The organism is Acinetobacter sp. YH12252, from assembly GCF_013417365.1.
Lineage (GTDB): Bacteria > Pseudomonadota > Gammaproteobacteria > Pseudomonadales > Moraxellaceae > Acinetobacter > Acinetobacter towneri.
The window spans coordinates 230686-288356 of the sequence record NZ_VPEA01000002.1 but is presented as its reverse complement, the minus strand read 5'-3'; the positions used below and the strand labels follow the sequence as shown (position 1 = coordinate 288356).

The 57671-nt window shown below is 38.2% G+C and carries 56 protein-coding genes, 1 tRNA gene and 2 pseudogenes (2 of these 59 only partly in view); 30 read left to right on the top strand and 29 right to left on the bottom strand.

Annotation, left to right across the window (positions count from 1 at the left end):
• Positions 1 to 20: pseudogene (locus tag FTV28_RS03790) on the bottom strand (alpha/beta fold hydrolase) (it extends 1243 nt beyond the left edge of the window).
• Positions 21 to 271: 251 nt separating this feature from the next.
• Between FTV28_RS03790 and FTV28_RS03785 the strand changes: the two are divergent.
• The 3 genes from FTV28_RS03785 (at position 272) to FTV28_RS03775 (ending at position 2382) form a co-directional block, all read left to right on the top strand.
• Entirely contained in the window at positions 272 to 970 is a 699-nt protein-coding gene (locus tag FTV28_RS03785) for an exonuclease domain-containing protein (RefSeq protein ID WP_167846471.1), read from the top strand.
• A gap of 109 nt (positions 971 to 1079) precedes the next feature.
• Entirely contained in the window at positions 1080 to 1796 is a 717-nt protein-coding gene (locus tag FTV28_RS03780) for a hypothetical protein (RefSeq protein ID WP_167846115.1), read from the top strand.
• A gap of 220 nt (positions 1797 to 2016) precedes the next feature.
• Positions 2017 to 2382 (top strand): hypothetical protein, encoded by a 366-nt coding sequence (locus FTV28_RS03775; protein ID WP_096902517.1) that lies wholly within the window; start codon positions 2017 to 2019, stop codon positions 2380 to 2382.
• Between the two features lie 114 nt (positions 2383 to 2496).
• Here the strand turns inward: FTV28_RS03775 and FTV28_RS03770 are convergent, their stop codons facing one another.
• Together FTV28_RS03770 and FTV28_RS03765 are read right to left on the bottom strand one after the other, a co-directional pair.
• The gene (locus tag FTV28_RS03770) at positions 2497 to 2715 is read right to left on the bottom strand and encodes a hypothetical protein (RefSeq protein ID WP_004972907.1); all 219 of its coding nucleotides are present in this window, start codon (positions 2713 to 2715) and stop codon (positions 2497 to 2499) included.
• Between the two features lie 532 nt (positions 2716 to 3247).
• A complete protein-coding gene (locus FTV28_RS03765; protein WP_004972905.1) occupies positions 3248 to 3445 on the bottom strand; it encodes a hypothetical protein in 198 nt (65 codons plus the stop codon).
• A 434-nt stretch (positions 3446 to 3879) separates the two neighbouring features.
• On the opposite strand from FTV28_RS03765, the gene FTV28_RS03760 reads away from it, so the two are divergent.
• On the top strand, positions 3880 to 4611 hold the full coding sequence (locus FTV28_RS03760) for a Fic family protein (protein WP_179989449.1): 732 nt from the start codon (positions 3880 to 3882) through the stop codon (positions 4609 to 4611).
• 33 nt (positions 4612 to 4644) lie between these two features.
• Here the strand turns inward: FTV28_RS03760 and FTV28_RS03755 are convergent.
• The 6 genes and pseudogenes from FTV28_RS03755 to FTV28_RS03730 all read right to left on the bottom strand — a co-directional run.
• A pseudogene (locus FTV28_RS03755) lies at positions 4645 to 4877 on the bottom strand (cell filamentation protein Fic); the annotation flags it as partial.
• Positions 4878 to 4991: 114 nt separating this feature from the next.
• On the bottom strand, positions 4992 to 5417 hold the full coding sequence (locus FTV28_RS03750; protein ID WP_179989447.1) for a hypothetical protein: 426 nt from the start codon (positions 5415 to 5417) through the stop codon (positions 4992 to 4994).
• 38 nt (positions 5418 to 5455) lie between these two features.
• Positions 5456 to 6286, bottom strand: a complete 831-nt coding sequence (locus tag FTV28_RS03745) for a hypothetical protein (RefSeq protein WP_179989445.1) — start codon at positions 6284 to 6286, stop codon at positions 5456 to 5458.
• 13 nt (positions 6287 to 6299) lie between these two features.
• On the bottom strand, positions 6300 to 7484 hold the full coding sequence (locus FTV28_RS03740; protein ID WP_179989443.1) for a hypothetical protein: 1185 nt from the start codon (positions 7482 to 7484) through the stop codon (positions 6300 to 6302).
• 41 nt (positions 7485 to 7525) lie between these two features.
• Complete coding sequence (locus FTV28_RS03735; protein WP_179989441.1) at positions 7526 to 9775, bottom strand: hypothetical protein; 2250 nt, start codon at positions 9773 to 9775, stop codon at positions 7526 to 7528.
• A gap of 19 nt (positions 9776 to 9794) precedes the next feature.
• Entirely contained in the window at positions 9795 to 10157 is a 363-nt protein-coding gene (locus FTV28_RS03730) for a hypothetical protein (protein ID WP_179989439.1), read from the bottom strand.
• Between the two features lie 163 nt (positions 10158 to 10320).
• Between FTV28_RS03730 and FTV28_RS03725 the strand changes: the two genes are divergently transcribed.
• From FTV28_RS03725 to FTV28_RS03705, 5 genes are all read left to right on the top strand, one after another.
• A complete protein-coding gene (locus FTV28_RS03725) occupies positions 10321 to 11289 on the top strand; it encodes an IS30 family transposase (RefSeq protein ID WP_249451941.1) in 969 nt (322 codons plus the stop codon).
• 286 nt (positions 11290 to 11575) lie between these two features.
• Complete coding sequence (locus FTV28_RS03720; RefSeq protein WP_218944905.1) at positions 11576 to 14341, top strand: DEAD/DEAH box helicase family protein; 2766 nt, start codon at positions 11576 to 11578, stop codon at positions 14339 to 14341.
• The gene (locus FTV28_RS03715; RefSeq protein ID WP_179989435.1) at positions 14341 to 15885 is read left to right on the top strand and encodes a restriction endonuclease subunit S; all 1545 of its coding nucleotides are present in this window, start codon (positions 14341 to 14343) and stop codon (positions 15883 to 15885) included. Before FTV28_RS03720 ends, FTV28_RS03715 begins: the two co-directional genes overlap by 1 nt.
• Positions 15882 to 17765 carry a DUF262 domain-containing protein gene (locus FTV28_RS03710; protein WP_179989433.1) on the top strand — a complete coding sequence of 628 codons (1884 nt, stop codon included), beginning with the start codon at positions 15882 to 15884 and terminating at the stop codon, positions 17763 to 17765. The genes FTV28_RS03715 and FTV28_RS03710 overlap by 4 nt, the downstream gene beginning before the upstream one ends.
• Positions 17762 to 19246, top strand: coding sequence for a class I SAM-dependent DNA methyltransferase (locus FTV28_RS03705; protein WP_179989431.1), 1485 nt, complete (start codon positions 17762 to 17764; stop codon positions 19244 to 19246). Before FTV28_RS03710 ends, FTV28_RS03705 begins: the two co-directional genes overlap by 4 nt.
• Before the next feature lie 47 nt (positions 19247 to 19293).
• Here FTV28_RS03705 and FTV28_RS03700 read toward each other — a convergent pair whose 3' ends face one another.
• From FTV28_RS03700 to FTV28_RS03650, 11 genes are all read right to left on the bottom strand, one after another.
• Entirely contained in the window at positions 19294 to 20568 is a 1275-nt protein-coding gene (locus FTV28_RS03700) for an N-6 DNA methylase (RefSeq protein WP_179989429.1), read from the bottom strand.
• Between the two features lie 10 nt (positions 20569 to 20578).
• A complete protein-coding gene (locus FTV28_RS03695) occupies positions 20579 to 21178 on the bottom strand; it encodes a restriction endonuclease subunit S (RefSeq protein WP_179989427.1) in 600 nt (199 codons plus the stop codon).
• A gap of 155 nt (positions 21179 to 21333) precedes the next feature.
• A complete protein-coding gene (locus tag FTV28_RS03690) occupies positions 21334 to 22341 on the bottom strand; it encodes an HNH endonuclease signature motif containing protein (protein ID WP_179989466.1) in 1008 nt (335 codons plus the stop codon).
• Between the two features lie 114 nt (positions 22342 to 22455).
• Positions 22456 to 22938, bottom strand: coding sequence for a hypothetical protein (locus tag FTV28_RS03685; protein ID WP_179989425.1), 483 nt, complete (start codon positions 22936 to 22938; stop codon positions 22456 to 22458).
• A gap of 23 nt (positions 22939 to 22961) precedes the next feature.
• The gene (locus FTV28_RS03680) at positions 22962 to 23546 is read right to left on the bottom strand and encodes a bifunctional 2-polyprenyl-6-hydroxyphenol methylase/3-demethylubiquinol 3-O-methyltransferase UbiG (protein ID WP_179989424.1); all 585 of its coding nucleotides are present in this window, start codon (positions 23544 to 23546) and stop codon (positions 22962 to 22964) included.
• Between the two features lie 70 nt (positions 23547 to 23616).
• Positions 23617 to 23847 carry an AlpA family transcriptional regulator gene (locus tag FTV28_RS03675; RefSeq protein ID WP_179989423.1) on the bottom strand — a complete coding sequence of 77 codons (231 nt, stop codon included), beginning with the start codon at positions 23845 to 23847 and terminating at the stop codon, positions 23617 to 23619.
• A 79-nt stretch (positions 23848 to 23926) separates the two neighbouring features.
• Positions 23927 to 24811, bottom strand: a complete 885-nt coding sequence (locus tag FTV28_RS03670) for a hydrolase or metal-binding protein (RefSeq protein WP_179989422.1) — start codon at positions 24809 to 24811, stop codon at positions 23927 to 23929.
• A gap of 194 nt (positions 24812 to 25005) precedes the next feature.
• Complete coding sequence (locus tag FTV28_RS03665) at positions 25006 to 26064, bottom strand: YqaJ viral recombinase family protein (RefSeq protein WP_179989421.1); 1059 nt, start codon at positions 26062 to 26064, stop codon at positions 25006 to 25008.
• Positions 26065 to 26251: 187 nt separating this feature from the next.
• Positions 26252 to 27283 (bottom strand): DUF932 domain-containing protein, encoded by a 1032-nt coding sequence (locus tag FTV28_RS03660; RefSeq protein ID WP_179989420.1) that lies wholly within the window; start codon positions 27281 to 27283, stop codon positions 26252 to 26254.
• A 20-nt stretch (positions 27284 to 27303) separates the two neighbouring features.
• Positions 27304 to 27582, bottom strand: coding sequence for a hypothetical protein (locus FTV28_RS03655; RefSeq protein ID WP_179989419.1), 279 nt, complete (start codon positions 27580 to 27582; stop codon positions 27304 to 27306).
• 103 nt (positions 27583 to 27685) lie between these two features.
• Positions 27686 to 28594 carry an inovirus-type Gp2 protein gene (locus FTV28_RS03650; RefSeq protein WP_179989418.1) on the bottom strand — a complete coding sequence of 303 codons (909 nt, stop codon included), beginning with the start codon at positions 28592 to 28594 and terminating at the stop codon, positions 27686 to 27688.
• 361 nt (positions 28595 to 28955) lie between these two features.
• Between FTV28_RS03650 and FTV28_RS03645 the strand changes: the two genes are divergently transcribed.
• Complete coding sequence (locus FTV28_RS03645; protein WP_179989417.1) at positions 28956 to 29855, top strand: hypothetical protein; 900 nt, start codon at positions 28956 to 28958, stop codon at positions 29853 to 29855.
• Here the strand turns inward: FTV28_RS03645 and FTV28_RS03640 are convergent.
• The gene (locus FTV28_RS03640) at positions 29849 to 30988 is read right to left on the bottom strand and encodes a tyrosine-type recombinase/integrase (protein ID WP_179989416.1); all 1140 of its coding nucleotides are present in this window, start codon (positions 30986 to 30988) and stop codon (positions 29849 to 29851) included. The genes FTV28_RS03645 and FTV28_RS03640 overlap by 7 nt on opposite strands.
• Before the next feature lie 521 nt (positions 30989 to 31509).
• Here FTV28_RS03640 and FTV28_RS03635 point away from each other — a divergent pair.
• A complete protein-coding gene (locus FTV28_RS03635; protein ID WP_179989415.1) occupies positions 31510 to 32016 on the top strand; it encodes a hypothetical protein in 507 nt (168 codons plus the stop codon).
• Positions 32017 to 32233: 217 nt separating this feature from the next.
• On the opposite strand, the gene FTV28_RS03630 is transcribed toward FTV28_RS03635, so the two are convergent.
• A complete protein-coding gene (locus FTV28_RS03630; RefSeq protein ID WP_179989414.1) occupies positions 32234 to 33466 on the bottom strand; it encodes an integrase arm-type DNA-binding domain-containing protein in 1233 nt (410 codons plus the stop codon).
• 163 nt (positions 33467 to 33629) lie between these two features.
• Positions 33630 to 33705 (bottom strand) — tRNA-Arg (locus FTV28_RS03625).
• A gap of 179 nt (positions 33706 to 33884) precedes the next feature.
• Between FTV28_RS03625 and FTV28_RS03620 the strand changes: the two genes are divergently transcribed.
• The 7 genes from FTV28_RS03620 to FTV28_RS03590 all read left to right on the top strand — a co-directional run bounded on the left by FTV28_RS03620 (position 33885) and on the right by FTV28_RS03590 (position 40035).
• Entirely contained in the window at positions 33885 to 34820 is a 936-nt protein-coding gene (locus FTV28_RS03620) for an ABC transporter ATP-binding protein (protein ID WP_154320519.1), read from the top strand.
• On the top strand, positions 34817 to 35590 hold the full coding sequence (locus FTV28_RS03615; RefSeq protein WP_096902393.1) for an ABC transporter permease: 774 nt from the start codon (positions 34817 to 34819) through the stop codon (positions 35588 to 35590). The genes FTV28_RS03620 and FTV28_RS03615 overlap by 4 nt, the downstream gene beginning before the upstream one ends.
• On the top strand, positions 35590 to 36405 hold the full coding sequence (queF, locus tag FTV28_RS03610) for an NADPH-dependent 7-cyano-7-deazaguanine reductase QueF (RefSeq protein ID WP_179989413.1): 816 nt from the start codon (positions 35590 to 35592) through the stop codon (positions 36403 to 36405). Before FTV28_RS03615 ends, queF begins: the two co-directional genes overlap by 1 nt.
• An 18-nt stretch (positions 36406 to 36423) precedes the next feature.
• On the top strand, positions 36424 to 37074 hold the full coding sequence (locus FTV28_RS03605) for a hypothetical protein (RefSeq protein ID WP_070152374.1): 651 nt from the start codon (positions 36424 to 36426) through the stop codon (positions 37072 to 37074).
• A gap of 369 nt (positions 37075 to 37443) precedes the next feature.
• The gene (gene mltB / locus FTV28_RS03600) at positions 37444 to 38445 is read left to right on the top strand and encodes a lytic murein transglycosylase B (RefSeq protein ID WP_168418071.1); all 1002 of its coding nucleotides are present in this window, start codon (positions 37444 to 37446) and stop codon (positions 38443 to 38445) included.
• 294 nt (positions 38446 to 38739) lie between these two features.
• Positions 38740 to 39348: a septal ring lytic transglycosylase RlpA family protein gene (locus FTV28_RS03595; RefSeq protein WP_004972798.1), complete on the top strand. Its 609-nt coding sequence runs from the start codon at positions 38740 to 38742 to the stop codon at positions 39346 to 39348.
• A gap of 231 nt (positions 39349 to 39579) precedes the next feature.
• Entirely contained in the window at positions 39580 to 40035 is a 456-nt protein-coding gene (locus FTV28_RS03590; protein ID WP_004972797.1) for a DUF962 domain-containing protein, read from the top strand.
• Between the two features lie 34 nt (positions 40036 to 40069).
• Here FTV28_RS03590 and FTV28_RS03585 read toward each other — a convergent pair whose 3' ends face one another.
• The 3 genes from FTV28_RS03585 to rpsB form a co-directional block, all read right to left on the bottom strand.
• On the bottom strand, positions 40070 to 40591 hold the full coding sequence (locus FTV28_RS03585) for a DUF3465 domain-containing protein (RefSeq protein ID WP_154320515.1): 522 nt from the start codon (positions 40589 to 40591) through the stop codon (positions 40070 to 40072).
• A gap of 193 nt (positions 40592 to 40784) precedes the next feature.
• Positions 40785 to 41660: a translation elongation factor Ts gene (gene tsf, locus FTV28_RS03580; protein WP_004972793.1), complete on the bottom strand. Its 876-nt coding sequence runs from the start codon at positions 41658 to 41660 to the stop codon at positions 40785 to 40787.
• A 143-nt stretch (positions 41661 to 41803) separates the two neighbouring features.
• Complete coding sequence (rpsB, locus tag FTV28_RS03575; RefSeq protein WP_004972791.1) at positions 41804 to 42550, bottom strand: 30S ribosomal protein S2; 747 nt, start codon at positions 42548 to 42550, stop codon at positions 41804 to 41806.
• 208 nt (positions 42551 to 42758) lie between these two features.
• On the opposite strand from rpsB, the gene map reads away from it, so the two are divergent.
• The 5 genes from map (at position 42759) to FTV28_RS03555 (ending at position 47006) form a co-directional block, all read left to right on the top strand.
• A complete protein-coding gene (map, locus tag FTV28_RS03570) occupies positions 42759 to 43586 on the top strand; it encodes a type I methionyl aminopeptidase (protein ID WP_004972787.1) in 828 nt (275 codons plus the stop codon).
• 341 nt (positions 43587 to 43927) lie between these two features.
• Positions 43928 to 44980: an OmpW family protein gene (locus FTV28_RS03565; RefSeq protein ID WP_179989412.1), complete on the top strand. Its 1053-nt coding sequence runs from the start codon at positions 43928 to 43930 to the stop codon at positions 44978 to 44980.
• A 194-nt stretch (positions 44981 to 45174) separates the two neighbouring features.
• The gene (locus FTV28_RS03560; RefSeq protein ID WP_136144687.1) at positions 45175 to 46386 is read left to right on the top strand and encodes an MFS transporter; all 1212 of its coding nucleotides are present in this window, start codon (positions 45175 to 45177) and stop codon (positions 46384 to 46386) included.
• Positions 46379 to 46513, top strand: coding sequence for a hypothetical protein (locus FTV28_RS13545; protein ID WP_019836563.1), 135 nt, complete (start codon positions 46379 to 46381; stop codon positions 46511 to 46513). The genes FTV28_RS03560 and FTV28_RS13545 overlap by 8 nt, the downstream gene beginning before the upstream one ends.
• Before the next feature lie 67 nt (positions 46514 to 46580).
• Positions 46581 to 47006: a VOC family protein gene (locus FTV28_RS03555; protein WP_136144686.1), complete on the top strand. Its 426-nt coding sequence runs from the start codon at positions 46581 to 46583 to the stop codon at positions 47004 to 47006.
• A gap of 132 nt (positions 47007 to 47138) precedes the next feature.
• On the opposite strand, the gene sthA is transcribed toward FTV28_RS03555, so the two are convergent.
• Positions 47139 to 48554 (bottom strand): Si-specific NAD(P)(+) transhydrogenase, encoded by a 1416-nt coding sequence (sthA, locus tag FTV28_RS03550; RefSeq protein ID WP_042068765.1) that lies wholly within the window; start codon positions 48552 to 48554, stop codon positions 47139 to 47141.
• Positions 48555 to 48841: 287 nt separating this feature from the next.
• Between sthA and lipA the strand changes: the two genes are divergently transcribed.
• Together lipA and FTV28_RS03540 are read left to right on the top strand one after the other, a co-directional pair.
• A complete protein-coding gene (lipA, locus tag FTV28_RS03545; RefSeq protein ID WP_096902386.1) occupies positions 48842 to 49855 on the top strand; it encodes a lipoyl synthase in 1014 nt (337 codons plus the stop codon).
• 211 nt (positions 49856 to 50066) lie between these two features.
• Entirely contained in the window at positions 50067 to 50453 is a 387-nt protein-coding gene (locus FTV28_RS03540; protein ID WP_004972770.1) for a carboxymuconolactone decarboxylase family protein, read from the top strand.
• Positions 50454 to 50530: 77 nt separating this feature from the next.
• Here FTV28_RS03540 and FTV28_RS03535 read toward each other — a convergent pair whose 3' ends face one another.
• Positions 50531 to 50791, bottom strand: a complete 261-nt coding sequence (locus tag FTV28_RS03535) for a hypothetical protein (RefSeq protein WP_004972768.1) — start codon at positions 50789 to 50791, stop codon at positions 50531 to 50533.
• A gap of 206 nt (positions 50792 to 50997) precedes the next feature.
• Here FTV28_RS03535 and FTV28_RS03530 point away from each other — a divergent pair, with 206 nt between their 5' ends.
• Positions 50998 to 51510: a tetratricopeptide repeat protein gene (locus FTV28_RS03530; RefSeq protein WP_131261573.1), complete on the top strand. Its 513-nt coding sequence runs from the start codon at positions 50998 to 51000 to the stop codon at positions 51508 to 51510.
• A gap of 89 nt (positions 51511 to 51599) precedes the next feature.
• Here the strand turns inward: FTV28_RS03530 and FTV28_RS03525 are convergent, their stop codons facing one another.
• Positions 51600 to 52106, bottom strand: a complete 507-nt coding sequence (locus tag FTV28_RS03525) for a cysteine peptidase family C39 domain-containing protein (RefSeq protein ID WP_096902396.1) — start codon at positions 52104 to 52106, stop codon at positions 51600 to 51602.
• 220 nt (positions 52107 to 52326) lie between these two features.
• On the opposite strand from FTV28_RS03525, the gene ahcY reads away from it, so the two are divergent.
• The 4 genes from ahcY to FTV28_RS03505 all read left to right on the top strand — a co-directional run.
• On the top strand, positions 52327 to 53709 hold the full coding sequence (ahcY, locus tag FTV28_RS03520) for an adenosylhomocysteinase (protein ID WP_004972762.1): 1383 nt from the start codon (positions 52327 to 52329) through the stop codon (positions 53707 to 53709).
• Between the two features lie 183 nt (positions 53710 to 53892).
• Positions 53893 to 54729, top strand: a complete 837-nt coding sequence (gene metF, locus FTV28_RS03515; protein ID WP_179989411.1) for a methylenetetrahydrofolate reductase [NAD(P)H] — start codon at positions 53893 to 53895, stop codon at positions 54727 to 54729.
• Positions 54730 to 54770: 41 nt separating this feature from the next.
• Positions 54771 to 55487 (top strand): 16S rRNA (uracil(1498)-N(3))-methyltransferase, encoded by a 717-nt coding sequence (locus FTV28_RS03510; protein ID WP_179989410.1) that lies wholly within the window; start codon positions 54771 to 54773, stop codon positions 55485 to 55487.
• A gap of 186 nt (positions 55488 to 55673) precedes the next feature.
• Positions 55674 to 57671: the 5' portion of a bifunctional diguanylate cyclase/phosphodiesterase gene (locus tag FTV28_RS03505; RefSeq protein ID WP_179989409.1), read on the top strand. Its footprint extends 879 nt past the window's final position; the window shows 1998 of its 2877 coding nt (coding positions 1-1998); the start codon lies at positions 55674 to 55676; its stop codon lies off the right edge, out of view.

Genomic DNA, 57671 nt, shown 5'->3' with positions numbered 1-57671 from the left:
CTTAACCATATTTTTTTCATTTGCTTACCCTTGTCTTCATATTCTTATTAATTGCATCCTTCGCAATCTTTATTTGTACGCTTTTTTATCGTATCAGGCAAGATTTCAACAATTAATATGCAAGTGTATTTTATTTAAAATTAAACACTTACGGTAAAAATCAGTAAATTGATCACATATACAAGTGCCTATTAAATTTCAATTCAATTTGTCATACGCAGCGGCTAATGTTAGATTGCATTTTTATTGAATGACGCAAGCGAATCAGGACATGCAGGCAATTATTCTCGACACTGAAACCCATACTTTAAATGGACAACCCATTGAGATTGCCTACGCCCCCATTCAAATTCAAGATGGCAAAATCAGTCTAGATAAAAGTCAAATTTTCGATCAGTTATATCAAGTCGATGAGCCGATTTCATTCGCAGCGATGGCGGTGCATCATATTTTAGAATCGGATTTAATTGATCAACCGCATTACAGCAGTTTTGAATTACCTGCCGAAACCACCTATATCATTGGGCATAATATTGATTACGATATTCGCGCTTTAGAAAAATGTGGTGTGGATACTTCTAAAATTAAAGCCATTTGCACTTTGGCACTTGCACGTCGCGTATGGCCAAACGCCGAAGCACACAATATTTCAGCTTTAATTTATATGATTACCAAAGGCAGCGAAAAAGCGCGTGACATGATTAAAAAAGCGCATCGTGCCGATATGGATATTATTTTAACAGCCAATATTTTGATGCATGAAGTTCATCAACTACAAATTCAAAATATTGAAGAACTCTATATCGCCTCAGAAGAAGCACGTATTCCACAAATTATCAATTTTGGTAAACATCGTGGTACGGCAATTGCCGACCTTCCTGCCGATTATGTGCAATGGTTATTAAGACAAGAAGATTTAGATTCTTACTTACGCAAGGCGCTCGAAAATACCAGCATTTTGACTTTATAAATGTTTCAAGTGAATCTTATTGCATTTACCTGTCATAAATTATTCATATTATTGTAATTTTCAAAGTCTATGCTTTGCCTTAATTTATTGGGGAAATAAATTAAGGCTCATGTTTAATTATCAAAAAACTCAACTCGGTCTAGATGCATTACAACAGCGCACACGTGATTTAAATGCACGTCAACGTCGTTTATTGGTACTGATTGGTACTGAAGATTTTGATTTACTCGGAGATCAGTTCAAGCAACGTCTTGCACCACCTGAATTGATTGAACAGCTATTAGATATGCACCTGATTGCCCCTGCTGCGCTTGAGCAAGACACTTTGCAACACCAAGAGCAAACGGCTAACATTCTGCTGCAACAAGAGCAAGAGGCATCATCTACCACTTTACACACAGAAATTCATAGCCAACTTGCAAGCAGCACCCCGCAAGCGCATGCTGAAAGTTTGGCAGAACCAATCCACACCCAACATCTTCAAGTAAATTCAGTTCCTGCATATTTAGAAGCACGTGTTGCAGCTGCCATCAATACAGAACAGCCCGCTGAACAACCTGAACCCCAAGCAGAAATACAGCCTGAAATTACCGCTTTGAGTTTTGAAGATGTAAAATTTCTCATGATGGATACTTTGCAGCGTCATTGTGGATTAATGGCAAAACAACTGATTCAGCGAATTTTACAAGCTCAGGATATTCGCAGCTTAAAACTCTGCCAAATGCAATGGATTACCTCTTTGCAAGAAACTCGTTTACCACCGAAAGCACTCAATCAGATTTTGCAGCAAATCAACCACTCTCTGCAAAAGCTTAATCCGACTTAAAGCTTAGATTTTTTTACTTAGTTTTAAGTCTTTTTAACAATTAAAACCATGCTCAGGGACCTATGGATTAATTTATTTTTATTACTTTTCAACACCTTAAAAACACATATAAACCTTAGATCCATTATTCCTATAAAAGCTAAGACTTTAGCGGCATAGCCCCGACTCATAAAAATCAGCGATATAGTATTTTCCAGAATTGTTGAGGCACAGGGTCATGATGAATCATGCATTTTTTTTAGCGTTTGATGCTTATGACAATCCAATGCAACTCAGTAAAGTTGGCAATTGGGTGATTACCTTTTTAAGCCCAAAAGATCAGGAAAGCCAAATACAGTTAGCGATTACCAATGTGTTGCCGCGTCAAATTTCAGCACATTTACAACCGCGACGCATAGTGATTCAACAAAGTACAGATGCCCAGCTCTGGCAAATCTTGCAAATTGAATGTTTTGATAGTCAAACCAATCAAGAGTTGAGTTTTCAACCCGATGATGACATTGGGCAAGCGGTCATTCAAAAAATTATTCAAGAGTTTGATAAATACGATGTAAATATCCAACTTGTAGAAGATCAGACGGTTTAAAGCGATATGTTTTACACTTAATGAGCACTTTATTTACGTGTGCTTTAAAAATCCTGCGCACAAAAAAGCTCATCGAAATGAGCTTTTCTAAAAATAAAGTAGTCTCACAAATATTTACTCCAACACACGGAAAATACTATCAGACTCGCGGCTTTCAAACAAAAGTTCGATGCTTGGTAAAATCACTTCACCTTCCACAATAATGTGTTCAATTTTGTGAAATAGTGCCAAACCCGCTGCCAATGAAGTTTCTGGGATATTACGTAGCAATGCTTTTGCTTCGTAAATATGGCTAAACTGGTCTTTAACTTTAATATCGATGATTTGCGTCATTGTTGTTCCCTTTTTCTTGACGGAAATTTTTTATACCATAGCTTATAAATTTTTTAAAAAAGTGAGTTGTTAGATTGTTTGACAATGTAGTATTTTTTTAAACTAAATTTAAATTATCTAATAAATTCAAACACATATTTTTTAAAATTTTATTTACAACTTACAAAACCACAGTAAATTTGCTTGTTTTTCATTCTAGCACAGAAAAAACTCGCATTGCTGCGAGTTTTTTTATGTTGGAAGGCTAGTGCTGATTTTATTGTTTGAACAAGAGTTACAAACTCAACGAGCTGTCATTGATCCGTCCAACTGCATCGTAGCGTCTATTACATTGAATGACCTACTGTAGTTTTAATATAGTGAAACTTATTTTTTGCTGCAATAGCCCACTACATTTCAACACATTCACACAGCAAAATTTCAATTGATTTAATTTTCAGTTACGGCATAATTTTATGCGGTTAAAAGCTCCAGCTTTGCGATTAGCTTCTGCATAACTTGGCGATACTTTCAAATAATAAGAAGTCGACGATTATTCAATTAACTCAATTTCATAATCAACATCTTGCAGCATATCTTTATTGTATAGCTTTACCATTGCTGTTGCTTCAGCATAATCGTAGAACAAACCTTCTGCGACGGCTTTACTGCGAAATTCCGTGGTACCAATTTCATTATCATGCGGAACAAAATATAAGTTTTCTGGAATGAGTTTAACGATATAGCCCACGAAGCTGCCCTCAGATTTTTCAGTTTTAAAATATGTGAGTTTTATATGCTGAAAAACGTGATCAGGCTATGGCAAATAAGATCGAATGTTTATCTTAATTTTTTATATACTTTTCAACTATTTTTTATATTACAGTTCAATGCTTATATACTAATTTGGTGCGCTCAGCGCGCACCAGAAACCATCAGTAGACTATTGATAATATTTAACTTTTTATACTCAAAGATTTTATTTACCGTATTAAATACCGTAAAAACTTTAATCAGATGTATGACATCAAATGCCTTATGATTTTATTTCCCACATACATGATTTAGATCTATCTCATTATTCTATCATATTCAATCCCTCATTTATGATATGTTATATCATTGCGTTTTTAGATGCTCCGTTTTTCATATATTATTAATTAATTAAGATTCAGGGTTCAGAGCATGTTTGAAAGTATTGATGATTTAAAGAAAAAATTAGATCAGCATCGTCCTCTTTCTCCTGCAATTGTAAAAAATTTACAAGAAGATCTTATTGTCCGTTGGACATATCACTCGAATGCAATTGAAGGCAATACACTTACACTGCTTGAAACAAAAGTTGTTTTAGAAGGCATAACCGTTGGTGGCAAAGCCTTACGCGAACACTTCGAAGCAATCAATCATAGAAATGCGATTTATTATGTTGAAGATATTATTCGAAAAGAAGAACCATTCTCTGAATGGCAGATTCGAAATATACATCAACTCATTTTAAAAAATATCGATGATGACAATGCAGGATGTTATCGCCAGAAAAACGTCTTAATTTCAGGCACTACAACCACCCCACCCGACTATACACTGCTAAATAACAAGATGGCTCAATTAGTAGACTGGTATAATAGTGAAGCACATAAGCTGCATCCAATTGAGCGTGCGGCCAAAGTACATGCTGATTTTGTAGGGATCCATCCATTCATTGATGGTAATGGACGTACATCACGTCTATTGATGAATCTCGAATTGCTTAAAGCTGGTTATCCCCCTTGTGTAATAACAGTTGAAAACCGATTGGCCTACTATGAAGCCCTAGATCAATGGATGGCTTATGGAAAAACTGAGGCTTTCATTCAGTTGGTTGCTGAAGCTGTTCTGGATGGATTTAAACCTTATCAGGTTGTTCTAGGGATATAGATCAGCTTTGATGGTATCTTGATTGGTGTCTTAATCGCTGGTGCTAGATGCGACAGTAGTATCTAGAATCATTTGCAAAAAAATGGCGCAGAGTCAGCACGGTCTGTGCTTGCCTGAAGGACATCATAGTACGCTTTCTGATTTTGATAGATTAAGCTTTCAACAGGAATATTCAGTAAAATGGCATTCCATTGACTCAAAATTAAAGTTTGCCATAAATGCCCCATACACCCATTGCCATCTGCAAATGGGTGTATGAACTCAAAACTTATAATAAAAATTTAAATAAAAAAACTTTATCAGTTTTATACGTAAATTTTTAAACCCAAGTGATAAAAAAGCTAACTACTATTCCTCGCAATCAATATAAAGAATCATTTTCAATCTAAATCGAATAATTTTTTAATATTTCCACCAGTCACTCCATATTCATAAGTCAAATCATCTGCAAATTTAATTTTTATCAGTTCATGGCTTTTAATAAAGGTTAGCTCCTTCAAAGCTCCTGCTCTAATATTTGCAACTCCCTTAAAAAACTTCTCAGCAGGACCTGACTTAGAAGGAATATATTCGTAATTTATTTTTAAATCTTCGCTTGAGCCATCTTTAACAGCACTAAATATAATTGAACAATATTGAGTGTTTCCAACATTTTCTTTAAATGCTGCTCCTAATTCTTTAGCCATATTTAAAGTAAGCTGCTTTATTTTTTCAGTTCCGCTGTCTTTAGAATGAATTTGATCTTTGGTATTACTAGCAGCAGCCTCCAATCTATCCAATTTTTTGATTTTCAATATTATTTTCATAGTTTCTGGAACATTAGATACATGAGAGTTAATTAATTTTAAAAAAATATCATCATTAGAACTATGGCTATTATCCCTACAAGTAGATATAGAAGCTTTTTTGGGTACTTGGTTGGCGGGTTTGGCAACGTTGGGACTTGTTGCACATGTATAGCTTTTTTTTTTAAGTAAACTTCAGAAAATTTAAAGTCTTCAGCCTCAACTAATAATGTAAATCTAAACTTATACTCGTCTTCATTTACAAGTTGAGTATTTTCCAGCTCTTTTTTAGATTCAATATAATTTAAATGAAGTGCTGACTGCATTTGAACAGACTCTTTCATTTGCAAGATCGACTTACAGCGTTGATAAAAAGCACTTTGAGATTGCTGTGAGCCAATGTAGCTCTTGCTTAGCTGTACAACTTCAAGCCCGACATCCTTATACGAAAAATCATACAACCACTGCTTAAATCTACTTTGTATTTGTGCTTTATTTTGCTCTGAACTTGCGAAATATGTATCAATTTCATCGATGCTAAATAAACTATCCAAACAGCTTTGTAATTTAGTTTTAGATTCAGAATCATAAATTGCTTGTGTCCACGCTTGCATAAATCCAAGTAGCTGCGGAAGCTCAGACTCAAGTACAGGCTTAGTATCTTCTAAAATAAACGTATACCGAATCGGTGTATTAACTTTGTCTACCCGAGAGCTATTCATCCCACTTAAATAGATTCGCCATTGTTGGTTAGTATTACCTTCCACAATGACAGTAGGGTGTTCAAAGCTTGTATATTCCTTATAAGCCATCCACCAACTATCTTTAGGACTATCACCTAAAAATTGATAATCTTTCATCACACTACGAGTTTGGATATATATATTCATTTTTATCAACTTATTATAATAAAACCGAGGTACGATTACTAAAAGACTGATTACCAATGTCCTCAATGATCTCTTTCAATTTCTTTATTTGCTCTGATTGTTCTTCTAGTTTTTCAGTTAATTTGTCTACCTCTCCATATAGCCTTGTAGTTTTTTTGGCACGTTCTGTTTCTACTCCCCAAAAGCCCCAGAAATCATCCCAACCATTTTCTGCATCTTTAGCTTTTTGAGCTTCTTTATCCACATTTGATAAATCGGCAGAAGTAGAATCAAGTTGAATTTTTTCACGAATTTCTTGTGCTTTAAGTAAGTTTTTAAATAGTGTAATAAAAATATCTTCTCCGCCCTTACGATTAATTTTCGGACTTTTACGGATAGCATAATCCGCACTAAAGCGTAAAAAATTACTTTCTTTATCGTGATCCCATTGACCATTAATAATTTCAACACAGCCTATTGTATCTACTGCTGTATAAATAATATTAAGTGGAGAGTTTTGATTATGCTCAAATTCGTTTTGCGCAGACTCAATGACCTCGGCATAATATTTTTCTACCAACCTCTTCAAATCGTCACTTTTATCTTTATTAGAAGTAAAGCCATTATCTGTAAAATAAGATTCACACTTTACTGGTGCAAAAATAATTGTCGATGGTTCATTTGCATGTTCATGATTACGATATTTTGCCCAATCTGTAATAATTTCTTTGATTTCTTCACTATGAATATTGTACTCAATCGCTCCCTGTTGCTTAGAGGCTATTGCTTCCATGAGAACTGGTGACTCAACAGGAATAATCACAACAGAACTACTGTGAATAAACTTTTTACACTCTTCCCAGTCATTTTGGCGCTGTTCAGGACGATTAGTTGGGTCAATCCACCCACCTGGGAAATCTAAAAGGGTAAAATTAAGCAGTGACTCATTAGCCCCGTCAGTTAAAGAAAATCTAAATTTGGTGGGTTCCTGCGTACCAGCAACAGCACCAGAATTAAAACTACCAGCATTCAAAGAACTCTTTAACTCTTTGGCATGAGTAGATAGCTTTTTTTCAGTTGCCAAGTCTAACGTCTTCAAATTTAGTGCTGTTCCTGCTAATACCTCTTCTTTGGTACTACCAAGTATGGATGCAACTAGCGAAGTTTTACCAACGCGTGTAGGTCCTAGCATACTGATTTTATATTCCAGCTCACTCATTTTTTTAAATTCTCTTTTCTATAGCTACTTAAATTGAGTTTTTATAACCATTGATAAATATTATTAACACATGACTTTAATTTACTTACACGTGCGTTAGATGCATCAATTTCACCAAAGTGGTTAGGCCATATTTCATGACTATACGAGTGTGCTAATCGCTTAAACTCTCTCTCACTATCTCCCGATCGAATTAATTCATCCTCAAACTGTTCGGCAGCGGCAAATAAAACTAAGTTCGGCAGACGTACTTCCTCTAACAAAGCCTTTTTCGTATCGTAGGCTGCTTTCTTAGCAAGATTACTCATTTGTTGGTATAAATAATCTGCATCACCAACATCACCAACAAATTGGATTTCTTGTTCTCCCTCTGCATTTTCAATTTGATAATTCAGATTATCTAACTGTGCGCGTACACGAGGGTGGAATTGTGTACGGTATTCTAATTTTAAGGCCAATAAATTTTCTGTAGCCGTCGATAACGTCTCGCAAGGTTCATTTGCCTCTGCTAAACATTTAGCAAAATATTCTATTGCCTCTTTTTCAGTTTTATTATCCAACAAGGCACCTAGATTTTCTCCTAAAGTTTCAGCTACTTGTACAAATAACTCCTTAAATAAAGTATCATTAAAATAGTTATCTAATTGGCAATATTGTTTACTAATCTCCACTCGAATACGGTTTAACTCATCAACAGCAAATCGCCCATTATTGCGATCTCGCTTAGTTATTTTAGAAGCATTTTTCTTCCAAGCTTCTAAACCGTCCGCTTGTGAATTAAATCCATTATTTATCCAACTAATAATGTTCTGTGATATAAGTTCTACTCGATCAACAAACTCAGCACCATCATCAGATTTAGCTTTATGTTTTAGACTTAACACCATATCCGTTAATTGTTCTGATAATTCATTTCTCAAATCAGTCGCTAAATTGTCTATTTCTTCACGTAAGCTACCGCTATAACTGATTTGTTGAATAGCCTGCGTTAGATCATTCAATAATATTTTTATCTGACTCTCAACCGTACTATATTGGCGTAAAGTACCTTCAATAATTTGCTGATCCATTACTCCTAAACGTGATGCTAGATGCTCTAGTACTGGATTTAATACGTGTGTTTGCACACTTTGTACATCAGCGTTATCAGCTTCAATAATATTGTATAAAGAACCATCTTGACCTTCGTTGGCTTCTCTCTTGATATGGTCACGTAGCGATATAATCTGCTGTTGGTTTACCCCACCTGTATTGATTAAAATAAATACAAAATCTTTACGACTTTCAATATAGCCTCGAGCTTCATCTAATAAATCAGTAGCTTTACCATCTTCCGCCCCCCAATACCCCATACCTTCTAGCGGACGCTTAACTAAAATTACTAAATCAATATCATTTTTTAGTCCTTGGACATGATGTCTTTCCGCATCAGCTGCTAATTCACCTAAACCTGGTAAATCAATAATACCTAAATTATTTACTTCAACCGTTGGGAAAGAGCACTCGATTTTCGCTTCTTTGACCGCTAAGTATTTACGTATATGTTGTCCCGATTCCACTTGTTCATTTGTAGGATAGGCTACATATTCACGTAGTTGATCGAGCTCAAAAATTTTTTCTCTTTCTGAACTTTCTAATAAATCACGATAAGAAGCAAAAGAACGATGCATTTCATTCAAACGATTCAATAATGCCGCTTTCGATGGATTTTCTTGTATAGCTTCTGCTAGCTCTGCAATACGCTGTGGATATTGCATGTTTTGAAATTCTTGTGCTGTTTTTGGCAATTTATCTAATAATTGTAATTCTTTATGGTAAGGCTGTAACACACTATCTCTAAACGAGGCAAAATCATGAAACTCAATTATTGCTCTATGCTGAATTGGATTATGATAAATTTGGCTTCTCACAGCAGTAACTGGTAATCCAGAACCCGTTGGAATTTGTTGTTCACCTAAACCAGAAATTTTTTGCAATAATGTGCTTTTACCGACCCTTGCACGGCCACTTACACCAATATTAATTGTATTTCGACTAAATCTTTGTTTTAGCCAAGATAAATCAGCAAGTACATTGGGAATTTTATTATCAATACTCTCTATTGAAATATTTCTCAACAAATGGGCTAAATCATCTGGTAAAGCATGCTCTTGAAGTATTGAATGCGTCACCTGATTCAAATGCTTTAAATCACTTGAAATTTTATTCCAACGCTCAATTTCAGCTTCAACTTTAGGTAACTGATTTTTACGATTATCTAAAATTATTTTAATCTGATCCTGAATGTTCATGTTCATAACCCTTATATTTCTATTTAAATTTTTTCTCTAAATCTTTAGCAATCGACCATCCAGTTGCTTCAATAAGTGCAAGTGTCATTGCAGGGGCAACAACTTGTCCAGCTCCTGGTATAAATTTTGAAAGCTCTTTTGCTACAACCTTCATAGGCTGTTTTAAAATCGTTCTCTTTAAAGTTAGGACCGTTAGACCTTTAGCCGCTTCTTGACTGAGATTACCACCAAAAACAGCAGCTAGGCTCATTGTCATAGCAGTCATTGCAATTATATCTGTAGCAACCCCTAAGCCCGGTACGGGAAATAGGTTTCCACCTGCCGCAGCCACAGCTGCAGTGTGAATGATTTGATGACATCTTTTTTCTTCAAGTTTATTCATTTATATATTTTTTAAATTTACCAAGAAATTTGAATAAAATATAACATAGTGTGGCAGAGTAAAACTTGAAGTGCGACATAAACCACCTAATTAATTTAAAGGGTTTATGGAGTATATAAAATTGTCATACCATCATCTTAACTTTGAAGATCGTACTGCATTAATGCTTGAGTCAAGAAAAGAAGGCTTTTCAGCCAGAAAATTTGCTGAACTCATTAAAAGACATCCTAGTACGATCTATCGTGAGCTTAAAAGAAATAGCATCAATGACGTTTATCAAGCTCGATATGCTTCTGATAACACCTTCGCTAGACGTAGACGTGGTCACAGAAAACTCAAAATCGATTCAATCCTCTGGAAATTTATTGTTGAAGCGATCCGTTGTTTATGGTCTCCTCAGCAAATAGCAAAGCGTTTAAAGACATTTCCTGATTTGGATCAAACAATGAATGTAAGCCATACAACGATTTATTCAACGATACGAGCATTACCAAAGGGTGAGTTGAAAAAAGACTTATTATCCTGTCTGCGTCATGAAAATAAAAAGCGAAAAGCTAACGGTGAACCTAAAAAAGATTCTATATTACAGGATATTAAAACTATTCATGAGCGCCCAGCCGAAGTTCAAGAAAGAAAAATACCGGGTCATTGGGAAGCTGATTTAATTAAAGGTAAAGACAATAAAAGTTCGATAGCAACACTTATTGAACGAAATACACGGCTCTGTATCTTGGCAACATTACCTGATGCAAAGGCAGAATCAGTGCGCAAGGCTTTAACTGAAGCTCTGAAATATTTACCTGCAGAACTGCGTAAAACGTTGACCTATGACCGTGGACGCGAGCTGGCAGAACATAAAATACTTGAAGAAGATTTAGGCATAGATGTATATTTCTGTGACCCACATTCACCCTGGCAAAAAGGCACATGCGAAAATATGAATGGTTTAATTAGGCAATATTTACCTAAAGGGATTGATTTAAATCAGGCAGATCAGCATTATTTAAATCAAGTGGCCATGTCACTGAATACTCGTCCTAGAAAAGCGTTAGATTGGCTTACACCATTAGAGAAATTTGCTCAGCTTGTTGATTATCATAAGACTTTTCAAACTGTCGCACCTCATGTTTGAATTCGCCGATTTTAATAAATATTCAAAAAATTGAGGTGGTGGCAATTGAACCCACACTAAAAATACAGATAAAACTTAATCTTATCCTCTAACTTCAGTCATATTTTTACCCAATAATTACCCACATACTCTTTTCCTAAAAATATTTAAGTCCATTAATCTCTCCTACTTCTTTAGCCTAATTCTAACTATCTTTTTTGGATGGCTTCGGACCTCTTCGGACAAAAACATGATAAATTATTTCTCATAATTTTTAATAATTTTAGAGGGATAGACATCAATGACTTTGAACCAAACCCCAGAACAACTTGCACGGGACAACATTGATGCTCAACTTAAAGAAGCTGGTTGGGAAATACAAAATTTAGATACAATGAATTTTTCTGCAGGACTAGGCATTGCGATAAGAGAATATCCAACTTCTACTGGACCAGTTGACTATGCTCTCTTTGTTGATAATGAACCTGTTGGTGTAATTGAGGCAAAGCCTGAAGAATGGGGAGATAAAATCACCACTGTCGAAGAACAATCTTCTCGATATGCCAATTCAACACTTAAATATATTAATAATGACTATCCTTTAAGATTTGTATTTGAAAGTACTGGCGTTATTACTCGCTTTACAGATTTTAAAGATCCAAAACCGAAATCTCGTCGTATCTTTAGTTTTTACCAACCAGAAACTATCTTAAAGCTTTCACAAGAAAAAAAATCATTTCGTGGACGTTTGCACGACTTACCTGAATTAGATCATACGGGTCTACGTGATTGTCAGATTACCGCAGTTACCAATCTAGAAGCTTCTTTTAAGTTAGATAAACCACGTGCATTAGTTCAAATGGCGACTGGCTCTGGTAAAACATTTACTGCAATCACGTCTTCTTATCGTCTATTAAAACATGCCAAACCAAAAAGAATTCTATTTCTTGTTGATACTAAAAATTTAGGTGAACAGGCTGAACAAGAGTTCATGACCTATATCCCTCAAGATGATCATAGAAAATTCACAGAGCTATATACTGTAAGCCGATTAAGAAGCAGTTATGTTCCTACTGATGCTGAGGTTTATATCAGTACGATTCAGCGCATGTATTCTATTCTTAAAGATGAACCATTGGATGAGTCTGAGGAAGAAGAAAGCCTTGCTGAACAAATGACACAGCCTAAAGAGCCATTGCCTGTCGTCTACAATAAAAAAATTCCACCTGAGTTTTTTGACGTCATTATCATCGATGAATGTCACCGCTCTATTTATAATTTATGGCGTCAAGTGCTTGATTACTTTGATGCCTATTTAGTAGGTTTAACTGCAACGCCTGATAACCGTACTTATGGTTTTTTTAATGCCAACGTGGTCAGTGAATATGATCATGAGAAGGCTGTTGCAGATGGTGTAAACGTTGGTAACGATACCTTTATTATTCGAACTAAAAAGACCCAAGAAGGTGTCAAAGTTGAAGCTGAACGCTTGGTTCAATTACGTGAAAGAAAAACACGTAAAACCAAATGGCAAACGACCGACGAAGATACTGAATACTCAAAAAAGCAATTAGATAAAGATATTGTTTTACCCGATCAAATTCGAAAGGTCGTACAAACGTATAAAAACAATTTACCAAGTATTTTCCCTGGTCGAGCTGAAGTGCCAAAAACACTTATCTTTGCTAAAACAGATAGTCATGCTGATGACATCATTCAAATCGTTCGAGATGAGTTTGGTGAAGGAAATGAATTTTGTAAGAAGATCACTTATAAAATTGATGAAGATCCTAAAACAGTCTTAGCCCAATTCCGTAATAATTTTTATCCACGTATTGCTGTTACGGTCGATATGATTGCCACAGGCACAGATATTCGACCACTTGAATGTCTACTCTTCATGCGTGATGTGAAAAGTAAGAATTACTTTGAACAAATGAAAGGTCGTGGCACACGTACCCTAGATGAAGAAAATCTGAAAAAAGTAACTCCTTCTGCTAAAGGTGCTAAGAGTCGTTACGTGATTGTAGATGCAATTGGTGTAACTGAGTCTTTAAAAACAGCTAGCCAACCTTTGGATTCTAAGCCAACTGTACCGCTAAAAGATCTTGCTCGGGGACTAACTTTAGGGGCGCATGACCCAGATACTGTTGTCTCTTTTGCCAACCGACTTTCTCGAATGGAGCGTCAATTAGATGACTATCAACTTGAGCTTTTTGAAAAAGAATCAAAAGGTTTAAGCTTACGCTCTTTTGTGAAAAATCTATTTGATGCGGTTGATTCGGATAAAGTGAATCAAATCGCAATGGAACAGCACGGTTTAACATCTGATGAGGAAGTCACAGACGAGCATGTTAAACCGATTCTTAAAGCGCGTGTCAAAGAAGCAGTCAAAATCCTCAACGGCAACATGATCGACTTACTTGACACTATCCGCAAGCAAACTGAGCAAGTATTTCTAGAAGATGAAATCGATGAAGTCATCACTGCGGAATGGGCTGGTGATATTCAAACCAATAGTGAAGCCTTGAGAAAAGATTTCATTGAGTACCTTCATGAAAATATTGATGAAATTTCTGCATTAAATATTTACTTCAACATTCCGCAACAACGTGCTCAAGTTACTTATGCCATGATTAAAGAGTTATTGGTTAAGTTACAACATGAACGACCAAAACTCGCACCATTACGTGTGTGGGATGCTTTTGCATATTTGGAAAAGTACGACACAACCGCTTCTCGTCCGATCAATGACCTTACTGCCTTGATGTCTTTGTTACGCCGTGTTTGTGGTTTAGACGAAGCTTTGGTTCCTTATGATGCAACGGTACGTCAAAACTTTAAACGTTGGATTTTTAAATCCAATAATACTGAAGGTTCTAAGTTCTCTGATGTACAGCTTGACTGGTTACGAATGATGCGTGATCACATTGCAAACTCTTTCCATATTGAGCATGATGACTTGGAAATGGCACCTTTTGATAGTGAAGGTGGTTTAGGTCGTATGTATCAGTTATTTGGGGATGAGATGGACGCTATTATTGAAGAAATGAATTTGGAGCTAGTAGCTTAATGGATATCAATTTGCCAAATACATGGTTAAAAGTAAAACTTGGGGATATTTGTGACATTACCTATGGTAAGGGCTTACCTACTAGTAAACTTCTACCCGAAGGATACCCTGTTTTCGGTGCTAATGCTGTCATTGGTTATTATTCTGAATATCTGTATGAACTAGAAAAATTATTAATTTCTTGTCGAGGGGCAAATAGTGGAACAATTAATATGTCTCCTCCGAAAGCTTTTATCACAAATAATTCTCTAGTTTTAAATTTTCCTGCTTTTGAAGAATCGTTAAGTAAACTTTTATTTTTTTTCCTTCAAGCATGTAATAAGGAAAAGCTAGTAACGGGTACTGCTCAACCACAAGTAACCATAAACAATGCGGTTGAGCTGAATATTCACTTACCTCCTTTGAATGAACAAAAAAGAATTGTCCAAAAAATCGAAGAGTTATTTTCTGAAATTGATGATGGTATTCAATCTTTAGAAACTGCAAAGAAACAATTAGATATATATCGAGAAGCTATCCTTATTCAAGCCTTTGAAGGAAAACTGACAGAAGAATGGCGTAGAAATCATCAAAATTTGATATCTACAGGTGGAATATTACAATCTAAATTTTCTGATGAAAGAAAACTTAGATATGAAAACGAAATCGAAAAATGGAAAGCATCTGTTAAAGAATGGGAGTTAAGACAGTTAGAGGGACGTAAGCCTACCAAACCTAGAGTTCCAAAAGATGTACAGACATTGACAAATGACACTTTAGCAACATTACCAACTCTACCTTCGGAATGGTATTGGGATACGTTGGGTAATATCACTTCAGGTGTAGAATATGGCACTTCTGCAAAATCCAAAGAATCAGGCTCTGTTCCTGTGATACGTATGGGTAATATTCAACAAGGTGCTATAGATTGGGATGATTTAGTTTATACATCAGATGAACAAGAAATCGAGCAGTATGAATTAAAAGCAGGAGATGTTCTTTTCAACCGAACTAACAGTCCAGAATTAGTTGGTAAAACTGCTATATATAAAGGTGAACAACCTGCAATTTTTGCTGGTTATTTAATTCGTGTTAATCACTATTCAAATCTGATAGATTCGAATTTTTTAAATTATTATCTTAACTCTCATATCGCTAAAACCTACGGCAACTCTGTTAAAACAGATGGTGTGAATCAATCCAATATTAATGGTGAAAAATTACAAAATTACCCATTCCCATTTTGTTCTTTAGAAGAACAGAAAGAAATAGTAAAAATTATTTCTAACTTCCTAGATAAAGAAAAAGTTACACGCCAATACTTGGACTCAGAGCTAAAACGAGCACATCTATTAAAACAATCTATTTTACAAAAAGCTTTCTCAGGACAACTCGTTCCACAAAATCCTAACGATGAACCTGCGTCAGTTTTACTTGAACGTATTATGGCTGAAAAAGAGGAAGAATTGGCGAAAGCGAAAGCCAACAAAGCTCCTAAAAAGCCAACTAAGCGTAAAACCAAAGCTACAAAAGAAGATGAGCCTGCTCAACAGGAACTAATATGAGCACTTTTGAAACTAAACAACCTGAATTAGAAACCTTAATTCATCAAATTAAAACTGGTGAACTTCAACTACCCGACTTCCAACGTGGCTGGGTATGGGATGATGAACATATTCGCTCACTATTAGTGAGTATTGCACGCTCCTTCCCTGTGGGTGCAGTCATGCTTTTAGAGACTGGCGGACCTGTCAACTTTAAAGTACGTGCTGTCGAAAATGTAGAATTTTCAGGTGAAACACCTTCACCTAAATATTTAATCTTAGATGGTCAACAACGACTGACATCGTTAACACAAGTCTTAGCTTTAAATAAGCCTGTTAAAACCTTTACTGAAAAAGGTCAAGAGATTGAGCGTTATTACTATATCGATATCGAAGCTGCCCTAAATGGACAATTCGATGACGCTTTTATTTCGGTAGGTAAAGATAAAACGGTTAAAACCAACTTCGATCGTGATTTTAAACAAATCGAAAATGGTGCTGGTCAGCTTATTGCTTTAGATTTCTCAACGACTGAGAAAGAATATGAAGCAATGTTTTTCCCTTGTAGCCTAATATTTAATAGCCATGCTTGGGAAATGGGATTGCTGAAATACAATCAGGATAAATATATTCGTTTTGCTGACTTTAAAGATAAAGTCTTACAGGAATTCAAATCCTATAAAATTCCAGTGATTCAGCTCAACAAAAACACATCTAAAGATGCTGTATGCCTTGTTTTTGAAAAGGTAAATACTGGTGGTGTTCCCCTCTCTGTTTTTGAATTGGTCACTGCATCATTTGCAGCAGAAAATGATAAAGACAACAATCTACGAGAAGATTGGTACGGTGATCAAAAACAGGGTATTGAAGGACGTTATCAACGTATTGTTGAAAATCGAAAAATTCTCTCAAAACTTGAACCAACCGATTTCTTACAAGTTATCAGTTTATTAACTACTTATGACAAGCGTCAGATTGACAGAAAGGCAGGTAAAACAGGTAAATTACTTTCTGCAGTTTCAGCTAAGCGACAAGCTGTACTGACTCTGACCTTACAAGATTATAAGCAATGGGCAAATGCTGTTGAGATTGGCTTTACTGAAGTCGCAAGCTTCCTTACGAAACAATGCTTCTTCTCAGAGCGTGAATTGCCATACCGTGGTCAGCTTATCCCTCTCGCAGCAATTATGACAAAATTAGCTGAAAGAAAAATGAATTGGCGTGAACCTAAAATTCTACAAAAGTTAGAACAATGGTTCTGGTGTGGCGTCTTAGGTGAGCTCTATGGTGGTGCTGCTGAAACTAGAACTGCCAATGACCTAGAAGATTTCATAGCTTGGGTAGAGAATGATGAAACCATTATCAGAACGATTTTTGATGCTTCATTCCAACCTGAACGACTTGAAACTTTAAGATCTCGCCAAAGTGCTGCTTATAAAGGTATCAATACTTTAGTACTCCGTGAAGGTGCAAAAGACTTCTTTTGGAATGAAACCATTCAGCAACTTGATTTAGATGGCAAACCTTTAGATATCCACCATATTTTCCCTCAACAATGGTGTAAGGAAAAAGGTATAAAACCAGCGGTGTATGATTCGATTATTAACAAAACCCCTCTATCAGCCTCTACAAATAGAGCGATTGGAGGTAAAGCACCATCTATTTACTTAAGTCGATTACAGAACTTTAATACGACTCAATACTCTGATGAGCAAATGGATTCAATTTTAGAAGGTCATCTCATACCAACCGATGAGATCCGAAAAGATGACTTTGAATCATTTATGAAATTACGAGCTGACAACCTCATTCATCTCATTTATCAAACGATGGGTAAGACCTTAAGATCTAACCAGTTTATTAACCAATACACACAAGCTAATGCAGAGGCAACTTCATGAATGCATCATCTATAGTTTCAAAAGTATGGAGCTTTTGTACCACCCTTCGTGATGATGGTGTTGGTTATGGAGATTACCTCGAACAGATTACATATCTCATCTTCTTAAAAATGGCGGATGAGTATTCCAAACCACCTTATCGTCGTAATGTTGGTATTCCTGAAAAATATAAATGGGATACGCTTTTAAATACAAAAGGTGCTGAGCTAGAACTTCATTACATTAGCCTTTTGCGTGATCTAGCTAAAGAAAAAGGAATGTTGGGTCAAATTTTCACTAAGGCTCAAAATAAAATCCAAGATCCTGCAAAATTGTCACGTCTTATTGAAATGATCAACGATACTCAGTGGGTGACTCTAAATACAGATGTAAAAGGTGATATTTACGAAGGTCTTTTAGAAAAAAATGCCGAAGATACGAAATCTGGTGCAGGTCAGTACTTCACCCCACGTTCTTTAATTAAAACGATTGTTGAATGTGTCCGTCCTGAACCGAATAAAACAATTGCTGATCCAGCTTGTGGTACTGGTGGATTCTTCCTCTCAGCGTATGAGTTTTTAACCAAAAACCCGGATGCTCCTTTAGATAAAGATGCAAAAGCATTTTTAAAGAACAGTACGTTCCATGGTAATGAGATCGTCGCAAATACTCGCCGTATGTGCCTGATGAACATGTTCTTGCATAACATTGGCGAAATTGACAAAGATAGTCTTATTTCACCAAATGATGCTTTGATTGCCCCTAGTCCAATTACTGTGGACTATGTATTGGCAAACCCTCCATTTGGTAAGAAAAGCTCAATGAGCTTTACCAATGAAGATGGTGAACAGGAAAAAGAAGATTTAACATATAACCGTCAGGACTTTTGGGCAACCACATCAAACAAACAGCTCAATTTCTTGCAGCATATTTGTTCGATGTTAAAGACAACAGGTAAAGCTGCTGTTGTAGTACCAGATAATGTCTTGTTCGAAGGCGGAGCTGGTGAAACCATCCGTAAAGAATTACTATCCAAAACTGAATTACACACGATTCTTCGTTTACCTACAGGTATCTTTTATGCCAATGGTGTAAAAGCAAATGTACTTTTCTTTGATAATAAACCTGCTAGTAAAGATCCATGGACTAAAGAGGTTTGGTACTACGATTATCGAACAAACGTACACCACACCTTAAAGAAAAAACCAATGCGTTTTGAAGATCTACAAGACTTCATCGAATGCTATAACCCTTTAAATCGTTTTGAGCGTTCTGAAACTTGGCATGCTGAAAACAATCCTGAAGGTCGTTGGAAAAAGTTTAGCTATGATGAGTTAGTCAAACGAGATAAAACAAGTCTTGATGTGTTTTGGCTTAAAGACAAAAGCCTGACAGATTTAGACAATCTGCCTGATCCTGACATTTTGGCTAATGAGATTATCGAAAATATCGAATCGGCTTTAGAAAATTTCCGTAGTGTTCTGACTAAGCTAGAACACTGATAAAAAGGGCTCCCTAAATGGGAGCCTTTTTTTGAAAAAACCGCAAATTAAACCATATCTAAAAGTTGCTTTAGTCTATTTTGTGAGTGATTGAGCTCGTTTGATAAAGATAGCAGTTTTGACTTTTCTTTATCTAAATTAAACTTCTGGACTTTAATCTCATTAATAAAATATTTATTAAAACTCAAATTCATATCTTTTGAGCGAACTTCATCTACCGTCACGATCTTACAAATCTCAGGATCATCTTGCCCATTAAAAACTGACGCAATATGTTTAATCGACTCTTCTGATAGAACAGAACGTAAAACGGCACGCTGTTTGACATGGTCACTGATATCGATCAGTTTGATCCCATCATGTTGTTTTTCGCCCTTATTCAACACCAACAAAACTGTTTCAATTTTGGTATGTTGCATAAATCCCTTAGGTAACAAAATAATCGTGTCAATCCAATCATTTTCTAAAAGCTCTGTTCTCAAAGCGAGATCATACCCCCCGCGGAACAACCACCCAGATGGAATTTGGATAAACGCTTTACCCGTATCATTTAACTGATATAAAGCTTGCTGAATCCATGCACTATCAGAAGCACTCGTTGGCATTGCTTTAAATAGTTGTCTTAAATACGGAGTAGTCTTAATTGCATTTGGATTAATTTTCCCCCCAAATGGCGGTGTAGTAATAACTAAATCAACCGCATGAGACAACTCATTTTCAGTTAAGGAATCTTGGAGTTGGCAATCCAGTTTTTTACCTACCAATTTAAAGATCACTTCTACAATAGCAATCGGTAACTGATTAATATCTCGTAGATAATACTCTTCAGCATTTACCTGCGATGCAACTAAGCCTATACCACACGCCCCATCATAAAAACGCTTGATAGGTTGACCATCAAGAATAGCTGAAACGAGGTTTGCTAAATTTTCATTACTCGTAAAAAACTCATAATAAAATTCATTAGACAATAAGGTTGGCAACTCCTGAGCAAGCGCCTTGCCATATTCTTGCTTATTATCATAAGCAGAAGAGGCTTCAATAAATGCTCGAGTTAAGATAGAAAATTCAACCTCTTCAACTTTATCTGAGACTAAGTGATTCACAAACTTTAAGTCAGATTTATTTAGAAATTTCAGTAACTCTTCTTTCACTTTTGCCTTGCTGAGCTTTTCAATAGATTGAGCAAATTCAATATCAATAAAAGAAATATAAGCTGCAAGCGTAAGCAATTCAGAAGCATATTCAGCTTTTTGGAACAGATGCAATGCATCCAAGCTTTTTTTAATGCGTGCTTTTAAATCAAATTGATTCGTTTTCATGATTGAACCCTCATACCATCAATTGCTGTAAACTAGCTTCAACAGTAATAAGCTGTTGCGCTTTAAGCTTATCTAGTAGAGTTAAAGCCTCAATATTTGCATAAAAAATAGAACTGATTAATTTTTGATGCTCTATCTCAGGAACAGAGATCTCTAAATTTTTAAGACCTGCAATAGATAAGCTACGTACAGTCGATCCAATTGCAATCTCGTCCATCAATGCCTGCCCATGACCACTATTAACAAAGCTCACTATCACTTCAGGTAATATCTTCTCTCCACAACGAATCACAAATACATTCGGAGATGCAATGCTAGGAACATTCAAGTCATATTCTGTCAATAGAGCTGCCCGAAAGTTGGTTCCTCGTGCCATAAGTAGAATGTCTCGATCCTGCAAGATATGACCTTCCAAACGACTTTGCTCGACATAAACTTTTTTCAGCTCACCGTCTGTCAATTTCACTAGCCCATTTTCCAATAGGTTATTTCCAGTTAAGCAAACAACTTCAATAAAGCCTGTTTCTGGCTCTGACATCTCTCGCTGATTTGCAGCACTTAATCCTGATTGAATAGATGCTATATCTATTAACTTCTTCTTATTACTCATACACACCTCCAAGTACGCCTCTAATCGTATCTCATTTACGATTAAAACTTTATGGTTAAAATTTATCTCGTTTTTGATACGATGTCAATCGTACTTTGAATAATATTTTTAATAAATGTTAGTAAATATTCTTAATCATTTGATTTTTTTATAATTTAAATATTCCAGATACCGTAGTTATTTTCTTTCCCCTGAGCATAAGCCCACTCAGCCACCTTATGCGAACGTTCTTTATCAGTTAAAAAACCAAGCACAGAGATTCGATCAACAATGATCAGATCCTGTTCTTCATTTCGTTCTTTCCACTTATGCAAAAACTCATCTGATGCAAGTAAATTACTTTTCTTAGAATTACAGCTTGAATCTGCTAATACAAAGTTATGCCCGGTGTCCGATGGATACATTGACCAAGGGATAAAATGATCAACTGCATAATTGCCTTTTCTCATCGGCTTATTACAGTAGAAACATTTACAGTCTTGTAGCTCAACCAGTACATTTGCCACTGCACTTAATTGGTTCCGACTTGGCTCAAACATGAATTGCTCGAGATTCGGCAATCTATTCAGAATGGGTGCATTACTACTGTTCTTCCTGATGTAATCAATCCAACGTTTCTGACAAAGTTCTTCAATGATCTCACTGAATTGACGTAGGCAGTACATCACTTGAGATAAAAGAATAAGTTGTTTCCTACACTGATCTAGCTGATATAAAAACTCAAAATTTTGACCATTGATGTTTTGTAGGTAACGTACTGGCATGTCTTTAACAGTGCGAGCAACATCCTTTACTAGCTTTAACCATACCAATGAGTCTCGTCTTAATAGACCAAGAGATGAGTAACTCTGCCGAAGTTCAATAATCCGATTTACAATCGCTGCTTGCTTACCATTGTTCTGATTTAAGATCAGTTGCCCTTCATCATTAAACACATATGGCACCGCTTGCTTCCAATACAGCTCAATAAATTTCTCAGCGATATCGGTATATTCAAGTGATAAGCTCCCACCTGTATCCTCACCTTTTTCGATCGCCAATCGGCTCAGGCTTATTAGTAAGGCAAACTTGTAGGTACTGCTAAAACTACCTGATTGTAAAATTAGCTGAATATTTTTAAGGAACTTAAGTTGTTCTTGCGCAGTAGGTACATGCATTTTTATCAATGTTCAACATCCTGCCTTATTTGAATACTGCTCATAAACGTTTATTGAAGTTCTTAACATTCAGCAAATATTTGTTAGTCGATTTTGCCTTTTTATGTTTAAAAAACATGTCTACTGATGACGCAAACAGACTTCTTTCATAAAGCTTATTCCCTCATCACCTCTGTGAAAACTGCTCTCTACCCAACTCGGTAATTCAAAATTCAGCTCCCACATATCTAGAAACATCATATCGAGTAAGATTGTAGGTGTAAGCAACAAACGAAAAATACTGAGATATCTGTATTGAATCAAACGATCATCATGCAGGTGTAATATAAGTTGCCGTCTACTTAATCTAATATCCAGCTGCATTGCTTTTATATCAGCTAACGATATAACGGTATCTTTGAGTAAAACGCACAGCTGTTCATTTTCATCTACAAATACTGCAAAGATACTTTCGGGATATTGAATATACATCCCTCGGATCATCTCTGTCTTTTTTCCTGTAGACGGTATGATCTGGTAACTTTCTACATCTCGCTTTAACCCGACTGTGCCACACCCATAAGCCGATGAATCAACCCAAGGTCTTAACCAATATTCTGACATGATTCATTATCCCTAGAGATGGTTTAGGCAATCTTTTTCCAAAGAAGATTGAGCCATTTTTCTTGCCGATCAGGTCGTTGATCAAGCGTAATCCATTGCTGAACCTGTTCAACATTGTGCAGTGTATTAAGTAGTGCCTTGGCCTGAGTCTCATCTAGATCCGTGAATTGCCGTCCCTCTTTTTCTCGATCTGTGTTGCCATATTTAAAAGACATATACAGTACGCCCATTGGTTTAAGTGCTTCTAATAACTTTCCAATGACTTCAGCTAATCGATCACGCTGACAATGTAATAGAGATGCGCATGCCCATATTCCATCGTATCTTTCAACGTCATTAAGCTCATAGAAGCTTTGGAGTTGTACATCCATTCCTGTCAATGCTTTTGCTTTTTTGACTAATTCGTCTGAGTAATCAATTGCATCAACTTTATGGCCTTTATTTATAAAGGCCAAAGTATCACGTCCTGTGCCACACCCAACATCAAGGATATGAGCAACTTCAGGTAATTCTGCTAAGAATGGCTGATATAGACTTGCCATATCGACATGTAATGTAGCTTGGCTAAATTCTTCGGCATTTTTATTGTAGTAGTCAATTGTTTTCATTAATAACACTTAGGCTAAAGTTTTCTTCAGTCTACAAGAAAACAAAAAAATAAGGGAGCTGATGCTACCCTTATTCTCGTTCCGCTAACTTACTTTCAATCCATTGATGGATCTCATAAGCTGACCAACCGATACGGTTTTGGGTGATTTTGACTTTCTTTGGGAAAGTCGGATCGTAGTAAGGTGAATTCTCATCCATCATTTCATAGATGGTGGAACGTCCAACACCAACTAGCTCTACGACCTGCTTGATACTAATCAGTTGGTTCATTTGGAATGTTTGTCCTACAAATGTACTCATGGTGTTTACTCCGATCTCATGATGTCGAGCAACTCGCTCATGAGATACGGCAATCTCGTAAGGTTTTACACTGTCCGATTCAATTCAACGCAGTCACTGAGCCTTTTAAACCCTGTTGAATATTAAAAGACTCATTTTGAACAACTGACTGCTGTTGCTCCTCTGTCTGATAAAACTCCTCTACTACATCCAATCCTTCCTCTAGATCCATTTCAAACTTCGCATTAGCAAAGCCCTGTCGTGCCATCTGATCAAGCGCCTCTTGATTAAATCCTGCCTGCTTACTTTGCTGATCAATTTCACGTGCGGTGTGAATCGCAGACTGTAAATCCACACCCTCTCTTAATGTTAAATCCACGTAATACACAGGCTGACGATAGCTTTGAGTCGTACTTTTACCTCGTAATGTCAGTTGCAGTGGCAAGCACGAAAGCAAACCATTCGATGCTGCATGGTAATAGCTCAAACGAGCTGCCAAAGTCCGAATACTGTTAAAGCCTGTGGTTCTAAAAATGAATGTGCCAAATTCATCCGACTCATCTAAGTTCACGTGCAAACGTCCATAGGGCTTGCAATGCCCGCCCTGAGCTAATGGACACAAATCAGGTGAAGGACAAGGGTGCTGTTCAACGCCTTGGTTGGTTAAACGCTGACAAGTTTGACCATCTCCTACACAGATAGGTCGTCCAGTCTGACGATCAAATAAGGTGTACTCTGCCCGTAAATTCAAATCAGGATCATTAAAGATCATCCTGACAGGGATCGAGCGGAGTTTCTGATTCGGTGCATTGGCTCGAAGCTGTTCATCTAAGGGATGTTTAACCCATCCATCTTTATTTTGAATTTGTGAGGTAATAGTGAATTGGTCATCTTTTTCAGGTAGACGTTTGCCATTCTTTTCCACGACTCGACCAATACTGATACGTCCAAGTGTAGGCGGTGTGATCGCTAGACCTTTGATCATGGTGATACTCCTATATTTAATTCCTTACAGATTTGGGTGCTTCTATGTAGGTCAGAACACGGACCAAATAAGTTACCCAAATGTTAAAAAGCTGAGTTTTAGCTACAAAGATCGCGACCGATTTGCTCTCTACACATGATGTAGAGAGCGGGGAGCGATTTTTGTGCATTTTTGATGAGGTGAATAAAATGGGCTTAATCGGTATAGATATTGAAGCGACGACTGCCCTGTCTTTTTAGTGGATATTGTTCAATGAGATCAGGCTGATGTTTGAGTAGAGCTTTAGTATCTAAGCTGATACTGTCATTGGCTTTCTTCCAAACCACCGAACCCGGACTAAACGTGGCACGCTCTGCATCCTTCATCAACATTTGGATTTGATGCTTGAGTTGATCGAAGCGTTCTTGCTTATGCTGAATTTCCTCCTTCAGTTTAATCAGCTTATCGAACATGAGATTGGCTGTTTCATTCTGCGATAAATCTTCAACTGTGAGTGGCACATGAATTGGATACAACTGCTGAATGGCTTTGGCAGCCGATTCACTTGCATCTACTGAAGGCGGTGTATCCTTTTCCACACATTCCCAGAAGTAACGTTCTGCATTGATGATGTGTTCAATTACAGATTCAGAACGAGTCACTTTAAAGATTTTAGTTTCATGCCCACAAAGCAATACACACACATGGGCTGCCTGTTTTCCTGTCACCGCTAATTGGTGCTGTACCTGACAAAGTACATAGAGTGGCACACCATCACGCCACAGCTTCGCACCATGCTCCCCTGCTGTTTTACATTCGAGGATTTGAACTTCATCACTTCCAACAACGGAGTAATCTAAGTTTGCCAACATGAAATACTTATCAGGATCAGGGTGCTGTAACACGGCATTAACCCGACGGACCTTATTGTTGGTATGCATGCGGTAATATTCAGCGACTAATGGTTCAAGCTGCTTTCCCCAATACAGTGGTGCAACACCTGTGCTTTCATCTTCAATAGACTGAGCTTGACGACCTGTTTTGATTAGCCACAGTTCTAGCATCGACATGTATGGGTTTAAGCCACACGCCGTTGCTGCATCACTACTGCCAATGCCTTGTTTACGGACTTCAAGCCAATCTTGATACGCCATATCTTTGGTGCTGACCAAGCGTTTTGCAGAACTTGCTCGCTTGGTTGCGGTTAATGGGTTTAATGCTGTTTGAACACCTGCCTGTATAGGCTGATTTGATATCGGTGTGATTTGATTCATAGTTTTATCCTTATAAATTTCAGTTTTTGTAAAAAAGAAACGCATAAAAAAGCCATACCCGACACGAGGTCGGGTATGGCGATATGCATGTTGATTCAGATTGTTGATTGTAAGTTGAGAGAAGCGAGTTACGTGTGTGCTGTATTCAGCGATTGTTGAGACTTGCGGGGTTAAGGTTTACCTGAGCTTAGGCTATCAAAGATAAAGCCTGTTCCAGTCCACGTTGCTTAAGACCTGCGCCTGCACCAAACCATGCTGAATCAAGACGGTGATCTGTACTCATGGCACGTCGTTCATGATCCACAAATTCTGTAATCGAACACAGTAAACCATAAGCCGTATCTTTAGCTGATGACAATTCGGCACCACGACCTTGACCATTGAACATGTCCAAGGCTTTATTCATGGCACGACCATTGGGTTCAGGCTTTTTCTCCTGAGCTTGCTGCGCGACATTACGATAGAACTGAATAATGTTTTCTTCAGGATCGGAAATTGACATGGTGCTATTATTAAACACGGCATCAAAGTAAGCCTTGGCTTCCTGTTGACTCACCTTACGCTGTGTGAGCTGTTTCATCTCATACATGTGCTCATCCCATGCACGCACTGAAATACCTAATTGCTGCTTCACTTTCTCTGCATCAAACTTGGTGCTATGTGGAACCTTCACTACACCAGCACTACTGCTCTGCCCACGTAGAGCAATCGCTAACGTGTTGTTACAGACCACCCGGATACTTGTGAATTGTGCTGTCGTTGCCAACGTGCCGTCACACGCAGTAGCCAGCAGAATATAACCATTACTGACATCTTTGGACTTTAACGCGGTGCTTTGCCCGGTACGTGCCAAAGCCCAGAACTTCTTACCACCTTTCAAAACCCCTGCGGTTTCCAGTTCAAAACCAGATTGCTCAGTCAAATCCCGGTAGAACTCCAGAATCTCCATTGGTTGAACTTCCTGATAACGCTGACTGACTACAGATAAAGGCGCATGTGTATCTGAGCGATACAAGACACGCTGTTCTTCAAATGGCATGATAATGCTCTGACCACGTTCATTCTGTGCCATATAGCTGACGTTCGAGGATTCTATCCGCCAGTCCATCCCAGCTTGCTGTGCCCATACTTCCAGTGGTTGATTCGGACTTAGCTGATTACCGAGACCATGCCAAGGGGTTTCGCCAACATAGGCAATTTGTTCGATTTGATGTGCCATCGTTCTGATCTCCTAGGTTACTAACGGAAGTTCTGCTGACAGTGGTTACAATGGTAATAGGTCATAGTGATCGGCTTTTTAGGCTCATCAAACACACTACTAAATAAGCCACCAATGACTGCACCTGCAAGCCCGCCAAGCAGTGGTGATACAGGCAAAGGTAAACCCTTTGAAATGGATGCACCAATAGTGGCGAACGATGCAGATGCTGCTAGACCTGTAGACTCAGATCCACTCACCTGCTGATTAACCACTTGAATAACCTGATCCGAAAAACAATAAGGACAATTTAAACTCATAATATATACCTCTAGAAATGACAAAGGCTCACCGATGGGCAAGCCTTGCAAAGTTAAAAAACTTGTTTTCATCTAGATAATGTATATCTGAGATTATTTTCATTTAGCGTCGATCATACGGCACTCTTAACTGACCTTTACCAAATACTCTTCGTCCTTTTGGCTTTACACGTAAGTATTGAAGAGTACGTTTGTGATGATCAGTAAGGTATTCCATTGCCTCAATGAAATTTGTCACTTGGGTTGAATCACGACGATAGATCACACCGATCCCCAGCTTATTCTCTCTTCTAAGTTTCGCTACACGTTCACGGTTCCAGCAATTATATCCTTGACCATAACCTCTAGTAATATCCTTCCATAGCGCGATTATTTCATCCCCCCAATATGCTGCGCTTCCATCACGATAGGCATTATCATAAATGATTGCTAAGTGACAGTGAAAACCTTTACTTTTACCGCCTTGCTCCACTCCCCATATATATCCGATCACGTGTTTAAATATGCCATCTTTATTTTGGATACGATTAAGCAGTATATCCAAATCATTATAAATATCTTCAACTCTGATGCGACTAGAATTTTCTTGTAAATAACCCAAGTCTACACGAGCAACTAATATTCGACTGCATTTATTAAGTATTGATCTACAATATTCCTGCACTTCAATTTTATTTTCATCTTTCTGTTTTTCGATCATCTTATAATCTTTTTCAAAATCCTCAGATAAATCTAAAAACCACGCCCTCATCTCTCTATACCCAATTATCTTTAGCTCATCCATAAGATCAAAATAATCGGAATCTATTCTCTGTAAGTCATATCTCAGAATTACAAAGAATTTAAGATAACCTGTGTATTCCTCATCAGGATCATAAATATCATCAAAGCCTAATAACAGATTAGTAAGCTGTGAATAGAATTTATCCCATTCCCTACTTCTTCTTTTTAGACATTTTAAGAAGTTCTCAATATCAAGTGTAAGTTGTGCATGATTAATTGAAGCTCTCATGTTTGAACCTATGTGTGTGATAGTTACATAAGAGATAGGTAATTCAGTATATGTATACGTTTACTTCTCAATCAGGTGTTACTTAATAAAAGATAAGATTAATAACCAAAGCTTTAGATAGTCTAATTTTCATCTGTAGCACAGTGGCCACCTTCAGCGCGAGGAATAGGTTGTACGTGTTTCACTTATAATCTGATGCATATTTTTTCCTCTGAAAAAGCTAGAATTAAGCTTTTAAGGTATTTCATCTGCTAATGACATCTGAGAGCAAGGTGCATCAAGATATCTACAAAATTTAAGTATTGATAAATACTATTTAAAATACTACTATAATTACTACTAAAATACCCATGTAAACGCTATGTTAAAAACAATTAATGAAACACACCCGAATTATCAGTTAGCTAAACAATTCTTTAAAGATTTTAAAAATGAGTCTTTGATTTGGACAGCATATTCTTGGGCTAATGAAAAAAGAGAGAGCAAAATAGAATTTGTAAACCTACTTAATGAAAGGCATAGTTTTGAAGCAATAGCTACTTATTTAGAAAATGAGTTTGAAAAATCTAATCCAGAAGAAATAAGCACTTTCTTACAAAAATGTTATAAGTATAAAATTAATTATATTCCTAATGAAGATCTAAGATTTTTAGAGAAAGATAGTAGATTATGTTGGCTAATTATTAATGACTTTAAAAATAAATATAAAGACTTAATACATAGAAGATATAATTTCAGAAATGGTTATTTATCTCTTCTTTACTTAATCCATATTGAATTAAAAAGTTACCGTCTAAAAACTGATGATCTAAGATATTATTTAAAACTACTAAAAAACGAGGATAATCCGGTATCATTTCTAAGCAAATATATAGATAATCCTGAATTTATAGATTGGGCTTTAAAATATACGGAAAGAAATAAACACATATTTACTTTACCAAATTTCACACCTACCAATACTAATGAAAAACTTGAAAAATTTTTAGGATATTGGGACTTTATCTATATTGATGACCTACAAAGATATTGTATTGAAATAAACCAACTTAAAAAATCATGGCAGCAAAAAGTTTTTAGAATAAAAAATAAAGATAATCCTAAAAATAAATATCATTTGCCTTTAAGAGCCAATACAAAAAAACTTTTAGAAGAGTTAGCAGTGTTCAAAAATATTTCTGAAAACGAAGTTTTAGAAATATTGATTAATAAGGCATATGATAATGAAATGCGTGATAAGAAAGGGAAGGCTCTTTATTGAGCCATCCATTCCTTCGCCTTCTCCCCATACCATTCCATGATCTTTACACGCTCATCCCAATACTGTGCTCGGTTATATGCAGAGCGAATACGGTTCTGTGGTACATGTGCAAGCTGGCGTTCAATGGCATCAGGATTAAATAAATTTGACTCATTCAAGACCGTACTGAAAAGTGATCTAAAACCATGTGTTGTCATTCGACCTGAATAACCTGACCGCTTAATTACGGCCAAAATTGATTCGCTACGCATGGGCTCTTTATTATTCAAACGATGTGGAAACAATAAATCTTGGTTATGTGTTAAGCGTAGAGCCTCAAGTTCATCGATCATCATGTTTGTTAGGGGTACACGATGGGGTAAACCATTTTTCATCCGCTCAGCTGGGATATCCCACTTACGCCCCTCTAGGTCAAACTCATCCCAACGTGCTTGCAGTAACTCACTTACTCGAACGCCTGTAAGCATGATCAGAATAATCGCATGGTGCGTTTGCGCATCGGCAGGATAAGCTTTAATACGTCTAAGAAATTCAGGCATTTCACTTTCAGGTAGTGAAGCCAAATTCTTCACTTTTTTATTCTTAAGTGCATAAACCAAATCACTTGCAGGATTGTCGTATCGATAGCCATGTGCAATGGCATACTTCATCACCATGCCACAACGGGATAACGTGCGTTTAGCAACTTCTGTAGATCCTCTTGCCTCAATCTTCTTGATGATCTGCAAGATATCTGGTGCTTGAATCTGATTGATTCGTTTATTGGCAAGCGTAGTGTAGAGCTCATCTAAAGACGCTCGTACGTTACTAATATGCTTAGATGACCAACTTTCTCTTTGATTCTCAAACCAGTCCTCAGCCACTTCTTTAAAAAACGGCTTAATGTCTTCGTATAAGACGGACTTGGAATGTTTGTATTTGAGTTCAATTGCAAGCTCCCTAGCTTTCTTCAAACTCATATCAGGATATGGACCAAGCGACTCTGATTTACGTTCACCATGAACGGTATAACGTACATTCCAGTATTTTTGTCCTGCTGGCGTCACAAGAAGTGAAAGACCATTCTCATCTGACAGACGATATCGTTTTTCTTTTGGTGTCGCTTTTCTACATTCGGTATCGGTGAGTTTCATGTGTATTTACCCTTTATCAATCGTAAAATTATTGGGTAAATTTTCCCAATAATTACCCACTGAAGGCAAAAATTGGGTCACACAGCTTAGGACACGATCGGACGATACAACCAATAAAAAAGCCCTTAAACATTGAGTTTAAAGGCTTTTTTATATTCAGTCGAACATCTCTGAATGGAATTTTGGTGGAGATGGCGGGAGTTGAACTCATATCAAATTTATCTCTAAATAGATTTCATTACAATAATTAATAGTATAAAATTCAAACACTAAAAAAAATATATAAATATATACTTTTATATATTATTTTTTATGAAAATTTATCATGAATATATAAGGACTAACCTTATAAGTAGACACCTATTATTTTAGGTCAGGAATAAATTTAAATACATTGTCAATTAATACAATTATTTTTCAATTTCCATTAGTTTAAAATCAACTCAATATCAAAAAATTTAGGGTAATTTATGTATTCTCATTATTGTAATGGTTGCGGAAGACATTTCGAATCAGTCAGTATGAATGACACCTATTGTTCAGCAAATTGTTCTTCTAGTAACATAGAGTATAAAAAACAGCAAGCAAGATACCAAGATGGTTTCAGGTCTAATAGTGATTCTAATTCTGGAGGATATACTTATGGTGGAGGTCAACCTGCAATCCCAATTGAGTTGATCATATTTGGAGCTGCTGGCTACGTTGCATGGGATTCAGTTAAACGATGGTCAGAGTTTGAGCCTATCACTAGTCACATATTGCTTGTATTTCACTATATTTTTTATAAACCATTACATTTCAGTACCAACATTCACTCATATTTAACGAGGGTAGATCGAATACATGATCTGGGAGTTTGGTTCTTTTTCTTAAAATGGTTTGCAATTATTTTCTACGTTATTTTTATTTTCTGTTTGTATATCACGATTATTGATGCTCTTAATAAAAAAGGTCTGACATGGCTTTGGGTTTTGTTCCTCATTTCCCCTATTATTACACATGGTATTTGGTATTTTTTCATTAAATAGAATAGTGTGAGTAGCTACAATGTAAGATGCAGCTATTCAAATAAGCAAAAGTGGGGATTACCGGGGTAGTGAATAATAAATGCTAAGAATACCCCTATTTTTTAATAGTAGGTAACACATGATATTGCATTTAGGTTGTAAGCAATCCTACTCAAAATTAATTTGAGGTGGCGGCAACTTAACTGAAACTACAATTCGCTAATATGTATTAAATTAACTACTCTACATTTTTATACATTAATTGATCCAAATAATCAGACCATGCTTGCATCATCACTGTACGCTCTTCTAAATACTTTGTACGGTTGTATGCTCTGCCATGCATATCACGAACCTGATGAGCAAGTTGCTGTTCAATCCTTTCGATAGGAAACTTTAATACCTCATCCAATAAAGTTCTGGCTGTAGCCCTAAAGCCATGACCTGTCGTTTCACCATTTTCAAAACCATATTGCTTTAACCGCTTGTTAATAGTTGACTCACTAATCGTTTTAGACTGATCTCGCATCGATACAAAGCAATACTCGGTATAACCTGTCATCTGGTGTAATTCTTTAAATAAGGTTATTACTTGATCTGACAGAGGAACAATATGCTGTAATGCTGTCTGATTCTTCGTCTTAGGAGGAGTGTATTTCCAAACTCGATTTTCAAAATCAATGTCTGCCCACTTCGCGCCCCTCAACTCTCCTGGACGTACAAAAATATGGGGTAAAATTTTTACAGCATAATCTATCGCGATATCACCCCGACCAACACTATTATAAATATTCCTTAATAACTGTCCTAACAACTGCTCATCTGTGACCGCAGATCTATGCTTGGTTTTACCAACTTTTAAAATCCCACTGATTTGGTCTGCCACATTAAATTGGCATAAGCCTAAAGCAATCGCATAACGAAAGACTTGGGATGCTTTGCTTCTCATACGCTTTGCTGAATCTGTCTTTCCTTGCCTTTCATAAATACGACAAACTTCTAAAATTTGCGTAGGTGTGATGTCACTTATTAGCTTATCACCAATTGCCCAATACAACTTATCCCAAACAAATTGATTTCTTCTCTGGGTACTAGGCTCTAACTCCTCTGTCTTTCTATATTCATCTGCGATTAAAGCGAAAGTGTTCTTACCAGATTTAATCTCTTCATCATTTTTCTTCAGAATTGCTGGATCTATATTTTGAGCAAGTAATTCTCGATATTCTGTTCTTTTTGCTCGGGCATTTAGTAATGATACCTCTGGGTATGTGCCCAAAGAAATACTATTACGCTTTTTAGTGATTGGGCGAGCGTAGTCCAATCTCCAATAGGAATTGCCATTTTTATTAATAATAAAAAATAGTCCTTTACCATCTGAAAGTTTAATTTGAACCTTGGTTGATAACTTTCTATGTGAATTTACAGCTGAACGAATCTGTGTATCTGTCAGATTTACAATTACTTTTGGCATTTTTACGGTAAGCCTTCGCAATAATTTTGAAATTACCGCAAAAATTACCGCAAAAAACTTAAATAACCTAAAACACCTTCGGACAATATCGGACAAGAGAAGTACGTAAGCTATTTATTTTTAATGATTTTCGTATTTCTTCGGATGAGGTAAAACAGTGAAATGGTGCGCTCAGCGGGACTCGAACCCACGCCACAGGCTTCGGAGACCTGTACTCTATCCAGTTGAGCTATGAGCGCGCGCTGCACATCATAACAAAAAATTGCTGAAGGTAAAGCAACTATATATAAGTTACGTATTTTTATGCTTATGCTTTAAACAATGTTCCAAACTTGCAACATAGAATTCCATCTAACTTACTTGGTTTATTGGCGCAGATCGCTCACAATAGTGGCTCTATTCCTCAAGTGAGAATTTCATGACTGATGCATTGACGTTAAGGGACGTGTCAAAGACCTATCGAAATGGTTTCCAAGCACTGAAAGGAATTAATTTGACCGTTCCTGAAGGCGAGTTTTATGCCCTACTTGGACCCAATGGTGCAGGTAAATCTACAACCATTAGCATCATCAGTTCTCTCACCAAAAAAACGGCAGGCACGGTAGAAATTTTTGGGCACAATCTGGATACACAACCATCTCAAGCCAAGCAGTGCTTAGGAGTTGTGCCGCAAGAATTTAACTTCGGTCAGTTTGAAAAGACGTTTGATATTTTGGTCACACAAGCAGGCTATTACGGTATCCCTAAAAAAATTGCCGAACAACGTGCCGAAGAATATTTAGAAAAACTGGGTTTGTGGGATAAACGTGCCACTCAAGCGCGAATGCTGTCTGGCGGCATGAAGCGTCGTTTAATGATTGCACGTGCCATGATGCACGAACCGAAACTACTTATTTTGGATGAACCCACTGCAGGTGTAGATATTGAGCTGCGTCGTTCAATGTGGGATTTTTTAACAGAGATGAATGATAAAGGCACCTCAATCATTCTCACTACCCACTATTTAGAAGAAGCCGAAATGTTGTGTCGTCGTATCGCGATTATTGATCGTGGTGTGATTAAAGAAGACACTTCCATGAAAAACTTCTTAAACCAGTTAAGTGAAGAATCTTTTATTTTCGATTTAGCTGAACCGATTCAACCCATTCATTTAGATATTATTGGTGTACGTTTCAACTTAATTGATGCAGTGACCCTAGAAGTCACTATGGATAAAGCTCACACCTTAAATGATTTATTCCAACTTTTAGAAGCACAAGGCATTCGCGTGCGCAGTATGCGTAATAAGTCCAACCGTCTAGAAGAGTTATTTGTCAAAATGGTCGAAAAGAATTTAGATGGAGCTGCGCAATGAATTTTACCCAACTACGGATTGCACTCTATACCTTAGTGCATAAAGAAGTTCGTCGTTTTATGCGCATATGGCCTCAAACCTTGCTCCCGCCAGCCATCACCATGAGTTTGTACTTTGTGATTTTTGGTAATTTGGTCGGTTCGCGTATTGGTGAAATGGGCGGCTTTAGCTATATGCAATTTATTGTGCCCGGCTTAATTATGATGGCAGTCATTACCAACAGCTATGCCAACGTATCTTCAAGTTTTTTTAGTGCAAAATTCCAGAAAAGCATTGAAGAACTAATCATGAGCCCTGTACCTTTGCATGCCATTTTATGGGGCTATGTTTTGGGTGGTGTTAGTCGTGGCGTATTGGTCGGTATTATTGTCACCACCATGAGTCTATTCTTTACCGACCTTTATATTACCAATTGGTTTGTTACCATTTATACCGTATTAATTACGTCCTTTTTATTTTCATTAGGCGGTTTTATTAATGCTGTTTATGCCAAATCATTTGATGATATTTCTATTATTCCAACTTTTGTACTGACTCCACTGACTTATTTAGGTGGTGTATTCTATGCCATTAGTGCCTTAAGCCCTTTTTGGCAAAATCTCTCTTTAATTAACCCTGTGGTGTATATGGTTAATGCTTTCCGTTACGGCATTTTAGGACATAGTGATGTCAACGTGACGATTTCATTATCTGTGATTACACTATGCTGCGCAGTGCTTTATGGTATTGCCTATCATTTACTTTCTCGTGGTTCAGGAATGCGTGAATAATGAGTGTTGAACAATCTCTCCTTGGTAAAGACACCAATTATCCTACAGAATATCAACCCGATATTTTATTCCCTATTTCACGTGCTGCTGCACGTGAAAAATATGCAGATGTTGAGGGAATTCAACTGGGGCAAGACTGGTGGCACGTTTTTGAAATTTCGTGGTTGAATGCCGCAGGCATTCCGCAAGTTGCGATTGGTCGGATTACACTACCTGCTTCATCGCCTAACCTGATCGAATCAAAATCATTAAAGCTCTACTTTAATAGTATGAACTTTACTCGCTTTCAGTCTGAAGCCAATTTCATTGAAACTGTTGAGCATGATTTAACGGCTGCAGCACAAGCACCTGTTACGCTAACTTTATTTCAGGTTGATGATTTGGCAATTAGCCAACCTGAAGGTATTTGTATTGATCAGCTCACGCCTGAGCGTTTAGAGCAGCATCCTGACCCAAGTTTATTGCAATTCGATTTAGAACAAGCGGAAGATTTAGAGGTACAACTTTTCTCACATTTATTACGCAGCAATTGTCCTGTCACAGGACAACCTGACTGGGGCACGGTTTTTATCCGTTATCAAGGCAAAAAACCTTGTTATCGCAGTATTTTGGCTTATATTATTTCTTATCGTCAGCATAATGGTTTCCATGAACAATGTGTGGAACAGATGTTTGCAGACATCTGGCAAAAATTCGCACCAGAAAAACTGATGGTATATGCAACCTATACACGTCGTGGTGGTTTAGACATTAATCCTTGCCGTGTATCGGACTTAACATGGATGCCTCGCCCTATTCGTTTAGCGCGACAATAACAACATTGAGGTTGAACAATGCCATTTTTTGGATTCATTCCATCTGCAGAATTATTAAATACGATTGAAACTGCACAACAGAAAAAAAATTCAAGTGAGCCGCTGTACCCACTGCGCGACAAAACCGCATTAATGATTAATGAAGAAATCATTGATGCCATTTTAACCGAGTTGGTACGTCGTTTTCCTGCCAGCGATAAACGCGACACTGCCGAAAAACTTGCGGGCTATGTCAAATCTACCGTTGCAGTACTCCTAAAACAATTATTAAGCAAAGCGCCAAATGATGTCGTGAAACAATCGATTGAATTTTCTGAGCGCAGTAGCTTTAAAGATGCAGCAGGCAATGCACGTGTAGGTGAAACGCTCGATGCAAGTTTAGTGACCAACCTGAAACACAACTATGCCGAAATTCAAGCAGGCAATGAAGTGAACAAAGCTGCTTTAACCGAACTATATAAACAGTTTGCAGAAGCGACGGTACGCCACTTTATGAGCGACTTTAACAAAACCCTCGATTTGGGCATGATTAAGCGTAAAGCAGCAGATATTGGCGCAGCAGCGGTAATTAAAGCTGTCCATATTGCGGTGGATAAAATCATCCCAAATTTAACCAAAGAGGAACTCTTGGTTTTAGCGGAATATCACGACACCTTATTCCATCATTAATATCAGTGGGTTTAACTCATAATGCGTTTTAAGCCCTTTTGTTGCATGTTAAGTGCAAAATGCCTGATTTTGATCAGGCATTTTTATATGCAATGCAATATCAGGATATGTCTGAAACTTTTGCACAATCAAGAATAACTTTTTGCACCTAGATTGAATTTTGTTACAAATCCTGCGCGCTTTTTACACATTCTTTGTCTATTTTTGTATAAGTTTTTACAAAGCAAGCGCGCTTGAATGCTATCTTAGCCGCTGACTTCGCTTTAGCGCTTTAAGGTCAATCTAAGACCTCTTCTTCTATATAAGTACAAACTTATTTACTGCATATAAATAAGTTGTGCAAATCATCAATTTGGAATTTTGCCCAATATGTTCAAACTTGATTTTTATAACAAACTAAAACGTGTTTCTTTACTGATCGGTGCATTTTCTATCACCAGTTTCTGTCAGGCCAATGATTTTCAGCAACATCCGTCTTATGCCAGTTTTAAACAAAAAACGATGCAAACTTATGGCTTGAGCGAAGCGCAAGTTGACTGGGCAATGAATGGTTCTAAAAATTTACCCAATATCATCAATATTATGAACCGTCCAGGCGAAAGTAAGCCTTGGTATGCCTATAAAACGAATTTCCTTGCAGAAAGCACTATTCAGCGTGGTGTACGTTTTAAACAGCAGTATGCAGATACACTCAATCGTGCTGAGCAGCAGTTTGGTGTGCCACAAGCCATCATCTTAGGTATTTTGGGCGTAGAAACAGGCTTTGGTAGCAATAAAGGCTCATTTATTACTCGCGACGCATTAGCAACGTTAGGTTTTGGCTATGAACGTCGTGCTGAATACTTTAAAGATGAACTTGCTGCACTCATTGCATGGTCATATAAAGATGGCATCCCAACGTCTTCAGTGGTCGGCTCTTATGCAGGTGCCGTCGGCTACCCTCAATTCATGCCAAGCAACATTCCAAAATTTGGGGTCGATTATGATGGCAACGGTCATATCGACCTTCGTAATTCAGCAGTAGATGCGATTGGCTCAATTGCAAATTACTTGGCACAGCATGGCTGGCAGCGAAATCAACCCATTGCATTTGCAGCACGTTATACAGGTAACAATCCTGACAGCGTGATTGCCAAAGATTTAACCTTACCTACACCTTATGGTGTCTTAAAATCGCAAGGCATCGCACCGCTGAATCCTATTGTACAAATAGATGATCTGGATTTGGTGAATGTCATTCAATTGCAAGAGAATTATGGGCCAATTTACTATATTACTTACCCAAATTTTCAGGTGATTACGACCTATAACCGCAGCCGTATGTATGCAACTGCGTTATGGTTACTCGGTACTGAAATTGCCAGCCGATAAAACCCACACCCAAACCAAACAAGTAAAGTCAAGAAATATTTTTAACAATTTGATCACAAAATCATCTTTTTAAATATATTGTTACAATATTGATTATTTTTTAATCAAACAAAGTTGTTTTTTGGTACTTTTTGTCATTATTTTTGTATAAAGACTAGACACCTTTGGTAAGGGATGAATATTATCCATTTCGTCAAATGTAGTCAAAAAAGTGAAATTACAGACAGGATTACCACTATTTCAATCAGTTAAGAGCGAAATAAGTTAAAAATTCTGTCTTCAGGAGTTCAAACCATGCATAGTTCACTTAAATACTTACTTGCACTTTCTGCAGCTGTTGCCCTAAGTCAGTCGCAAGCTGAAATGGTGCAATCATCATTCAATAATGATAATGAGTCATCTAGCCTTGCTGCACGTGTACTCAATAAAGAAGCTCAAAGTTTTAATTCACATTTCTCAAATTTAAACAGCCTTTCAATCACCGAACGTTCAGGCGACCAAATTCGTCGTCAAACGATTGCAGCGAAAATTGAAATTCCTGCAGAAGAGCCTTCAGTGATTGAGAAGTTAAACACTGTGGCTTCAAATACTGTACGTAAATTTAGCCAAACAGGTATGGCGTCTTGGTATGGTCGTCAATTCCACGGTCGTAAAACTGCAAGCGGTGAAACATTCGATATGAATGCAATGACCGCAGCACACCGTAGCCTACCGCTCAACTGTTATATTCGCGTGACCAATAAAAACAACGGCAAAAGCGTTGTTGTAAAAGTAAATGACCGTGGTCCGTTCCATGGCAACCGTGTACTTGATCTTTCTTACGGCGCTGCAAAACAATTGGGCATCACCAATGCAGGTACTGCCAAAGTAAGCATTGAGCGTATTGACGGTCCAAACTCTTAAGATTCGCTTACACGACTTCACATTTGACTTGAAAGCCACAGCAATGTGGCTTTTTTAATGCCTGTAAGATTTACAGTCATCCCATGCATGTCTGCACAAAGATGATCCACACAAATTTTGTTGCCACTTCATTTTGAAAATATGAATACTGTTTTGACCGCCTCACTGTTCTCAGTTATATTTTAGACAGTCAAACAATAACAACGGATGATCGGTCTACAGGAGTAGCACATGAAGACAGTAAGCGAGTGGCTAGATGAATACAGCGAGAGCCATCAAAATAAAACCAATAAATTAATTCACTGGGTGTGCGTACCTACGATCTTTTTTTCGATTGTCGGCATCTTGGCGCATTTCAGCGCTTTACTAACAACATTACTTCTGGTGCTCAGTTTTATTTTTTATGCACGTTTAGACTTGGTTCTTGCAGTTGCAATGGCAGCATTAATGCTGGTAATGGCATGGCTGATTTATGTTTTGCCTGTTGGAATGGGTTTTTATATCGCAATTTTTGTTTTGGCGTGGATTGGGCAGTTTTATGGTCACAAAGTTGAAGGGAAAAAGCCTTCATTCTTCAAAGACCTCCAATTCCTTCTCATTGGCCCAATTTGGTGCATGGATGCCTATTTAGGTAAAATCCTACCCTCTTGGAAAACACGTCGTAAAAACAGCATTATGAGCATTTAAACGCTATATCCTATTTTCGTTATCGGAAGAACCGTTATTGATAGGTTCTTCCTTGATGTTTTAACCATCCGCCCACGTGTTTATTTGCTGGATCATGATGCGTCCAGTGAATCACCCCACCCTTATCTGAGTATTCATATTCACCAAAAAACTCAACAGTATCACTTTTTGCAATATTGGTAATTCGTGGTGCAAGATCAATATTATGTGCAACCAATACAGTTTGCCCATTATTCAGTTTTAAAATAAATTTTTGATGACGTGAGCCTTCGTTGTCATCTGCCAACACTGCAATGACCTGCCCACTCGCACGGACTTGTAGATTACTCTGCTTACGCTCAAACGCACGTTCAATCAGCTGAACACCCTGAGCATCATCTTGCAGCGCATCTCGCTGTACGTCTAACTGCTCTTTTTCAGTTTGCGATGTGCGAGCAGTACTTGTAGATGGTGCATTTGATGTTTCAGACTGAAACTGCTGTAAATCTATGCCAAAAAATGCAGCAATTAGCACTACAATAATTGCGCCGATGCTTAAATTCTTTTTATTTGCCATATAACCTTCTTGTTCTGATTCCGCTCTATACGATTAAGTCAATCACCCATAACATACTGATTTAAAATAAATATTTTTTAATTCTCATCTCAATATTTATGCTTCAATTGCATATCGCTAAAATCTATATTCACAAAAAAGCCCCAAAATAAATTGGGGCTTTCCTTACAAAATATTTTACCTTAAGTAAAAATTATTTTGCAGCAGCTTGAGCAGCAGCAACTTCTTCAGCGAAGCTCATTTCTGCTTTTTTCTCAATACCTTCGCCTACTTCGAAACGAACGAATTGAGCAACAGTTGTACCAGTTGCTTTTAATACTTCAGCAACTTTCTTCTCGTTGTCAATTACGTACATTTGACGATCAAGCGCAACTTCGTTCAAGTATTTTTCAACTGAACCAGTTACCATCTTCTCTACGATGTTTGCAGGCTTACCAGATTCAACTGCTTTCGCTTCTGCAATTTCTTTCTCTTTAGCGATAAGATCAGCAGGAACTTGTTCAGCAGTAACAGCAACTGGGTTGAATGCAGCAACGTGCATTGCAATACCTTTACCAGTCGCAGCATCACCTGTGTAAGAAACAACAACACCGATTTTTAAACCGTGCTTGTACACAGCAAGGTTTTCACCTTCAACGATTTGTGCACGACGAACTTGGATGTTTTCACCAATTTTTTGAACAAGTGCAACACGTGTTTCTTCAACAGTTGCGCCATCTTCAAGTTTAAGTTCAGCAATTTTAGCAGCATCAGTTTCGTTTGCAGCAAGAGCAGCAGCAGCAACTTTCGCAGAGAAACCAGCAAAGTTTTCGTCTTTTGCAACGAAGTCAGTTTGACAGTTTACTTCTAAAAGAATCGCTTTGTTGCCTTCTTGAACGATTGTGATTGCACCGTCAGCAGCAATGTTACCTGCTTTTTTAGCAGCTTTTGCTTGACCAGATTTACGAAGGTTGTCAATCGCTAATTCGATGTCACCGCCCGCTTCTGTTAATGCTTTTTTACATTCCATCATTGCTAGACCAGTACGATCACGCAATTCTTTAACCATGCTTGCTGTAACTGCAGTCATGTTTATCTCCTAAAATCGGTAGAAAATGAATTCTTTTTTTAACAGAAACGGCCCAGAGGGTGTCTCTTGGGCCGTCTGCATACATGACGCTTACTTTGCCACCATCACATGTCGCAAAAATGACAAGCTTACGTCAAAACGCATTAAGCCTCAGAAGCAGGAGCTTCTTCGCCTTTTGCTTGAGCATTGGCTTGAGTTTGAGCGTATTCTTTACCAGCAATGATCGCATCAGCCATTGAAGAAGCGTAAAGTGTTACTGCACGGATCGCATCGTCGTTACCCGGAATAACGTAGTCTACGTTGTCTGGGTTAGAGTTTGTATCTACGATACCGATTACAGGAATACCTAAGTTTTTAGCTTCTTTAATTGCAATTGCTTCGTGATCAACGTCAATTACGAATAATGCGTCAGGTAAACCACCCATGTTTTTCACACCGCCTAAAGCGCGCTCAAGTTTTTCCATTTCACGGCTACGCTCTAAAGCTTCACGTTTAGTAAGCTTAGCAAAAGTACCGTCAGTAGACTGAACTTGAAGATCTTTTAAACGGCTGATAGATTGGCGAAGTGTTTTCCAGTTCGTCAACATACCACCTAACCAACGGTGATCTACATACGGTTGACCAGCGCGTTGAGCTTGTTCACGGATGATTGCAGAAGCAGCACGTTTTGTACCAACGAACAAAACTTTGTTCTTTTTGCTAGCCAATTGGTTTGCAAAGTTCAAAGCATCATTTAACGCAGGAACAGTGTGTTCAAGGTTGATGATGTGAATTTTGTTACGCGCACCAAAGATGTATTGACGCATCTTTGGGTTCCAGAAACGTGTTTGGTGACCAAAGTGTGCGCCAGCTTGAAGAAGGTCGCGCATGCTTACGTTGTAATCTGCCATTTTCTTTACCTTAAATGTTTGGGTTAGGCCTCCATATATCCGCATTCTCCACCCCAAAGGGCACCCAGAGTAATGTGACGATATATGTGCGGATTTTTAATTTCCCTTTTACCAAGCTCTTTGAAACATATTCATAAAAAGCATTTGATAAAATGGGCGGCTATTTATACCATAGTCACACACAAATTTCCAAAAGTTTTTAAAGATCATGAACACAACTTATCAAGCACCTCGTCGACTCATCAAAACCGCAGAAGATATTGAAAAAATGCGCGTGGCAGGACGACTGGCGGCAGAAGTTTTGGAGATGATCAAAGCACACGTTAAACCAGGCGTTACTACGCTCGAACTGGATACGATTTGCCATGACTATATTGTCAATCAACAACAAGCTATTCCTGCCTGTTTAGGTTATGGTGCTGCTCCGGGTCGTCCAGCATTCCAACACACCATTTGCACATCGGTTAACCATGTGGTTTGTCACGGTATTCCGTCAGAAAGTAAAGTGCTGAAGAAAGGCGATATTTTAAATATTGATGTCACAGTCATTAAAGATGGTTTCCACGGCGATACCAATATGATGTATATCGTGGGTGGTGAAACTTCCATTTTAGCCAATCGTTTATGCAAAGTTGCCCAAGAAGCGATGTATCGCGGTATGGCAACCGTTAAACCCGGTTCAACCATTGGTGATATTGGTCATGCGATTCAAAAATATGTTGAATCTGAACGCTTTAGTGTCGTGCGTGAATATTGCGGTCATGGTATTGGGACGACCTTCCACGATGAGCCACAAGTATTGCACTATGGTCAAGCCAACACAGGCATGATTTTAGAAGAAGGTATGACTTTTACCATTGAACCAATGGTCAATGCAGGCGTATGGCAAACCAAATTACTTGGCGATAAATGGACAGTGGTGACCAAAGACCACAAATTATCGGCACAGTTTGAACACACCATTTTGGTCACCAAAGATGGCTTGGAAGTGCTGACTGCCCGCCCTGATGAAGATTTATCACGCTTTACTGCATAACGTGTTTGCAGCCAAAATCTGTCATTGGCTAAAAATTTAACCCGTATGTCAAAAAGATCAGTTCCGACTGGTCTTTTTTATTAATTTCAACGCATACAATTTCTATAAAATCTTTTTATTTCAAACCAATAGAACTTTAAAGCCATCCAATAAAACAAGCATTTTCACGTATTCAACAGTTTTGGATTTAACAAAACACCTGCACACTTTTCCAGTTATTCACAAAAGTTTAAAAAAATATCTTGTAAAAACAACAGTTTTATTTTTCCAGTCCATTTCATAATGCCTTGCATAACAATGCCGTAAATAACAACAAGCAAAATTGGACATGGAGTTCCACAATGAAAAAAACACTATGCTGTTTGGCACTGAGTAGTTTGCCAGTCATCAGTTATGCCAACTCACCTTATTTTAGTTTAAAAGATGGTGATGGTTTTAAACGCTTTTCTGTTTCGGTAGGTGCGCTGCACGTTATGCCACAAGGTAAAGCACAACCTTTTCGGGTCAATACAGCCATTCACAACGGCTACACAGACGATGTCGGTGAGGTTCAATCTCAAACTGTAAGAGATAATTTACGTGACGGTTTTGAGCCACCCGTATTATTAAGCGGAGCATTAAATTTACTGCCTACCGTACCTGCCAACATGAGTGGACAAGCCACAATTTCAGGTTTGGAGCAATGGGATAATCCCGGCACAGGTTTAGAAGCAGATGATGTCACCACACTGGGTATTATCAGCAACTATTTCTTTACCGATAATATTTCCTTTGAAGTTAAAGGCGGTATTCCACCTAAAGTTGATTTGCAAGGCAAAGGGAAAATTTATGCTCCCTTCTCCGCAATTGCACGTCCATTAGGCGGTGCGTTGGGTGAGCTAGAATTACAAAATGATATTCTCATTACCGATTTAGCAGCACATGGCCCTGCTGCTTCTGCCCGAGCATGGACACCTGCATTTGAGTTTCAATATCACTTTGGCAAAACAGGCGTAAATAAGTTCCGCCCCTATGTTGGCGTCGGTTTGATGTATGCCTATTTCAATGAGTTAGAAATTAACCCACGCACTGAACAACACCTGATCGCCGCTGGTCACATGATTGCCAATATTAAAGAAGGGAAAGCGGGCGCATCTTTAGAAGGCACACCAAGTGCAGCCAATCCTAAAGTTGAATTAGACGCCACCGATGCCTTTGCGCCCGTTGCAACCGTAGGTTTTACCTATGACTTTAATGAAAAATGGTTTGCAGTTGGTTCACTATCTTATGCACACCTTAAAAATGAAACCACCATTACGGTGACCGATGCCAAACATGGTGAATTGATTCACTCTAAAGCAGATATTGAAGTGAATCCGATCATTGCATACGCTGGCTTTGGGATGCGCTTTTAATCTCTAATTTTACTTTTCCACTTTCAACTAAATTTAAGACGGCTACGGTCGTCTTATTTTTTCTTACACTATTTAATTAAAGCAATCGCTTCTATCTTGATAACTCAATTTTATCATTTGATGAATTTTATTTTATCGCGCTCTTGAGCTGAATCGATTACCATAACAAGCTGTTAGCCATACGTGGATGCCTTATGTCGAATGCTCAATTTTCCAAACCTCTAATTTATATGTTAATTGGAAGCGCCATTATTTTGGCATTATCGCTTGGGGTTCGGCATGCATTTGGTTTGTATTTGGTACCGATGAGCCATGAATTTGGCTGGGGACATAATGTCTTTAGTTTAGCCATTGCCATGCAAAACCTGATTTGGGGTGCAGTCCAACCCATCACAGGTGCTTTTGCAGACAAATACGGCAGTAAAATTGTAGTTGCAGTTGGTGGCGCACTGTATGCACTCGGCTTATTGCTCATGGCCGTCAGCTCGACAGGCTTATTGCTAAATTTAAGTGTGGGTTTAATTTTAGGTTTGGCACTTTCTGCAACCTCTTTCCCTGTGCTACTTTCTGCAGTAGGTCGCGCTGCTCCTCCAGAAAAGCGTAGCCTTGCAATGGGTATTGCCAGTGCTGCAGGCTCGTTTGGGCAATTTATCATGTTGCCATCGACCTTATTGTTATTACAAAGTGTAGGTTGGTCGGGCGCATTAATTGTCAGTGCGATTTTAATTGTCTTGATTGTTCCTTTGGCATGGATGCTCAAAGCACCCATGTATCAAAACCCTAATGCAAGTTCAGTCAGCCAACCCGCTTTAGGCTTTAAACAAGTTTTGGTGATTGCCAAAAACCATAAACCCTTTTGGTTTTTAGCTTTGGGCTTTTTTGTCTGTGGTTTTCAAGTGGTGTTTATCGGGATTCACCTCCCTAGCTACTTAATTGATCATGGCTTTAATGCAACCACAGGCACAGTTTTTCTAGCACTCGTGGGCTTATTTAATATTGTCGGCACCTATACCGCAGGTTGGTTAGGCGGTCGCTATTCGAAACCGCACTTGCTGATGTGGCTTTACGGACTACGCGGTATTGCCATTATCGTCTTTTTAATCCTGCCTTTAAGCATCTGGACAATTTATGCATTCGGGATCATTATGGGTTTGTTGTGGTTATCTACAGTGCCTTTAACCAATGGTATTGTGGCAAATATGTTTGGGATTAAATACCTGACCATGCTCAGTGGCATTGTGTTTTTCACACACCAAGTCGGCTCTTTTTTTGGTGGATGGCTTGGCGGTTTAAATCACGACCTGACAGGTAACTATAATGTTATCTGGATTGTTTCTATTGCTTTAAGTGCGTTTGCGGTCTTGGTCCATTTTTGGGTAGATGAGGAGCACGTCATTCATGATTAATTCTTTATTGAATTTTAAAGTATTGCTCACACTCGCAATCACTGCCCTTTTTGGCTTGTCGATTTTTTTATGGATGCAAACGCCACAACTGTTTGAATATTTTAATCAGGCGTTTTGTGCGCATTAAAACCCAATCTCTAAAATATTAAGTCTATTTTGCTATTCAAAATTCCGCTTTAGACATGGAGCGTCTTATGCAGATTCAATTGCATCGTGGAAGACTGATTGACCATATTCATCTTGTGGTGAGTGACCTTGAAGCAAGTCGAGCATTTTACACCGCCATCTTGGCAGTGTTGGATATTCCAGTTATGGGAACAGCCAAGGATCACTTTTGGGCAGATGAACTTTTTATCTCCTCAGTAAAAAGTCCTGCCGCACAAGGCATACTCACTGGGCGTCATCATCTCGCCTTTCAAGCTAAAAATCGTGAAATGGTCAATGCTTTCTATCTTGCAGCATTGGCACATGGCGGCAAGTGCAATGGCAAACCTGATGAACGTGCTTATCATCCTGGTTATTATGCAGCTTATGTACTTGATCCTGATGGTAACAATATTGAAGCTGTCTTTCATGGCGAAACGCCACGCAGTGCGGCATCAGTCATAATTGATATTTAACGCTCAATGTTCCACAAATCAACTTTCCCTCAATGCATAAATTTCCTTACAGCAAGTCAATAAAAAAACACCCCACAAGAATGATCTTATGAGGTGTTCTAAATTTTCTATTTTGCAGTCAGCAGAATCTGCTTAAAACAAACGATTCATCCCATTCAAGGTCGCCACACGATACGCTTCCGCCATGGTTGGATAGTTGAATGTGGTTTCCACAAAATACTTAATGGTATTGTTCGGGCTGTTCATCACCGCCTGACCAATGTGGATAATCTCTGCCGCATTATTACCAAAGCAATGCACACCCAATACTTCTAAAGTGTCACGGTGGAATAAAATCTTCAATTCACCCACTGTATCACCCGTAATTTGCGCACGCGCTAAATGACGGAAAGATGCCTGACCAACTTCATAAGGAATTTTTTCTTCCGTCAATTCCTGCTCAGTTTTACCAATCGAAGAAATTTCTGGAATGGTATAAATACCTGTTGGAATATCGGTCACAGGCGCAACATTTTCTTCGCCACTCATATTTGCACCCGCGCAACGACCTTGGTCATAGGCAGCTGATGCCAACGAAGGCCAACCAATTACATCGCCCGCAGCATAAATATTCTCTACTTCGGTTTGATATTGATCATTGACTGTTAACTGACCACGGCTGTTTGGCTTAAGTTCGACATTTTCAAGACCTAAACCATCGGTATTACCCGAACGACCGTTACACCACAAAATCGCATCGGCTTTGATTTTCTTGCCACTTTGCAAATATAAAACCACGTGATCATCAAAAGTTTCTAAATGATCAATTTGCTCATTGTGGCGAATCAGCACCCCTTGCGCACGCAAGTGATATGACAAGGCATCTGAAATTTCATCATCCAAATAGCTGAGCAATTTGTGCTGAGTATTAATCAAATCAACTTTATGATCTAAACCAATGAAGATGGATGCATATTCACAACCAATCACACCCGCGCCATAAATAATAATTTTTTGAATCGAGAAATCCAAATCCAAAATTTTGTCTGAATCAAATACACGTGGATGGTTGAAATCCAACATTTCTGGACGATATGGACGGCTACCTGTCGCAATCACAATTTGCTGACACATAATGGTTTCTTTAATGCCATCTGCACCAAATACCAAGACCGTATTTTTATCTTGGATATAAGCACGACCATGATAAATCGCAATTTCATTACGGTCATAAAAGCGAGAGTGCGTTTCAACTTGCTGCTGAATAACTTTATGCGCACTTTGCAACACTTGCTTCATGGTGAACTGACGCCAATCGCCCATTTTTTTAAACATTGGGTCACGGCGATAACGGATAATATTCGACACTGTCTGACGCAATGCTTTACTTGGAATGGTACCCACATGGGTACAGTTACCGCCAAGCTGCTCACGAACATCTACAATCGCAACACGCTTACCAGATTTGGCAAGTTTCATTGCCGCGCCTTCACCCGCAGGGCCTGAACCGAGAACAACCGCATCGTACTTCACGAAAGTTCCACTAACGACCTCTTTTTTACGTGGCATTCAACGCTCCTTTTCTTTAAATCTGTCTTTTCAATGGGCTATATTATGACGTAAATCTTTTGAATTTTCTGTATTTACTGTGCATATATTACGTGATAACCACATTTTTTATATGAATATCGTTTTTACCCAATTTAAGCACAATTTCGTTATAATAACCGTCTTATGATGAAGTTAAGGTGACATTTTACTTTTGCACTTAGATTCGGTTTAATCAGACTCTATTTCACGTAAAATCTAGCCTACACTAAATCTCTCCCCTTTCAAAAACAGTGGAAAAGTTGAATATGTCTGCAAACCGTAAACCAGAACAGGGTGTCAAACTTCGTGGTGCTGAAAAAGTCGCACGTATTCCTGTAAAAGTTGTTCCTACGGTTGAAACGCCTCGTAAACCTGACTGGATTCGGGTCAAAATGACGGCACCAGAAGAAGTTCAACGTATTAAAACCACTTTGCGTCAGCAAAAATTGCACACCGTTTGTGAAGAAGCCGCTTGTCCAAACCTTCCAGAATGCTTTGGTGGTGGTACAGCAACCTTTATGATCATGGGTGATATTTGTACCCGTCGCTGCCCGTTTTGTGATGTTGCGCATGGTCGTCCAAATGCACTAGATCCTGAAGAACCTCGTCACATGGCAGAAACCATTGCCAACTTAGGCTTAAAATATGCCGTGATCACCTCTGTAGACCGTGATGACTTGTTAGATGGTGGTGCACAACATTTTGTCGATTGTATTAAAGAAGCCCGCTCTTTAAGCCCAAATACGTTGTTAGAAATTTTGGTGCCAGACTTCCGTGGTCGTATGGATATTGCACTACGCATTATGACCGAATGTCCGCCAGATGTTTTTAACCACAACATTGAAACTGTGCCACGCTTATATAAAGCCATGCGTCCGGGTTCAGACTATCAGCACTCTTTGAACTTGCTGAAAATGTTTAAAGAATATTGCCCAGATATTCCAACCAAATGCGGTTTGATGGTAGGTATTGGAGAATCTGAAGAAGAAGTTATTGCACTGTTAGATGATCTTAAAGCGCACGATGTAGATTATGTGACCATTGGTCAATATTTACAGCCATCTAAAGAACATGCGCCAATTGACCGCTTTGTAACACCTGAAGAATTTGAGCGTTATACAGCGCATGGTCAAAAGTTAGGTTTTAAAAATATTTGGGCTGCGCCAATGGTACGTTCAAGTTATTTTGCAGACCGTCAATATTATGGTGAACCTGTACCAACAGTACGTCGTAAAGCCGACCCTGCTAAAAAAATTAGCGTGCAAACCATTGAAGCTTAACACTCGCTTATTTCAAAATTTGCGATAAAGCTAAAACAGCCCCGACTTTATGTTCGGGGTTTTTTATACCTTGTGGATATATTAAAAATAGATAGATGTGAATATTTTTTGATGGTCTACGACCAAGTGCGCATGGTGTCATCGCCATAAATTGTTAATCTATGCACTTAATCTATACACCGAGCTCAAACAATAAAACAGGGATAGTAAAATGTCACAACAAGACTATGACAATGGCTTAAAAGTTCGCACTGAAGTCATGGGCGAAAGCTTTGTAAAACGCGCACAGGACAACACTGTACCATTTACCCAACCTTTGCAGGACTGGATTAATGAACATGCATGGGGTTCAACTTGGCAACGTGAAGGTGTGTTACCACGCAAATATCGTTCCTTAATTACTATCGCCTTTTTAACTGCTTTAAAAAGCCCGACCGAGCTTAAAGGACATATTCGTGGTGCGCTAAATAACGGGGCAAGTGTCGAAGAAATTCAGGAAGTCTTGTTACACAGCTTGCCTTATTGTGGCGCACCTGCAACTCAGGAAGCTTTTCGCGCAGCGTTGGAAGTTTTGGCAGAACATACTGCAAATACTTAAACGCAATCTAAATCAAAAAATATAAACGCTCGACATTTCACTAAAACTATTTGGTGAAATGTCGGTAGAGTTGAGTTTTAAATCCAATACACATTAAAGCTATAAAAGAACTCATTTAACTCAAAGCGCACCTGATAACCCAAATCAGTCAGCTGTGCCGATAAATTTCGAATATCTTCTAAAGGTAAATGTTTTGGCAGCACAGTAAAAACTGCGGTATTGCCCTGCTTGGCATTCTCTTCGATTAAAGACGCCAAACGCTGCTTATATAATTCAATATCTAGCTTGGCATGATCTGAATAAACTTTTGCTTGTTCAGCAGTTAAAAAATTTGCCATCTTATTGTTCTCATTATGACCATGTTTAACATTCAGCATATTGAAACTTGACGATATGGCTCAAGTGATTTTTTGTTATTGTCTGCATAAACGCATGATCAATTAACCCTAATTTTTTAAAAAAAATCACACCGAAGATGGCTTTTTCCCAGCAGACCTTTTAGGCTATCGCACAATCTTATGTTGTAATTTTGCTGGATGACATTATGTCAGAATCTGTTTCAATCTCCCCTGCGCTAATGAACCGCGCCATTGCAGGACAAGCCGATGCCCAATTTGAAGTGGCGGTGCTGTATATGCAAAGCGATTTTAATGAAGATATTGAACTTGCCGAACAATGGGCGCTCAAAGCTGCCGCAAACGGACATATCGAAGCCATGTATTGGCTTGGTGAAGGCTATACCGTATATGCCAAAGATGTTCTAGAAGATGACCCTGAAGATGCCAAACAACATTTTGAAGATGCTTTTGTCTGGCTCAAAAAAGCCAGTGATGCACAACACCCTGCCGCTATTTTAGAGTTGGCAGGCTACTACCGTCGTGGTGATGTGGTTGAACAAGATGTCGCTCGCTCTGTGGCATTGGTACAGCAAGCAGCAGAATTGGGCGAAGTACAAGCCATGCGTGACCTTGCTTTTATTTATGCAAATGCTTTGGGTGTAGATGCTGACGAAAATAAAGCTGAATATTGGACACAAAAAGCCGATGCAGCGGAGTAATTTATTTGTCTAGCCAATCAATTGATGGGCTAGACAATTTTTGCATGACTCGAATCGTCATTGAATAAAGCTTAGACTTTGAATAACACTTAGACTTCGACCACAATTACTTGTCTGCAAATGCCCTCTTGCTGACGCTGTTGTTCAAACACAGCCGCAGGCATCGGCTCAAAACTGTCAAAGAAACAAATTTCAGCATCATCAATTGAATATAGCAATGAGTGATTGCCCACGCCTTCTAAAGTGTCGTAATAGACAATTATAAATTTATTTTCATCAAATGCGTGCTGAATTTGCTGATAGCCGATTGCCGCCAATACAGGCAATTTAAGCTGTTTAGCTTCGGCATAACTTAACTTTTCTGCATCTTGTAAATCTGGGTCAGGGTCAGTATAAAACTGCACATTAAAGCCAAACTTTTTCAGTCCAACAGCCAAGCCAATTGTGGTTGTGCCCTGCTCTGGCGTATAACCACACACTTCAATCAATTGTTGAATATCGGCATCAATTCCTAAGTGTCGTAGCAACATCCACACTGCGTAAATCCCGCCGTTGGCTTCTAAATTTGCCAACTCTTGAGGAAGCTCTAAAGCCATCATTCAATCTCAAAAATATGTTTGTAGTGATAATAAACAAAACATGATTGGAACTGAATCAATTTCCAAGTACAATATCGCGCTAGTCGAGGGATGCTGCGACGTTTTACAGGCACGAAACGTAAAATCGCCAGGCTCGACCAGCATAGCAATGCGTTTGCTATGCAAGAAACGGCATCCGCGAACTGAATGATCAATTGTTTTTTATAAGGAGATCGTGATGAACGCGGTTAATGCTTCATTTACAGATTATAAAGTTGCCGATATCACACTAGCTGATTTTGGTCGTAAAGAAATCAAACTTGCAGAAGCAGAAATGCCAGCCCTTATGGGTTTGCGTAAGCGCTACTCAGCTGCAAAACCTCTTGCAGGCGCGAAAATTCTCGGCTGTATCCACATGACCATTCAAACTGCTGTTTTAATTGAAACGCTAGTTGAATTGGGCGCAGAAGTTCGTTGGACTTCTTGTAACATTTTCTCTACTCAAGACCACGCTGCTGCAGCAATTGCTGCTTCAGGTGTGCCTGTTTTTGCTTGGAAAGGCGAAACTGAAGAAGAATATGTATGGTGTCTTGAACAACAAATTAATGTAAATGGCACACCATGGGATGCCAACATGATTTTGGACGATGGCGGTGACTTAACTGCACTTGTTCACGAGAAATATCCTGCATTATTAGAGCGCATTCACGGCATTACTGAAGAAACCACTACGGGCGTACAACGTCTAATTGAAATGTGGAAAGATGGTTCTTTAAAAGTGCCTGCAATTAACGTCAACGACTCTGTGACTAAATCTAAAAACGACAATAAATACGGTTGCCGTCACTCACTCAACGATGCGATTAAACGTGGTACAGACATGTTATTGTCTGGTCGTCGTGCATTGGTTATTGGTTATGGTGATGTAGGTAAAGGTTCTGCACAATCTTTACGTCAAGAAGGCATGATTGTTCGTGTTTCTGAAATTGACCCAATTTGTGCAATGCAAGCATGTATGGATGGTTACGAAGTTGTATCTCCGTACAAGAATGGCGTACAAACAGGCAATAAAGCAGACGTCAACCTAGAGCTTTTAGAAAATACTGACTTGATTGTGACTACAACAGGTAACTATCACGTGTGCGACGCAGCAATGCTAGATACACTTAAAGCAGGCGCTGTTGTATGTAACATTGGTCACTTCGATACTGAAATCGACACCAACTACTTACGTGGTTATAAGTGGGTTGAAGTGAAGCCACAAGTACACCAAGTGTATCGTTCAGAAAACGAAAACGATTATTTAATCTTGCTTTCTGAAGGTCGTTTAGTGAACTTGGGTAACGCAACAGGTCACCCATCACGTATTATGGATGGTTCATTTGCTAACCAAGTATTGGCACAAATGCACTTATTTGCAGAGAAATTTGCCGATCTTCCTGCCGATCAAAAACAAGCGGCAATTCGTGTTGAAATCTTACCGAAAAAACTAGACGAAGAAGTTGCTGCTGCAATGGTTGCTGGTTTTGGTGGTGTATTAACACAATTGACTCAAGTACAAGCGGACTACTTAGGTGTAGCTGTTGAAGGTCCGTTTAAATCGGATGCTTATAAATACTAAGTTTTTAATCCTTCTCCCTAACCCTCTCTCATAGGGAGAGGGAATGATTCATTGTTTAATGAATGTATTCGAGGGTAAGTCCTCTCCTGAGCAAGTTTAAAGCACTGCTTTTAAACCCAGCGCAAGAGAGGATTTAGGAGAGGTGAAAAAATATAAATAAGTATTTATAACAAGGATTTAATCATGACCAAACAAGTTCCTATTTCATTTGAATTTTTCCCATCTAAAACCGATGTAGGTGCAGAAAAACTCAAAGTTGTGCATCAAGAATTACAACTTTTAAATCCAGAGTTTTTTTCTATCACTTATGGTGCAGGTGGTTCTACTCGTGAACGTACTTTATCGACCATTAGCGACTTCAATGGCAAAGGCACACCTGTAGCGCCGCACCTGTCTTGTATTGGTGATGACAAAGAGCGTATTGCTGAATTGCTTGATATTTATAAAGCACAAGACATTGACCGCATTGTGGCTTTGCGTGGTGATTTACCTTCAGGTCAAGTTGGTTTAGGCGAATTGCCGTATGCGTCTGACTTGGTGCGCTTTATTCGTGAACATTCAGGTGATCATTTTCACATTGAAGTTGCGGCTTATCCTGAAATGCATCCACAAGCAGACCACTTTGATCAAGACATTAAAAACTTTGTCACCAAAGTAAATGCTGGTGCCAATGCTGCCATCACCCAGTTCTTTTTTAATCCAGATGCGTACTTTTACTTTGTAGAACGTATTCAAAAGCAAGGTGTGAATATTCCTGTTGCGCCTGGCATTATGCCGATTACCAATGCCAGCAATTTAATTCGCTTTGCAGATGGTACAGGTGCAGAAATTCCACGCTGGATTCGTAAGCAATTAGCAACCTATGGTGATGACACAGCTTCAATCAAAGCCTTTGGTCATGAAGTGATTATTAAACTGTGCGAACGCCTGATTGCAGGTGGTGCACCAAGTTTGCATTTTTACACCATGAACAACACCGAACCGACTCGTCAATTAGTGACAGATCTTGGTTTGGCTTAAGCTGTATTTTTCATATTTATTGACTTGAACGAGTAATCCCTATGCCCCGTTTTTATATTGAGGCTGAATTAGTAGTAGATACGCAAGTTGAACTGACTGAAACAGTATTTCATCACTGGGTGAAAGTACTACGCGCACAAGTCGGTGAAACCGCCACCTTGTTCAATGGGCAAGGTGGTGAATATGAAGTGGAACTGGTTGAAGTTACCAAAAAAACAGCGCAAGTGCAGATTAAAAGTTTTAATCCAGACAATCGCATCCCAAGCTTTAGCGCCTTATTAGGACAAGTAATGAGCAAAGGCGATCGTATGGATTATGCGATTCAAAAAGCGGTAGAGCTTGGCGTGACTAACATTCAGTTGCTCACCTCTGAACGCTGTGAAATGCGCTTAAAATATGACCGCGATCAAAAAAAATTAGATCATTGGCAAAGCATTGCCATTGCAGCCTGTGAACAATGTGGCATGAATATCGTACCGAAAATTTTAGCCCCACTACGTTTAGAGGACTGGCTGAATAGCGACCTTCCTGCCACCAAACTAGTGTTAGCACCAAATAAAGATCAAGTAGATGTGCTAAACAATGTCAGTAAAGATTTGGCTTTATTAATTGGGCCTGAAGGTGGTTTAAGCGAAACAGAAATTAGCGCTGCCAATGCGGTTGGCTTTCAAAACTGGTGTATTGGTACTCGGGTATTACGCACTGAAACCGCACCTGTGGTTGCTTTAGCTCTCTTAAATTATCGCTTGGCTGAGTAATTTATCCGTTTTTACAGAAATCGATTGCCAATAACATTGCAATTTATAAAGTACAGGATTAATCTCGAACAATATATTAAAAAATTTGCATAAAATTTAAACACAAAACAGCAATATTTTATGCATGAAAGTGATGTTATTTAAAAATATAAATGATGAAATCATTTAACTAGATTTTGGGGAAGTATGTCAGACGCTCAAGATGAATTGTTGCAGCAATACTTAGATGCTGCGCAAATCACCAATACCATTCGGCTTATTCGATTCTTTTTGGTCAGCATCCTGATTGTTTGCCTGTATGTGTTTTTTATTTATCAAATTTCTTTCTCACATTCATCACCTTACTTCAATATCTGGTTTATTCTCACTGAACTGACCATTGGTTCGTGTTTACTGCTCACAGCAATTCACTTTAAAGTGGGACAATATCAACTCCAACAAGCACATCGTTGGTTAAAATTGGTGTGTTTCTTGATCGGAACAGCAATCGCGGTTGGGGTAAGTTTACTGTATTACTTTTTACCTCAGCAAAACCCTGAACTGAGCAACTATGAAGCGATTATTTTAGCGGCCTTATTAATTATTGTGAGTCAAACCTTTGCCCTCACCTTTTTAACGCAGCGCTTGAGTTATTTTTGCTGGGTATTCATTCCAGTGATTACACCCTATATTGTCGCACAGTTTTTAGTTCACTCCGAAACTTCCGCTTTCTTTTTTCTCGCGACAAATTTTGCCTTAATTACCTTACTGATTTGTGCCAATACTTCAATGCACATGCATCGTCGTTTATCGAGCGTCTATTTTAAGAACGACCAACTCAAAAAAGCCGCAGAGCAACAAGTCGGCTGGACAGATCAACTCTGCCAACAATTACAAGTTGAAATGAACAAGTCCAAAGATATTGAACTTCAACTGCAATTTAACAATCAAATGCTAGAACAAAAAGTAAGAGAACGTACCTTTGACTTAGAACAAACGCACCAAGATTTAATCAATCAACAACATAGTTTAATTTTGGCACATGAAGCCGCAGGTCTAAAAGCATGGGACTGGAATATACGGCAACGCAGTATTGTCTTTGGTAGTGGCGCACAGCAAACTCCTTTAGAGAATACTAAACAGCATCGGAATAAATTACAGCAACTGATTCACCCTGATGATATTCCGCACTTTCACCAAACCATGAAACAACATTTACGGGGTCTAACTGAACGCTATCAAGCCACATATCGCGTACAACATAGTTCAGGTCAATGGTATTGGGTGCATGATATTGGTCGGGTGATTGAGCGTGATCCTGTCACCAATAAACCTTTGCGCATGGTGGGGATTCGCCGTGACATTCACCAAGAACGAATTGGACAAGAGCGCTTAAAACTCACTGCCAGCGTACTTGAACAGGCAGCCGAAGGTATTTTTATTTTAGATGAAAACTTACGTTATATTGAAGCCAACCCATTCTATGCTCAAATGAGCGGATTTAAACGCGACCATATTTTAGGCAAATATCTGTTTGATTTGGTCGAGTCCCACAAAGCACATCAACGCATTACGCAAGAAGAAATTCTTCAACAATTGCTCAGCACAGGTAAATATGATGCTGAAATGAATACAAGATTCCGCTCTGGTAAAGAACTCGCAGTTCGTGTGCATATCAATGCCGTCACCGATGAGCAAAACCGCATTATTAATTATATTGGGATTGTGTCTGATTTAACCGAACATAAACTACAAGAACAGCGTTTATCCTATTTAGAAAATTATGATGCGCTGACCGATCTCCCCAATCGTTTTTATTATAATTATCAACTACATCAATATCTTATTTCACAGCAAGATTCATTGCAGCAATTGGCGGTCATTCGACTCAATATTGACCGTTTCAGACCTTTAAACGAATATTTAAGCAATAATGGTGGCGATGAATTACTCCGCCAAGTGGCGCAGCGTTTACGTATCACCAATGCCGAAGCGCTGTTTGTTGCACACTTAAATGGCGATGATTTTGCAATTGTTTATGAAATTTCTCATATTCGCCCTTCAATCGAAGAGCACTGTGAACGTATCACCAAAGCCTTTAATTTGCCGTTTAATGTACAGGGACAAGAACATATTATTACCCTATCGATGGGGGTTTCCCTCTATCCTGAACATGGACGCCAGTTGGATTATCTAAATAATTGT

Bases quoted from the DNA above. Each gene is read 5' to 3' on its own strand.
- FTV28_RS03785 (WP_167846471.1), top strand. From the start codon at position 272: ATGCAGGCAATTATTCTCGACACTGAAACCCATACTTTAAATGGACAA.
- FTV28_RS03780 (WP_167846115.1), top strand. From the start codon at position 1,080: ATGTTTAATTATCAAAAAACTCAACTCGGTCTAGATGCATTACAACAG.
- FTV28_RS03775 (WP_096902517.1), top strand. From the start codon at position 2,017: ATGAATCATGCATTTTTTTTAGCGTTTGATGCTTATGACAATCCAATG.
- FTV28_RS03770 (WP_004972907.1), bottom strand. From the start codon at position 2,715: ATGACGCAAATCATCGATATTAAAGTTAAAGACCAGTTTAGCCATATT.
- FTV28_RS03760 (WP_179989449.1), top strand. From the start codon at position 3,880: ATGTTTGAAAGTATTGATGATTTAAAGAAAAAATTAGATCAGCATCGT.
- FTV28_RS03750 (WP_179989447.1), bottom strand. From the start codon at position 5,417: ATGAAAATAATATTGAAAATCAAAAAATTGGATAGATTGGAGGCTGCT.
- FTV28_RS03745 (WP_179989445.1), bottom strand. From the start codon at position 6,286: ATGAATATATATATCCAAACTCGTAGTGTGATGAAAGATTATCAATTT.
- FTV28_RS03740 (WP_179989443.1), bottom strand. From the start codon at position 7,484: ATGAGTGAGCTGGAATATAAAATCAGTATGCTAGGACCTACACGCGTT.
- FTV28_RS03735 (WP_179989441.1), bottom strand. From the start codon at position 9,775: ATGAACATTCAGGATCAGATTAAAATAATTTTAGATAATCGTAAAAAT.
- FTV28_RS03730 (WP_179989439.1), bottom strand. From the start codon at position 10,157: ATGAATAAACTTGAAGAAAAAAGATGTCATCAAATCATTCACACTGCA.
- FTV28_RS03725 (WP_249451941.1), top strand. From the start codon at position 10,321: ATGCTTGAGTCAAGAAAAGAAGGCTTTTCAGCCAGAAAATTTGCTGAA.
- FTV28_RS03715 (WP_179989435.1), top strand. From the start codon at position 14,341: ATGGATATCAATTTGCCAAATACATGGTTAAAAGTAAAACTTGGGGAT.
- FTV28_RS03710 (WP_179989433.1), top strand. From the start codon at position 15,882: ATGAGCACTTTTGAAACTAAACAACCTGAATTAGAAACCTTAATTCAT.
- FTV28_RS03705 (WP_179989431.1), top strand. From the start codon at position 17,762: ATGAATGCATCATCTATAGTTTCAAAAGTATGGAGCTTTTGTACCACC.
- FTV28_RS03700 (WP_179989429.1), bottom strand. From the start codon at position 20,568: ATGAAAACGAATCAATTTGATTTAAAAGCACGCATTAAAAAAAGCTTG.
- FTV28_RS03695 (WP_179989427.1), bottom strand. From the start codon at position 21,178: ATGAGTAATAAGAAGAAGTTAATAGATATAGCATCTATTCAATCAGGA.
- FTV28_RS03685 (WP_179989425.1), bottom strand. From the start codon at position 22,938: ATGTCAGAATATTGGTTAAGACCTTGGGTTGATTCATCGGCTTATGGG.
- FTV28_RS03680 (WP_179989424.1), bottom strand. From the start codon at position 23,546: ATGAAAACAATTGACTACTACAATAAAAATGCCGAAGAATTTAGCCAA.
- FTV28_RS03675 (WP_179989423.1), bottom strand. From the start codon at position 23,847: ATGAGTACATTTGTAGGACAAACATTCCAAATGAACCAACTGATTAGT.
- FTV28_RS03670 (WP_179989422.1), bottom strand. From the start codon at position 24,811: ATGATCAAAGGTCTAGCGATCACACCGCCTACACTTGGACGTATCAGT.
- FTV28_RS03665 (WP_179989421.1), bottom strand. From the start codon at position 26,064: ATGAATCAAATCACACCGATATCAAATCAGCCTATACAGGCAGGTGTT.
- FTV28_RS03660 (WP_179989420.1), bottom strand. From the start codon at position 27,283: ATGGCACATCAAATCGAACAAATTGCCTATGTTGGCGAAACCCCTTGG.
- FTV28_RS03655 (WP_179989419.1), bottom strand. From the start codon at position 27,582: ATGAGTTTAAATTGTCCTTATTGTTTTTCGGATCAGGTTATTCAAGTG.
- FTV28_RS03650 (WP_179989418.1), bottom strand. From the start codon at position 28,594: ATGAGAGCTTCAATTAATCATGCACAACTTACACTTGATATTGAGAAC.
- FTV28_RS03645 (WP_179989417.1), top strand. From the start codon at position 28,956: ATGTTAAAAACAATTAATGAAACACACCCGAATTATCAGTTAGCTAAA.
- FTV28_RS03640 (WP_179989416.1), bottom strand. From the start codon at position 30,988: ATGAAACTCACCGATACCGAATGTAGAAAAGCGACACCAAAAGAAAAA.
- FTV28_RS03635 (WP_179989415.1), top strand. From the start codon at position 31,510: ATGAATGACACCTATTGTTCAGCAAATTGTTCTTCTAGTAACATAGAG.
- FTV28_RS03630 (WP_179989414.1), bottom strand. From the start codon at position 33,466: ATGCCAAAAGTAATTGTAAATCTGACAGATACACAGATTCGTTCAGCT.
- FTV28_RS03620 (WP_154320519.1), top strand. From the start codon at position 33,885: ATGACTGATGCATTGACGTTAAGGGACGTGTCAAAGACCTATCGAAAT.
- FTV28_RS03615 (WP_096902393.1), top strand. From the start codon at position 34,817: ATGAATTTTACCCAACTACGGATTGCACTCTATACCTTAGTGCATAAA.
- queF (WP_179989413.1), top strand. From the start codon at position 35,590: ATGAGTGTTGAACAATCTCTCCTTGGTAAAGACACCAATTATCCTACA.
- FTV28_RS03605 (WP_070152374.1), top strand. From the start codon at position 36,424: ATGCCATTTTTTGGATTCATTCCATCTGCAGAATTATTAAATACGATT.
- mltB (WP_168418071.1), top strand. From the start codon at position 37,444: ATGTTCAAACTTGATTTTTATAACAAACTAAAACGTGTTTCTTTACTG.
- FTV28_RS03595 (WP_004972798.1), top strand. From the start codon at position 38,740: ATGCATAGTTCACTTAAATACTTACTTGCACTTTCTGCAGCTGTTGCC.
- FTV28_RS03590 (WP_004972797.1), top strand. From the start codon at position 39,580: ATGAAGACAGTAAGCGAGTGGCTAGATGAATACAGCGAGAGCCATCAA.
- FTV28_RS03585 (WP_154320515.1), bottom strand. From the start codon at position 40,591: ATGGCAAATAAAAAGAATTTAAGCATCGGCGCAATTATTGTAGTGCTA.
- tsf (WP_004972793.1), bottom strand. From the start codon at position 41,660: ATGACTGCAGTTACAGCAAGCATGGTTAAAGAATTGCGTGATCGTACT.
- rpsB (WP_004972791.1), bottom strand. From the start codon at position 42,550: ATGGCAGATTACAACGTAAGCATGCGCGACCTTCTTCAAGCTGGCGCA.
- map (WP_004972787.1), top strand. From the start codon at position 42,759: ATGAACACAACTTATCAAGCACCTCGTCGACTCATCAAAACCGCAGAA.
- FTV28_RS03565 (WP_179989412.1), top strand. From the start codon at position 43,928: ATGAAAAAAACACTATGCTGTTTGGCACTGAGTAGTTTGCCAGTCATC.
- FTV28_RS03560 (WP_136144687.1), top strand. From the start codon at position 45,175: ATGTCGAATGCTCAATTTTCCAAACCTCTAATTTATATGTTAATTGGA.
- FTV28_RS13545 (WP_019836563.1), top strand. From the start codon at position 46,379: ATGATTAATTCTTTATTGAATTTTAAAGTATTGCTCACACTCGCAATC.
- FTV28_RS03555 (WP_136144686.1), top strand. From the start codon at position 46,581: ATGCAGATTCAATTGCATCGTGGAAGACTGATTGACCATATTCATCTT.
- sthA (WP_042068765.1), bottom strand. From the start codon at position 48,554: ATGCCACGTAAAAAAGAGGTCGTTAGTGGAACTTTCGTGAAGTACGAT.
- lipA (WP_096902386.1), top strand. From the start codon at position 48,842: ATGTCTGCAAACCGTAAACCAGAACAGGGTGTCAAACTTCGTGGTGCT.
- FTV28_RS03540 (WP_004972770.1), top strand. From the start codon at position 50,067: ATGTCACAACAAGACTATGACAATGGCTTAAAAGTTCGCACTGAAGTC.
- FTV28_RS03535 (WP_004972768.1), bottom strand. From the start codon at position 50,791: ATGGCAAATTTTTTAACTGCTGAACAAGCAAAAGTTTATTCAGATCAT.
- FTV28_RS03530 (WP_131261573.1), top strand. From the start codon at position 50,998: ATGTCAGAATCTGTTTCAATCTCCCCTGCGCTAATGAACCGCGCCATT.
- FTV28_RS03525 (WP_096902396.1), bottom strand. From the start codon at position 52,106: ATGGCTTTAGAGCTTCCTCAAGAGTTGGCAAATTTAGAAGCCAACGGC.
- ahcY (WP_004972762.1), top strand. From the start codon at position 52,327: ATGAACGCGGTTAATGCTTCATTTACAGATTATAAAGTTGCCGATATC.
- metF (WP_179989411.1), top strand. From the start codon at position 53,893: ATGACCAAACAAGTTCCTATTTCATTTGAATTTTTCCCATCTAAAACC.
- FTV28_RS03510 (WP_179989410.1), top strand. From the start codon at position 54,771: ATGCCCCGTTTTTATATTGAGGCTGAATTAGTAGTAGATACGCAAGTT.